The following is a 57671-nucleotide window of genomic DNA, read 5'->3' as shown; positions in this document are numbered from 1 at the left end:
CTACGGGGGCAGCTGCCATTACAGGCCTGGTTACGGGATTTGCATTGTCGGTATTTTTCAACGAGTTTGCAACAAAAGTTTTCGGACCAGAAACATGGATCTATACGGCATATCTTAACAAAGCGGGTGTTTATGAAATTCCATTTCAGATATGTATGGGACTAGCATTTGTGTTTACGATGATCGCTATGATTGCTGTCAGCTTATTTGGACCAAAAGTTAATCCAAAAGCTTTTGTATTGGATCGATCGATGTTTAAAGTGGAACCGTCCGTATTGGCATTAATTGTTGTGACTTTATTGTTGGTGACTGCTATCTATGTGCGTTTTTGGTAGAAATGTTGCCATTTGAATAATTAACTAATTATGAACCATTCCTAATTAAAATTAGGAAGCCTCCATCAGACCGATGGGGTAAAACTTAATTGCAGATGAATAAGAAAATTATTATTGGTTTGTTGACTTGTGCTTCATTGGCTTATGGCTGCCAGTCTTCATCAACTCAAAGTAAGCAAGCAGCGACCTTGGCTGACTCTACCTTCAACCAAGCTTTTGATAGCCAGATTGATGGTAAAGAAGTTAAACTACTCCAGCTCAAGAATGACAAACTCGCTATTACATTGACAAATTATGGCGCACGCCTGGTAAGTTTAAAAGTGCCAGATAAAGACGGTAAATTGACTGATGTGATTTTGGGCTATGATTCGGCCAAAGAATACAAGGATAACTATAATAATTTTTACGGCGCAATTGTAGGGCGTTATGGGAATCGGATTGGCAAAGCATCATTTAAACTGAATGGTGAGGTTTATTCTTTAGAAAAGAATGATGGCGAGAATTCACTTCATGGCGGTACCAATGGCGTTTACAATAAAGTGTGGGATGTCGCCAGTAGCACTTCGACATCAATCACATTAGCCTATACCTCACCTGATAAAGAAGCGGGTTATCCGGGAACGGTCAAGATGGAGGTTACCTATACCCTGGAGGACAACGGTGCTTTAGCCATAGCCTATCAGGCGACAACAGATAAAGAGACGGTCTTAAATCTGACCAACCATGCTTATTTTAACCTCAATGGGGCCGGAGATTCTTCTATTTTGGATCATGAACTTCAAATTGATGCAAAGGCAATTACCGAAGTTGACAATACCTTGATTCCAACTGGAAAAAGTTTGCCTGTAGCGGGCACAGCATTCGATTTTACAAAACCTACACGTATTGGTGCTCGTATTGAAGATCAAAATGCACAACTGAAGATCGGAAAAGGCTATGACCATAATTTTGAACTCAACAAGAAGGATGGTTTCCAGAAGGTCGCACAGGTGTATGCCGCGAAAACAGGTATTGAAATGGACATCTACACAACCGAACCTGGTTTACAGTTTTATAGTGGTAATTTTATGAAAGATTCGGACCCTAAAGGGAAAGATGGAAAAGTGTATCCATTCCGTTCTGCGTTCTGTTTGGAGACACAACATTTTCCAGATGCACCAAATCACCCCAATTTTACATCAACGGTATTAAAACCTGGAGAAAAATATAGTTCAAAAACAACCTACCAATTCAGTGTGAAATAATAAAATCTATATGATGAAGCTAAGATTAAAATTAGGCGTTGTTTTTACGCTGACCACTGGATTGTTGTATGGACAGAGTCGTGTAAGATTAGAAACGCCGCAGCAGGAGCAGATTATAAGTCGACATATCTATGGACATTTTGCCGAGCACTTGGGACGCTGTATTTATGATGGATTTTATGTCGGGGAGAAAAATGACTCAATTCCCCACGCCGATGGCGTCCGGAAAGATGTTATCGAAGCCCTTAAAAATTTGAACATTCCCAATTTACGTTGGCCGGGTGGATGTTTTGCCGATACCTATCATTGGAAGGATGGAGTTGGGCCCAAAGCGCAGCGTCCCGCTATCGTAAACAACTGGTGGGGTGGCGTGACAGAGGATAATTCTTTTGGCACACACGATTTTCTCAACATGTGTGAATTGCTTGGAGCGGAACCTTATCTGGCGGGTAATGTGGGTAGCGGTGAGGTACAGGAGCTTGCCGACTGGGTACAGTATGTGAATTTTAAAGGAGAAAGCCCCATGTCGGATTGGCGACGAAAAAATGGTCGGCAGGAACCTTGGAAGGTAAAATTCTGGGGCGTAGGAAATGAAGCCTGGGGCTGTGGTGGAAATATGACCGCCGATTACTATACCGACATTTATCGCAAATACGCCACTTTTATGTCGGATTGGACCAATGGAAGTGGTTTGTATCGGATAGCATCAGGAGCTAATAGTGCAGATTACAATTGGACGGAGACACTCATGAAGAAAATTCCGAGTGGTTTGATGAAAGGTATGGGACTTCATCACTATGCAGTGATCAACTGGGATAATAAGGGCTCTGCGACCCAATATTCGGAAGAGGAATATTTTAGAACCATGAAATCAGCTTGGTTTATGAATGAGCTGGTGGGGAAGAATATCGCCATTATGGACAAATACGATCCGAAAGGACTTGTGGATCTGATTGTAGACGAATGGGGGGGCTGGTATGCTGTAGAGCCCGGTACGAACCCTGGTTTTCTCTACCAACAAAATACCATGCGTGATGCCATGATTGCAGGAATGACGCTCAATATCTTTAACAATCATGCTCGTCGGGTGAAGATGGCCAATCTAGCGCAGGCTGTGAATGTATTGCAGGCGGTTATTCTAACAGAAGGAAAGAATATGATTTTGACGCCGACTTATCATGTGATGGAAATGTATAAGGTACATCAGGATGCTAAGTTAATTCCTATTTCCCTTCAATCAACGGATTTTGAATTTAACCAGGAAAAAATTCCGGCCGTTTCGGTTTCAGCGTCACAAGACAAGCAGGGCCGTACTCATATCTCCTTGGTAAATATTGATCCGAAAAAGAATAATAAGGTAAAGGTGGATCTCGGTTTGTTGAAAGCTGGAAAAGTAACGGGCCGAATTCTTACCGCGGAGAATCTACGCGATTATAATTCCTTCAAGAAGCCCACAACAATTAAACCTGTTGTGTACAATAAAGCAAAGGTAGTGAATGGTACCATTGAAGTGGATATTCCGGCATTTTCAGTTATTGTATTGGAATTAATATAACCGCCAATTTTGATAGGGTTGTCATGTCGTGCTACCTTATTTATGCTGTTAGAGTTGGTGTAAAAACCTGAAATAATAAATTATTGATGAACAAATACATATAGGGATGAAAAGAGTAGTATCAATACTGTTACTGTTAGCGAGCTTGAGCTCTTCAGCAATGGCACAGTCACCGATAACATTAAATATAGCGTTGGATAAACCTACGGGCAAAATGTCACCACATATGTGGGGTGTCTTTTTTGAAGATATCAATCTTGGTGCCGACGGGGGAATCTATGCTGAATTGGTAAAGAATAGATCATTTGAGTTTGATCAGCCTTGGATGGGCTGGAAAAAGCTCGAAAATGGCCCTGAGGGAACCTACCTACTGCTAAACGATAGCAAACGTAAAGGGAACAAACGTTATTTAAGGATAAACAATGCGGCTAATTTGAAATTAGGGCTACAAAATGAAGGCTTTAGAGGAATGGGGGTGAAAGCGGGGGCAGCATATGAGTTCTCTGTACAATACCAAAGTGCAGCGAAGGGGATTAAAATCCATGTTGAGCTGCTCGATCAACAAAATAAAGTTATTGGCGCAGCTGAACTTCCACTTGAACCCGTCGGATCATGGTCTGAAGCTGCAGTCAAATTTCCTGTTAACCAAACGACAGATAAAGCCAAGTTAAATGTTTGGTTTACAGGGGCGGGTACGTTAGACGTAGATATGCTTTCATTATTTCCAATAGACACCTGGAAAGGAAGACCGAAGGGTTTACGTAAAGATATGGTTCAGATGCTTGCCGATATGAAACCCGGCTTTATCCGCTTTCCTGGAGGCTGTATTGTTGAAGGGAAAGATTTGGCCAATCGCTTTCAATGGAAAAAAACTGTTGGACCAATAACAGAAAGGGAATTGATTATCAACCGGTGGAATACCGAGTTCAGCCATCGGCTGACACCTGATTATTTTCAGACCTTTGGTTTAGGATTTTATGAATACTTTTTACTGGCAGAAGATATTGGAGCATCTCCAGTTCCCATCCTCAATTGCGGTATGGCCTGCCAATTTAATACCGGAGAACTTGTACCATTAGACGAACTTGCTACCTATGTGCAAGACGCTTTAGATCTGATTGAATTTGCCAATGGCGCAACAGATACAAAATGGGGGAAATTACGGGCGGATATGGGGCACCCTGAGCCTTTCCACCTCAAAATGCTGGGAGTTGGAAATGAAAATTGGGGCCCGCAATATATCGAACGGTTGACCGTCTTCAAGAAAGCATTAAACGAAAAGCATCCAGAGATCAAAATTATTGCCAGTTCGGGCACTGATCCCGAAGGAGATCGTTTTGACTTCTTAAATGATCAGCTGCGGGCGATGAATATCAATATCATTGATGAACACTATTACCGCCCACCATCCTGGTTTCTGTCTAGCGCCAATCGCTATGATAATTACGCTAGAAATGGGGTGAAAATTTTCGCAGGAGAATACGCTTCGCATACGACGCGACCAAACGGTCCAGGGAAAAGTACCTGGGAGGCGGCCCTCTCGGAAGCCGCTTTCATGACGGGCCTCGAACGAAATGGCGACGTTGTGGAGATGGCATCTTATGCGCCATTATTCGGCCATGTCGATGGATGGCAGTGGTCACCGGACTTAATTTGGGTGGATAACTTGCAGGTATATGGAACACCGAGCTACCAAGTACAAAAATTATATGCTACCAATAAAGGAACAAGCATTGTTCCGATCAAACGGGATGGTGAATTCGTAGCTGGCAAAGATAGCCTCTATGCTTCTGCAGTATTTGATGCAGCTGCGCAACAGCTTATCGTGAAAGTCGTCAATTACAACAGTAAGCCGATGAAAGTGAACCTCGACATAGATTCGAAGAAAAAGCCTGCTGCGACAGCAGAGAAAATCACGTTGGCCAACGCCAACCTAAACCTGAGTAACAGTATCGAGGAACCATTGAACATCCGTCCAAAACAAAATACGGTAACTTATAAGGGAAAGACGATTGTTGAAACATTTGAACCCTATTCCTTTACCTTGATTAAAATGTCCGTTAAATAAGATGAATATCCGTAGACTCTTTTTTACTACCCTGATTCTATTTGTACATAACGTGTTTGCACAGGTAAAGGAATCGGATCTGGCGGCTTACCTGATGGTTTACTTTAAGGATGAAAGCCATGGTCTGTATGTTGCTGTCAGTCAGGATGGCTATTCTTTCACCGATATCAATAAAGGAAAACCGATCATTGCTGGCGATAGCATTGCACAGCAGAAAGGTATTCGGGATCCCTATATCATGCGCGGAAAAGATGGTTATTTTTATATGGTCATGACGGATTTACATATCTACGCACAAAAGCAGGGTTATAGAAGTACGGAATGGGAGCGTGACGGAGTCGCATTTGGATGGGGTAACAACCGGGGTATTGTCTTAATGAAATCGACTGATTTAATTCACTGGAAGCATACGGAGCTCTACTTGGAGAAAGCCTTTCAAGGTTGGGAAAATGTAGGCTCCTTCTGGGCTCCCGAACTCATCTATGATGATCGTACTGGGAAGATGATGATCTATTTTACGATGCGGTTTGGCAATGGACTGAATCAGCTCTATTACGCCTATTTAAATAAGGAGTTTACAGCATTTGAATCAGAACCACAGCTTTTGTTTCAATACCCCAAAGCAAATAAAAATTACATCGATGGCGATATTACGAAAGTGGGCAATAAATACCATCTTTTTTATGTCGCCCATGATGGTATTCCGGGCATTAAGCAAGCTGTTTCAGATTATCCAAATGGCCCTTATCAGTACGATGATCGCTTCTATGATCCTGAACCAGAAGCCTGCGAAGCGCCGAATGTGTGGAAAAGAATAGGAGAAGATAAATGGGTTTTGATGTATGATATCTATGGGATATCGCCCCATAATTTTGGCTTCAGTGAAACAACAGATTTTAAAAATTTTGTTGATCTGGGACACTTTAATGCAGGTAAAATGAAATCCACTAATTTCACTTCGCCTAAACATGGCGCTGTCATCCCAATAACAAAACAAGAGTTGGTGCGATTAGCGAAGCATTGGCAGTTTGATTTGTCTTTGCCAAAAAAATAGAAGCTTTTAGAACAGATCTTCGTAACTTATTGCCTTTATATGGCAATAAGTTACTTAACCAAATAAATTGCTGGTGAATTTAAGCTTAATACCGAGTTGAAAATTATTGATTGTTTTGAATATTTCTTTAATTGTCGCCTTTTCAATATTTGTCAAACTATCTATAGGTACGTAATTGTTGGGTGCCAGTTTAGCGATACGGATCTGGTTAGCCTGATTTTTTAGGCGGATCGACATCAGGTAATAATAAGATTGATTTAATTCCTCGTACTGTTCTTGTGTGAAGATGCCCAACTCAAGAAGCTGTTTTAGCCTACCACCTGTATTTTCTTCATAAATTCTGTTTTTCAGCGCGTAAACCCGGACTAAATCAACAATGGGCGTCATCGCTTTCTTGATATTGAAGACTTCAGAAGAACCTATTGTTTGCGTTTTTATCGCTTTGAAAAATGTGAGCGGCGGTTCATATTGCAACGCATTCTTTGCAATGAACGTAAAAAAACGCTCGTTGGGTTTTTGTAGCTCAATATTGAGAAATTCTTTGAGTTGATCAATAATACCCTGGTCACCATATAATCGCCTACAGTCAAAGAAGGTCGAAAATTTAATCGCATTCTCGGGGATACTTTCTTCAATCCATTTTTTGTAATTTTTCTTCCAATGTGACAGCGAATGTGTCCATTCGGGATTACTGGCCATATACCCACCGGTACAGTAGCTAAAACCAATTGTATTGAGATGATCCGATACGCGACTGGCAAAATTGAGGAAATACGCGCGTACAAGCTCACGTTGTTCGTTTGCTTTATCTTCGTAAATAATTGCATTATCCTGGTCGGTCATTAGCGTCTGTTCTTTCCTTCCTTCGCTACCCGTTACCATAAACACAAATTTTGCAGGCGGTTCGCCCATTTCCCCGATCACTTTTTCAATTACTTTAAGTGCAATACTGTCGGCAACGGTGGTAATAACTTGGTTCGCAATCTCTGCATTTACACCTCTACCGAGCAATTGGTGAATAATCTCGGGAACATTATTCCATTTTTCACGCAATTCATCCAATGTTTCTGCGAGTTTAACCGATTGAATAAATACGAGAGGAGACTGCCCTTGTTCACTCAATAACCGATTTCGGCTAAGGAAGCCGATATAATGGCCTGCCTTCTCAACAAGGAGATATCTTGATTTCGTACGGAACATCATCAGTACAGCTTCGTAAAGATAGGCCTGATCCGAAATACTGACAATAGGGTTATCCATTACCTGAGCAATAGATTGTGTTGCCGGAATCTGCTGGGCCACGACATTGTCTCTTAAGGTAATATCTGTCGCATAGCCAAGAATATGCTCCCCTTTTTTGATAAATATGCAGCTTACCTTGTGTTTCGCCATGGTTTGTGCAGCCTCAAAGATTGGTGTATCCGGTGTACAGGAAACGATATCTTTGTAGGTGATGTGTTCAATTTTACGCGAATAAAGTTGGTCTGCAGCAAAATAGCTTTCCTCGAAGGAGGCTGGCGACTTAACAAAATGAGAAAACTCCTCATCTAACATTCTTTTTCCAAAGGAGTTGGTGAAAAAATGGAAAAACTCTTCATTCGCATTACAGAGCTCAATAAAGTCTTTTCGGGGTAAACGATAAATGATCGTACCTTTTTTGGCAATGACGGACTTGAGTGCTTTCGTTCGGTTTAATAAGACCGATATTCCACCAAAACAATACGGTTTATGGTGTATCTCGACCAATCGTTTATTATCGGAAACATCTAGAAAGAATGTTTCATATTCACCTTCGAGGATTAAATCAACACCATCCATATCGGTAATGTTCTGCCGATAAACTAAGGTGTCTTTAGAAAAACGATGTTCATTGAATCTGTCGACAATACTCAATTGTAGGGTTTCGGGCAGAATTTGAAATGGCTGCGTAGATTTCAGCAGGGGTAGGATCGCGTCGGAGTTTTTCATGGAAGTCACATTAACAGATGTTCTCGAATTCAGCTTGCTGATTTTGTATGTCCTGCTCGGATAATTCATCTCTTCGAATCATTTCAAAATAGCATTTAGCAGTTATTTCAGCATCTTTTTCAGCATTGTGCATTTCTGTGGCTGGACTCGAAAATAGTGTATCATGCAGCGATGAAAGCGGAAGATGCACCATATTCGGATTCCGAACGTATTTTTTGCTATGCAACAAGGTGCAGAAATAAGCTAAGTTATGAAATGGAATAGCCAAGTTGGATCGATAGAATTCGGCCGCTAATACCTGCAGGTCGAATGAAAGAAAATGCCCGATAAGCTGGGGCTTATATTTTTTGATGTCATGACTGAATTTCCGTAATACTTCTTTTTTCTTCTCACCATATTTCATTAGAAAAGGCGGTGTCAATCCATGAATCTGTTCTGATGCAGGACTGATTGGTATTAACGGCTCATAAATATATTTATTGGTTCGTTTAACTTCATGTTGCTCTTCGTCATAAATGATCCAAGCCAGTTGCAAGATGTGGGGCCAATTATCACCGTCCATGTAACTCTTGTTCCACTTTTTCGGTAAACCAGATGTTTCCGTATCTAAGAATAGCAAATATTTTTTCAATGCATTGTCGGTAATTAATAATTAAAAGTAATCAAAATTTGTTGCAGGATAGCGGGCTATATCGAAATAATTTAGCTATAGCGTAACTATTTTGTCGTTACAACATAACAGTACATAACAGTTCCTTTTCTGAAATCATTTACTTTAGATATCTAATACCTAAATACATAGATAATGAATGCTGTTTTCGGAGTAATCTTCCACTTTATAGGCGGTTTTGCGTCTGGAAGTTTTTATGTGCCCTATAAAAAGGTGAAAGGTTGGTCTTGGGAATCCATGTGGATTTTGGGCGGACTTTTTTCGTGGATCATTATACCTCCTATCGCAGCAATGCTCACGATACCCAATTTTATGGAGATTATTAAAGAGACCGATCTATCCATTTTGAGTTATACCTTTTTGTTTGGTATGCTTTGGGGGATAGGCGGTCTGACTTACGGTCTTGGTGTCCGTTACCTTGGCGTATCGTTGGGAAGTAGTATTATTTTGGGACTCAGCATGGTGTTTGGATCCTTGATGCCTAGTATTTATTATTTTTTCAATCGGGCCGAGGGTAAACACGGTATCGATTATTTCTTTACGACACAGCCGGGTGTTTGTATTCTCATTGGACTGTTGGTCTGCTTGGTCGGAGTCTATCTATGTGGCAAGGCTGGTATGTCCAAAGAAAAGCATCTTTCAACATTATCAGCAGAAAGTAAATCTGATTACAACTTCGGCTTAGGTATCGTCGTGGCGATCGTTTCAGGTATACTAAGTGCCTGTTTCAATTTTGGTATAGAGTCTGGGAAACCCATGGCGGATGTAAGCAATGCGGTATGGAAGGCCGCTAACCCCAATCAAGGAGAGTTTCTCTATCAAAATAATGTAACCTATATCGTAATTCTGTGGGGCGGCTTTATGACAAATTTTATTTGGTGTCTTTATCTGCTCGTCAAGAATAAGTCTTTTAAAGATTATACGAAACCAGCAGTGCCGAAGTTGCGGAATTTTCTTTTATGTGCTTCAGCAGGGACAACCTGGTATCTCCAATTTTTCTTTTACGGTATGGGGGAAAGCCGACTGGGCAATGGCGCAAGTTCCTGGATATTACATATGGCTTTCATCATTCTTATTTCAAATGCCTGGGGCGTTGTATTAAAAGAATGGCGAGGGGTGGACCGTGTAACCTATCGTTCCATTATTGCTGGAATTATCACAATTATCATTTCCATTTGCATAGTAGGCTTTGCAAGGACATTAGAAAATTAATACTTAAACAATATAGAAGAGGTGAAAATGTATAAACATGTCAATTACTTATGGGACGATGAGAAAGCACGTACACTAGACGGTGATGAAGTGGCTTTATTATTATATCGTTCGAATATTTTAGGCGCGGATCTAAGAATCACAAATTATGGTGGTGGCAATACCTCCTGCAAAGTTTTTGAAAAAGATCCATTGACCGGAGAGGATGTGGAAGTGATGTGGATAAAGGGCTCAGGAGGAGATATTGGGACGCTTAAGAAATCGGGGTTGGCAGCACTGTATCTTCAACGGCTGCGCAGTTTAGCGCATGTTTATCAAGGCTTGGAGCATGAAGATGAGATGGTTGAACTATTTAACCACTGTATTTACGATCTGGATTCTAAAGCACCATCTATTGATACACCATTACATGGGTTTTTACCATTTAAACATATTGATCATTTACATCCCGATGCTGCTATTGCTATTGCCGCTGCAAAAGATGGGAAGAAGATTACACAAGAATTGTTTAATGGGGCGATCGGCTGGGTAGATTGGCAGCGACCGGGATTTGATCTTGGCCTTAAGTTAAGAGCCTGTTTAGCAGAAAACCCGGGTATTCGGGGTATTATGTTGGGATCACATGGCTTGTTTACATGGGGAGACACCGCACATGAATGTTATGTGAATTCATTGGATGTAATCGAAGCTTGCGCGGAATATCTTGAGCAAAACTATGGTAAAAAAGCACCTGTATTCGGTGGTCAGCAAGTAACTAGCCTGAGCAAGGAAGAAAGAACTGCACAAGCAGCTAAACTTGCGCCGGTTTTAAGAGGTTTCTGTTCTAGTGAGCGTCACATGATCGGACACTTTACAGATGATGAACGTGTATTGGAATTTATAAATTCAAACGATTTACAACGCTTAGCTCCGCTTGGTACCAGCTGCCCGGACCACTTCTTAAGAACTAAAATCCAACCGTTAGTACTAAATTTGGATAAATCAGAAGATTTGGATAATGTTGAAGAGCTAAAAGCGAAATTGGCGCCATTGTTCGAAGCATACCGTGAAATGTATGCACAATATTATGAAAATTGCAAGCATGAAAACAGTCCAGCTGTACGCGATAAAAACCCGGTGATTGTTTTATATCCAGGTGTTGGTATGTTTGCGTTTGCGAAAGACAAACAAACTGCACGTGTAGCGGCAGAATTCTACACCAATGCGATTAACGTAATGAAAGGAGCGGAAGCTGTAAGTGAATATACGGCCTTGCCTCGTCAGGAAGCTTTCGATATCGAATATTGGTTACTTGAGGAGGCTAAATTGCAGCGTATGCCGAAACCAAAAGCACTTTCCGGAAAGATTGCTTTGGTGACAGGAAGTGGTGGTGGAATCGGAAAAGCCATTGCCAAGAAAATGGCACAGGAAGGGGCAGTGGTTGTGCTTAACGATATTAACGCTGAACGTTTGGCGGAATGCGAACAAGAATTCGTGGCACAATTTGGCCAAGATGCAGTGATCTCCGTCCTACTGGATGTGACCGAGGAAGTACAGATCCAAGAAGCCTTGTATAAAACTGTTTTAGCATTTGGCGGGATAGATATCATAGTGAATAATGCCGGATTGTCGATTTCTAAATCTATCGAGGACCATACCCAAAAAGATTGGGACCTATTGTATGATGTATTGGTTAAAGGACAATTTTTGGTCACCCAAGCGATCACGCCAATTTTAAAGGGGCAGAACATCGGTGGTGATATCTTGAATATAGTCAGCAAAAATGCGCTTGTCAGTGGTCCGAATAATGTCGGTTATGGAAGCGCGAAAGGTGCACAATTGCACTTAAGTAGATTATGCGCCGCGGAGCTTGGACCATTCAAAATTCGTGTCAATGTTGTTAACCCCGATGCAGTGATTTCCGATAGCAATATTTGGGCTGGCGGATGGGCAGAGGGACGCGCAAAGGCATATGGTATTCAGATCGAGGAACTGCCTACATTTTATGCTAATCGGACCTTGTTGAATGAAGTGATTCTACCGGAGGATATTGCAAATGCCTGTTTTTGTTTTGTGGGTGGTTTGCTCTCGAAATCTACAGGTAATACACTCAATGTAGACGGTGGCGTAGCAATGGCATTTGTGCGCTAATTTCGCTATCTTCGGTATTGTGTTTTCAATAGATCGAGAAACCACAATACCCTATTTTAATAAACCGAAAACAGTACTATTATGATTTTAGACAAGTGTGCTATCGCGGCACATAATGACCAGTTGCAGGCGAGGCATCAGCGAGCCTTTGATTTTGTTTCTCACGAGATTGTACAAACAGAAGAGATTGTAGAAAAACTACAGCAATTCCAGATTGCTATCCCTAGTTGGGCATTGGGTACAGGTGGAACGCGCTTTGGCCGTTTCTCTGGTGCCGGTGAACCGGCAACACTGGAGCAGAAAATTGCAGATGTAGGCTTGCTGCATGCATTGAATGGATCGAGTGATGCTATTTCATTGCATATTCCCTGGGATATTCCTAAAGATGCTGAAGCATTGAAGCAGTATGCAGCAACCTTTGGAATTCACTTTGATGCGATGAATTCAAATACATTTCAAGATCAGGTCGGGCAGGAGCACAGCTATAAATTTGGGTCTTTGCATCACGTTGATCCACGCGTCCGTCAACAGGCGATAGACCATAATATAGAAGTAATCGACTTTGGAAAACAGTTGGGGTCAACGTGCTTGTCGGTATGGCTGGCTGACGGTTCATCATTCCCTGGGCAGCTTAATTTTAGACAGGCCTTTGAAAATACCCTTGCCAGCCTACAGGAAATCTATGCGCATCTACCCGTAGACTGGAGCCTGTTTATAGAGTATAAGGCATTTGAACCTTATTTCTATTCGACGACCATTGGCGATTGGGGACAGTCTTTACTTTTAGCAAATAAGCTGGGACCACAGGCTTTTACCTTGGTGGATTTAGGGCATCATCTACCGAATACAAACATCGAGCAAATCGTATCGCTGCTGTTGATGGAAGGGAAATTGGGCGGCTTTCATTTCAATGATAGCAAATATGGAGACGACGATCTGACGGCCGGTTGTATGAAACCTTATCAATTGTTTTTGATATTCAGTGAATTGATCGATGGGATGGATGCGCGGGGAATGGCTCATGAATCGGCTTTAGGCTGGATGATCGATGCTTCACATAATCTGAAAGACCCATTAGTTGATTTATTACAATCGGTAGAAGCAATTAAAATAGCCTATGCGCAGGCCTTGCTTATCGATCGGAAATCGCTTCGCGATGCGCAAGCTCAAAACGATGTGGTAGCTGCCCAGGAGATTTTGCAACAGGCATTTCGAACCGATGTAAGACCATTGCTTGCTGAGGCGAGACGACGCATCGGTGCGGCATTGGATCCAATAGGGCTCTTTAGAGAACAGGCGTTACGAGATAGATTGGTGGGGGAAAGAGGAAAAAATAGCGTCGCTACAGGCCTCTAAAAGATACACGACATGGAAAACAAAAGTATACCTGTCGTAGCCGTATTTGATGTTGGAAAAACGAATAAAAAACTTCTTTTATTTGATAAAAACTATAGCGTGCTATGGGAACGATCTGCTCGATTTTTAGAAACTGTCGATGAAGATGGGGATCCTTGTGAAAATCTTGAAAGCCTTCGTCTGTCGATTTTTGATGCCTTGCATGAAGTACTCCGGCGGGACGAATTTGATATTCAGGCAATCAATTTTGCAGCCTATGGGGCTAGCTTGGTTTACATTGATGCACAGGGTAAACCTTTGACTCCCTTATACAACTATCTCAAGGATTTTCCTGCGGATATACAGCAACAGTTATATGATGCGTATGGAGGTGTTGTCGCATTTTCATTGGCAACGGCATCACCATCATTGGGTAGTCTGAATTCGGGCTTACAGCTCTTGCGTCTGAAGCGTGAAAAACCTGATTTATTTGGGCAACTTGCCTATGCGGTACACTTACCTCAATATTTAAGCTTTTTGGTTTCAGGCAAGCTGTGTACAGATTTGACTAGCATCGGCTGCCATACTGCACTTTGGGACTTCAAACAACACCATTATCATCAATGGGTAGAAGACGAGGGCCTCGTTGGAGCTTTCCCGCCAATTGTTTCGGGAGATGCAGCCTTTAAAAGTACGTTTCTAGGTAAGTCATATTGGGTTGGAACGGGTTTACATGATAGTTCCGCGGCACTTATTCCTTATCTAATGAGTAATAAAGAACCCTTTGTTTTAATTTCTACAGGCACTTGGTGCATTTCATTAAACCCATTTGCGTCGATCGATTTGACAATAGAGGAGCTGCAGCAGGATTGTTTGTTCTATCTTTCCTATCGCGGTACTCCCGTAAAAGCCTCCCGTTTATTTGCAGGGTATGAACATGAAATTCAATCAAAGCGTATTGCCGATTTCTTTGCGGTGACCACGGCCAAATTTAGAACGCTTGAAATCGACTGGGACATTATCGCGGCTTTGACAGCGCTTGATCTTCCGAACGCGATAGATTTGAAATCTTTTGAAGCCATTGACCTGCATCGTTATCCAGATTATCAAACCGCTTACCACAGCTTAGTCTGGTGTCTTGTCAAGGCACAGGTAGCCGCCACCCAACTTGTTCTTTGCTGTACACAGACTGCACGGATATTTGTCGATGGTGGATTTAGTCGAAATCAGATTTATATGAGTTTGATTGCACGTGAATTTCCAGCTATGGAGGTGTTTGCTGCAGCGATGCCGCAAGCAACAGCTTTGGGTGCCGCACTGTTGATGCATCAGCATTGGAACACAGCAGAGATCCCACAAAACTTGGTGGAATTAAAATTATTTAGGCCACATACTGTTTCGTAAATGATTTTAGAACAGGATAGTACGGTACAGCTGTTCAGTTTGTTTTCTATTACTTCGATATAGAATTATAAACAAATTAAACCAAATTAAATTAAACCTCTAATCAGAATGGAAAGTAAATTAAAACATTACTCATTAATTCTTTGCGTGGCAATGATGATGGGAATGCCGTTTGCGTTAGTTGCTCAGGTGACCAAGACTATACAGGGTCATGTGGTGGGTAGCAAGAGCGGGCGACCTATCGCTGGAGCTTCGATTAAAGAAGTCGGTGGTAAAAATGCTAGTTCAACAAATGAAAATGGTGATTTTACCCTTTCTGTCGCGAGCAACAAAGTTGTTCTTTCAATCCAATATGTAGGGTACATTGCAAAAAATATGGAAGGGACTGTGGGGATCCCACTTCGTGTTGAACTGCAGGAGGACAACACTGTGCTGGATGAAGTTGTTGTCGTTGCTTATGGTGCGACGAAAAAAAAGGATCTGACGGGATCCGTATCCACAATCGACAATAAAGCATTGAATATGCAGTCAAATTCGACGGTCAGTAGGGCCTTGGAAGGGGCTGCACCCGGTATTCAGGTGTCGGCAGTGGATGGACAGCCCGGTATCGACATGGGAATTCGTGTGCGTGGTATAGGATCGGCGAGTCAGAATACCTCAAACGCTCTGGTCGTCATTGATGGTGTTCCCGCACAAAATGATAATCCGCTCGCTACCTTAAATCCAAAAGATATCCAGAGTGTTTCTATCTTGAAGGACGCGGCATCGACGGCCCTATACGGCGCTAGAGGTGCCAATGGTGTCGTCTTGGTGACAACAAAAAAAGGCGTGTCGGGGCAACCCCGCATTTCATTCGAAGGAAAGCTCGGTGTCAATCAGGTGGGACCGTATCAATTCGATAAAATTTCCAATCCGAAGGATATTTATGAATTCGCCTGGCTCTCTGTGTACAACTCTGTACGCTATGGAGTGGATGGTACCGGTATTTCAAAAAGATATACAACAAATGTGCAGAATCCGAATATGTCGCACGAACAGGCTGCTGAATTTGCCAGTTCGCACCTATTTGACTACATCGGGTCTACGACTAAATTTCAACGAAACAGCTTAGGTAACTGGATGTTGTATGATGTGCCGGGAGCGGTCTATACACCCTCAGGCACAGGAGCTGATGCGAGTTCAACCATGAGTGGCGCATACCTCGTCAATACAGATGGTAAATTGAATCCTGGAGCTCGCCTGTTATATAGCGACAGATATGATGATTATCTACTGGAGAATAGATTACGACAAGATTATGATTTATCGGCATCCGGTGGTAATGATAAAGTAAATTATTTCCTCTCGGGAGGTTATCTTGAAGATCCATCTTATATTCGCGGATCTTCCTTCAAACGCTATAATGGACGTGCCAATTTTGATGCGCAATTGAATGCCTGGCTAAAATTGGGCGCTAATATCGGCTACTCCAATCGGACCACACAATCGCCGGCAACACGCTTCGGCCGTAACCCCGGTAGTTCTACAGCCAATGTGTTCCGGTTTATCAATGGACAGAATCCGCTGGTGCAGCTCTATGCACGCGATAAAAATGGCGCCCTGATTGATGACAATGGGAAAAATAAAGTCCATGTACTTGCCGGAGATACCTACTCTCCACTGGGGTTAACATCGGCTGCACTATCTTCTACCAATGTTTTGACGGTGCTGGACAATGATTTGGATCAACGTGTATCGGATGATTGGACAACAAGGGTGTATGGGCAGGCCAAATTCCTGAAAGACTTTACGTTTACAGCAAATGTCTCGATGGATAAGTTTAATGAGATGCGTACACGTTACTGGAACAGCGAATCGGGACAGGCAGCAGGCATTGGAGCCTTTGGTAAGACCGCATCCAATACAACGATTCTGAACCTACAACAATTACTGAATTATGCGAAAACAATAGGTTTACACAATATAGAGGCGCTCTTGGGGCATGAATATGATTCATTCAAGAACGAGCAGCTCAACTACCGATCATCTTATGCATTGATTGATGATTTTGCATCTTATATCAACTTTGTCGGACGTTATGACGGTGGAACGTTCCCAAATCCGGGGGGCGGTGAGGATAAACGTACCATGGAAAGTTATTTTTCCCGGGTCAATTACAACTACAACGATAGGTACTTTTTTCAAGGATCTGTCCGTCGGGATGGCTCGTCAAAGTTCAAGTTGAAAGATAAACGCTGGGGTACGTTCTGGTCCGTTGGTGGCGGTTGGCGTATCGACAGTGAGCAATTTATGGAAAGTAGCAAAGGCTGGCTCGACCTCCTAAAAATACGCGGCAGTTATGGTGTAATCGGTAATCAGAATGGAATATCCAACTATTCGGGATACCAAACATGGAGTTACGCCGCCACATATACACAGACGACAAATGGAACGGGTATACCTGCCAATATCACCTTAAATCAAAATGCATATGTCAATGACCAATTAACCTGGGAAAACATACACACATTAGATGGTGGTATTGATTTTAGCTTCTTTGGACGAGTACGTGGATCACTCGATTATTATAACCGCGTCACGGTAAATGCCATCTGGAATCAGCCTATTGCGATATCCAAGGGACAGTCTTCCATTGCGACGAACTCCGCAAAAATCGGAAATAAAGGTTTTGAAATCGACCTATCAGTAGACATCATCAAGAAACCTGATTTCAACTGGACAGTATCGACAAACGGAACACATTATACCACTAAGCTGAAAGCTGTACCAAATGGTGTCGGTTCAGATGCTTTGGGAGGAAATTGGACCGCAGGTACCGATGCTTGGGCTGCTGCAGGAACAAGTGCTGTAGCAAATATTACCTATTTACGTGGAGTCAACAAAGATTTCTTTAACCTCTATATGTTGAAATATGGCGGTGTGGACCAAAATACGGGTTTACCACTTTACTATCATCAGATTAGCAAAGCCGATGTTGACGCAGGTACTTATCCCGGATATAAAGAGGGCGAAAGTATAACAACCACAGACTATTCAAAAGCTAGCCGCTACGAAATGGGGAGCGCGTTACCTAAATGGATAGGCGGATTTAGTACTTCCTTACGTTACAAGAATTTTGATCTGTATTTGACATTGGCTTACCAATTGGGCGGAAAGTTTTTTAGTACGGAGTACGGAAATAATTTGTATGTAAGTGAAGATCCTGGAAAAGCGCTTTCATCGGAACTCATCGGTAATACCTGGACACCGAACAACACAGGTGCAAAATTCCCTATGGTGATGTATGGTAATACCTATGGCAATGGTGCAACTACAGGAAGCTGGCTCTACAGTGATTTGGGCTTATTCAGTGCTTCCTATCTCAATTTTAAAAATGTGACGATAGGTTATACTTTGCCAGAAAGTATCTTGTCAAAAATGAAAATCAAGCGGCTTCGGATATTCGCTTCTGGTGATAACCTTTTTATGAAAACAGCCCATTCGGGAATAGATCCACGTCAGTCTCTTGTTGGTGGATTTGAAGTGGCGGCATATTCTTATCCGACCATGAGAACATTCTCCGGTGGTGTAAGTTTGGAATTTTAATGTTTAAAAAATCAGTTATGAAAAAGATATTTTTATGTGCATTGGCGGTGACATTATTGTTTTCTTGTAGTAAGGAATTGGACATTGCACCCCCAAATAGTATCACGGATGAACAGATCCGGAAACTACTCGAAAGTGGTGATGAGAAGAAAATTCAGGCTGTATTGGGCGGTATGGCGAACAATATGCCTAAACTGGTCAACTTTGGGGCATTATCATCCGAGTCACGTTATGGAAGCAACCAGGGATTTGATGTGATGCGGAACCTCGAGGGCAATGATATTGTATTCGGCAATAGATTGCTTAATATATTTGGCTCCGACGAGTATAATCTGCTGGATTTTATTTCAGATGCTTCAGACAAGAATACCCCGTATTGGAATTATGCCTGGAATATGGTCAATACAGCAAATAAAATGCTGAACTACCTTAATCCGGAGACTGTCGGTACGAATAAAAAATTACAGGAATACAAAGGCCGCGGACTGATATTGCGTGCCTACGCCTATAATTACCTGATGGAAAACTATCAGAATGCCTACCAGCAGGGAGGAAAAGCCAAATTAGGCATGCCGCTTTATGATACCTATTCTCCGGTTCAGGAAAGCAAGGCCCGATCTACTGCGGATGAGACCTATGCTTTTATCAAAAACGATATCAATGAAGCGATCCGGCTTTTTAAAGAAGCGGGAATTGGCTTTACAACAGACCCCTCCGATTTTGATCTTGGTGTAGCTTACTTTATGCAGGCAAAAGTCGCGTTGTGGACCGGCGACTGGAACACGACGATAAGCGCCAGCAATGAAATACTGACAAAGTATCCAACGTTAATGAGCCAGGCAAGCTATGGTGCCACGAATAAAGGAACGCAGGCGGCGCCTGAAATGAGACCCGAGCAAAATGGTTTTCTCAATATAGCCATTAACCCCGAAGTGTTGTTTGGTTTTGCGCTTGGAGAAGCCGTTACCGTACACAATTGGTGGATGAATCCTTTCGCCGAAGGAAACGGCGGAATTGGGCAAGGTTTCCAGCGGATTGACAATCGGCTGTATACCAAAATTGATAACCGGGACTATCGCATGGGTTGCTTTATGGCATCGGATTGGGGGGATTATACTTACCCGACCAATGGTGATAAACGAACTATTCCGATGTATACCAATCTCAAGTTTGCCGCCACCCATGGCTTGGGAAGTGACGATAAGAAGAATGTTGGACGAGTAAGTTGTTATTATATGCGCAGTTCGGAGGTATTACTGATGAAAGCTGAAGCGCAGGCACAGAATAAAGATGACCAAAGTGCGAAACAAACGTTGAACACCTTATTGGCTGCACGAACGAAAGTTGGGCAGACCACATTGACCTGTGACAACTATACTTCCATGCAGGGTTTATCGACCTTGGAGATGGTGCAATTTCAAACGCGGTTGGAGCTCTGGGGTGAGGGAGGACGTGAATTCTATAACAATAAACGCTGGAACATTGCTGTCGACCGTGCTGGCTCAGCCACACATGTGGATAAATCAACTTATCCTGCTAGTAAAATGACGCTACAGATACCTTTGGATGAAATGTTATATAATAATAAGATGGTTCAGAATTAAATGAGCCAATAGATTTAATGATTTCATTTCGTAAAAGTACCAGAAAGGATCGTAATCGTCCTTGCTGGTACTTCCCTAAAAATACAGGATAGTTCAGGATACAACTGTAGCTGATCTTGTGTATTTTCAAGTACTATAGATTACTTCGACAAAACCTAAAATTTAATGATATGAAGAACCAATTGACTGAAGAACAGATAGCCTTTTACCAAGAAAATGGTTACATCGTTATAGAAGATTTTTTAAATCCCGAGGAGCTTGAAACCTGGCGTACAATTGTATTTGAAGCTGTAGAGCAGCGCGCAGGTCAGAAAATGCCCGGAAAGGAAGCCAAAGTTGGCGAAGATGATGGTATCAATAAGGATGCAGACTACTTTGGAAAAGTGTTTGATCAATTGTTAAACCTTTGGCAGACCAGCGAACAAGTGAAGGAGCTAATGGTCGATCAGCGGATTGGAGAAATGGCGGCAAAGCTGGCCGGTGTTGACGGTATCCGTATCTGGCATGACCAAGCGCTATTTAAACGTCCATTTGCGAATCCTACCGCTTGGCATCTGGATACGCCTTTTTGGTCATTTGCTGATCGAAACGCACTTTCCATATGGATTGCACTCGATGACTCCACACTGGAAAATGGTTGCATGTATTTTGTTCCGCAATCGTATAAGCTAACCGGATTTGAGAATTTGGGTATCGGAAAAAATATGGGGACAATTTTCGAACACTATCCCGAGCTTGCACGGGTAAATCCGGTGGCTACTCCGCTCAAAGCCGGAAGTTGTACTTTCCATAATGGATTGACGATTCATGGGGCAGGACCTAACATGACCAACGGGTTTAGAAGAGCTATGACCTGTGCTTACATGCCTGACGGAAATGTATTCAATGGACAAGCGAATATTTTACCGGAAGATTATCGCGCAACCTTAGCGGTCGGGGATTTGTTGAATAATGACGAACAAAATCCGCTAATCTACCATGCAGGATGGTAAAACTTGATTTTTTTTATCCACGCTGGGGAAATGAGCATGTTGCATGGGAAGATTTTCTGGATCGTGTAGTGAAGGCTGGTTATGTAGGGGTCGAATGGTTTCCTTTTGGCGAAGATACCGATCCGGAGAAGGTCGTAAAACTGTTGCAAAAGTATAAGCTCAGCTACACGATTGTGACCTGTGTTCAAAAAAAAGCGAACTCAATCAGTGCATACTTTGCCTTGTTGGAAGAACAGTTGAACTACTATGGAAAGCTCGGGGAAAAATATTTCGCTCCACTTTTTATATCCGTGCAGATGGGACGGGAATATTTCTCGCCTGACGATGTGCTTACAGGGCTACAACTTTGTACGCGTGTTGAAAAGCAATACGGGATCGAAATTTTGCAGGAAACTCACCGTAATAAATGGAGTTATGGACTGCATACCGTGGCGCCAATGGCGGAACTATATCCGCAGTTGAAACTGACCTTGGATATCTCTCACTGGTACTGTGTCTCGGAGAGTTTTCTTGAAGATCGGCAGGAGGAATTGAACCGCCTGTTGTCCCATGTAAAACATGTACATGCCCGTATTGGACATAGCCAGGGATCCCAGCTGCCCGATGTTCGAAAAAAAATCTATCGGGATATTGTCGCGACACACTGCGCTGTCTGGCAACGCTGGATAGACCTCAATAAGCCCGATGCGCGGCTGACCATGACGACTGAATTTGGTCCGCCACCGTATCTCATCCCCTCAGGGAATCAAGCGCTCGATTGTGAACGCCAATGGAAACAAAACTTATGGATGAAAAACTACCTGTCAAGGCACCTTATAACCTAATTTCAGCATGATGAAGCGAAGAATATTTTTACAGCAAAGCAGTTTATTGGGGGCCTCCTTCTTATTTGCCAAGCATTTAAATGCATTTGGCAAGGAATCGGTGGATATGGAAAGCTATTATACACTGTTTCAAAATCCGTCGACTACACAAAGACCTTTTGTGCGCTGGTGGTGGAATGGAAATAAAATCAATAAAAATGAACTGCTCCGCGAACTGAAGCTTTTAAAGGATGCCGGAATAGGTGGAGTGGAAATCAATCCCATTTCCTTTCCGAAGCGTACCGACGATATGGGTATTCCATCATTAAAATGGCTGAGCAAAGAATGGGTAGAGATGGTGCAGTATACAGCCAATGAAGCAAAAAAGATGGGTATGACCACCGATCTCATCGTTGGGTCCGGCTGGCCCTTTGGTTCGGAAGATCTCCGGGAAGATGAAACCGCTCAGGTAGTTCTGGTACATTGTGAACCCATCGAGGGCCCCACAACCTATGTTGTCCGACCCTACCATGTTTTTAATATGATAGACCCTGCAGTAACGGATAAAAATCCATTGCGCAATCCCGAAATCCTCGCCATCAAATTGGTTAACGATCCGATGCTTTCTATCGATGATGCGGTTGATTATGCGGCAGAAATTGGTAAAGATAAAATTGAAATCCCTGTTCCTCCCGGAAAGCATATCCTCTATTTCTTGGTGAAATTTAAAGCTTTTGCCTCCGTCATCAATGGCGCCCCGGGCGCAGCGGGCTCCATACTCAATCACATGGATAAGGCGACCGTGTCTCGCTACCTGGAGCGCATGGCTACACAAATGCAACAGCAGATAGGGCCATTAAAGAACTATGTGCGGGCATTGTTTACCGACAGCATGGAGCTCGAAGGTTGTAATTGGTGTGATGACTTTGCTGTTGAGTTTCAGCGCCGTCGCGGTTACGATATTATGCCTTATTTGCCTTTTATCTTATTTAAGGTCGGGCGCTTGGGCGCCGTGGTCGACGAAAACTATGGTGCAAAGAAAGGAGCGGAGCTTACCGAGATTCTAAACCGTGTACGTTTCGATTATGAATATACCAAAGCCTGTTTATTGAAGGAACGTTTTACGGATACCTATGTTAATTGGTGTCGTTCCCTAGGGGTGAAATCGCGCGCGCAAGCCTATGGAAGAGGTTTTTTTCCATTGGAAAGCAGCTTGGACTACGATATTCCGGAAGGGGAATCGTGGACAACAAATTATTTGCGCCATAAGCTGGGTGAAGAGATGCCTGATGAAGACTATCGTCGGGGACGTGGTTATACCATGATCGATAAATATGTCTCCTCCGCAGCACATCTGAAAGGAAAACGGCTTGTAAGCTGTGAGGAGATGACCAATACTTATCTTGTTTTTAATACGCAGCTCGAATTGTTAAAGCTGGGATCAGATCAGAGTGCAATGACCGGGATTACACATTCTGTTTGGCATGGATTTAATTATTCGCCCTTAGAAGCTCCTTTTCCTGGGTGGATTCAATATGGCTCTTTCTATAATGAACGCAACAACTGGTGGCCCTATTTTAACTATTTAAATAATTACAAAGCCCGCCTTTCATCGCAGCTGCAGCAGGGCGATTACTTCGCTGATATGGCCATTTTACCCGCCAATTATGATCTCTGGACGGAGAACGGCGTGCAAACGGATCCCTTTCCTGAGAAATTGAATGTCCCCTATACTTCCTTACTTTGGGAAGCTATCAGCAAAAATGGTGGGAATGCAGATTATATAACGGAGATGATACTGCAGGATTGTAAGATAGAGAAGGGAAATCTATGTTATGGCAAAAGAAAATATAGCGTGCTCTTTTTGCCCGGTATCAAACGGATTTCGCCGAAGTCAATGGCTCGCCTCCTTGAGTTTGTTCAATCCGGTGGGCGTGTTGTGGCGATTGAAACGTTACCACAGATGAGCTTGGGATTGCAAGATCAGGTAAAAAATGATGCCGAAGTGCAAGCTATACTGCGTAAGCTGCAATCCTATCCAGATCGATTTATTGCCACGTCTAAACCTGAGGACAATAACTTTATGGACTGGTACCATTTGGCCATGCAGCGGTTTAGGTTACCCCATTACCTGCATATCGATCAGCCTAACCGTTATGTGATGCAGATGCGTTCTATTCGGGATGATGGTAGTGAATGCTATTTTATCCAGAATGCGCACCGGGCGAATAGTGCAAGACTAAACATCTCTTTTATTGCTCCCGAAATCAGAAAGAAAACATGCTGGCTATGGGATCTGGATACGGGCAGACGTTCTCGGGTAATCTTGGATCGTGAAAATAGTTTGCTACTGGATATGGGACCTGCAGATGCTTTTCTTTTTGTATTTGACAACCATCGGGAAGGTACGGTTTGGCAGCCTTTGGCAACCACTGGAAGCCATGTCCTGGATTTGAGTACCCAGTGGAAAGTGGAATTAAAACATAAACAGGAAGGTACATCCCAACAACTGGTACTACCGCGGCTGATGGACTTTAAAGAGGATGAACAATTGATGTGGTTTTCAGGAACAGCAATCTATCAGCGTTCATTTAACTGGTCTGCAGCAGGGCAATGCCTGTTGAATCTTGGAAAGGTAGCGGGAGTTTCTGAGGTTTTTGTCAATGGCCAATCACTTGGTGTAAAATGGTATGGAAGGCGGATTTACGACCTCGCTACCGTGTTAAAAAATGGGGAGAACCAGATCGAAGTGCGTATTACGACCACCATGGGAAACTATTTGAAAACGTTGAAGGATAATGAAAATGCGCAATATTGGGTCAATAGAAAAGGTCGGGAGCAGGAAATACAATCTATGGGCCTGATCGGTCCAGTCACTTTATATACAAGCTAAATCATGAAAATATTACCTATTTTTCTTTTCATCATCCAGGCTTTAACAGTCAGGCTGGTCGCAGCGCAGGATTATCAAGCTGTAGATTTTGGTATTCGCGGTGATGGTGAAGCACTGAATACACGGTCTATCCAGGCCGCCATTGATTATATTACAGCCAAAGGTGGTGGGAAGCTCATCTTTACCCCAGGCAACTACATCACGGGATCTTTTTATCTGAAGTCCAATGTGACCTTACAACTGGATCAGGGAGCAAATCTCTTGGGGTCCAACAATCCTTTTGATTACCATAAAGATACCGTCGTCAACTGGCAGTCGATGATCTACGCGATTCGACAACAGAATATTGGTATTATCGGCAAAGGAACGATCAATGGCCGCGGTTTTCAGACGGCAATGAATGCCGTTCAAAATGTGCATAAGGGAATTGTGCAGGATGAACTTAAATTAGATCGATTGCGGGAGTGGAACCGCCCCGAAAATATTTACTTCCGGGAGTGTAAAAATGTACTGATTAAGGATATTACCTTACGTGATCCCGGTAGTTGGAATCAGACCTACGACCAATGTGAAGACCTCCATGTGGAAGGTATTTATGTAGACAGTAAATCGTATTGGAATAATGACGGCATCGATGTGGTAGACTGTAAGAATGTCGTGATCCGGAATTGCTATTTCGATGCGGCTGATGATGCCATCTGCTTTAAGTCACACGATGCGAATGCAGTCTGTGAGAATGTGCTGGTCGAAAACTGTACGGCGCGCTCCAGTGCCAGTGCCCTAAAATTTGGGACAGTCTCCCGTGGTGGTTTCCGAAATTTTGTTGTCAGGAACCTCGTGGTCTATGATACGTATCGATCAGCAATCACTTTTGCTGCCGTAGATGGTGGATTCGTCGAAAATATCCTGGTGGACGGTGTCAAAAGTATCAATACCGGTAATGTCATTTTCTTGCGTATTGGCGATCGCTGGAGCAAGGGAAAGAAACCCTTTATGAAAGATATAACGATTCGCAATGTATATGCAGAGGTACCTGCCAATAAACCGGATTTGGGATATAGTTATGAGGGACCCGTAGAAGATATGCCCCGGAATATTTCTCCGGCAAGCATCATCGGCTTACCTGATCATAAGATCGAAAATGTTACGCTGGAGAATATAGAGATCATTTATCCCGGAGGTGGAAATCCGTTATATGCTTACCGCGGGACTGATCCTAAGTCATTGGATGGCATACCCGAAATGGCTAATGCTTATCCAGAATTTTCACAGTTTAAAGAGTTGCCATCTTGGGGATTATATATCCGTCATGCCAAACAGATCAATTTAAAAAATGTGACTTTCCGTATTAAAAGTGCAGATTACAGGCCCACGATTGTTGCCGATGACCTCACTGGGGGAGCCTGGGATTTTAAATCCTATTTGGATGGAGATCGGTTAAAAGACAGTTTCCATTTATATCAAACAAAAGATGTCCAAATTAATTAGACAGCCTAACATGAAGAAGTATCTATTTTTGATCGTGTTATGGGCGAGCTGCTTCAAGCTGTTCGCTCAGGACTATAATGCATCGCTTTTCGGTTGTAAGTCCGATGGTGTAACCAATAATATGGGTTCTATACAATATGCCATTGATTATATTGCCAAAAAAGGCGGCGGTAAACTACATTTTTATGTCGGACGTTATCTGACGGGAACATTTAGTTTAAAATCCAATGTATTCATCGAACTGCATGAGGGCGCTGTATTGGTTGGCAGCAGCAACATATTTGATTACAGCCTTCAGGATGGCAAGAGAGCTCTTATTGTCGCAGTCGGTCAATCTAATATTCAGATTGGTGGGAAAGGCGTCATTGATGGGCAGCAGTCTTTATTGCGTAGCCAGGTCGCAGCGCTAAGACAGAAAGGAAACATTGATCTATCTGAAAAAGCGGAAGACATTAGCCTAATTTATTTGAAAGCTTCTAGAAATATCCAGATCAACGGCATAATGGAATTGAACCTGCTCGGAGCAGCACAATTTATTGATCAGTGTGCGGATGTTACCCTAAGCGCATTGGATATAAATAGTCCGGGCAGCATTGGTGTGTATGTCAGCAATTCCAAAACGGTGCGTCTGTCCAATGTTTTCTTTCAGGCCATTGGCAGGGCATTGGTTGAATCAGAGGGGAGTCAGCAGGTCATCAAAGAAAATAGCCGGTTGGCTAATGGTAAAACATTATAAATGGGATGTTTATGAAAATTAAACTTATTCTTGTTATGATCCTCCTCTATGGTGGTATACTGACATTACAGGCGAAAGAATACAATGCTTCTCTTTTTGGCATTAAATCGAACGGAACAACATTAAATACCACTTCTATACAAAGAGCAATTGATTTTATTCATGAGCAGGGCGGGGGGACGTTACGATTCTACGTTGGACGTTATCTGACGGGGACCGTCGTGCTCAAAGAGAATGTGCATATTCAACTCGAAGAAGGCGCAATCCTAGTCGGCTCAACCAATATTTATGACTATAATATCGATGTCCCGAATTGTGCTTTGATTTATGCAAAGGACGCTAAAAATATCACCATTAAAGGGAAGGGAGTTATTGACGGGCAAGGGCGTGAAGTTGCTTATAATTTGCTTGCACAGATCCAGAGCGGCGTGCTCAAAGATCCCTTAGACTATGATCGCCCGCGCAATAGAAGGCCAAAGGCCATTTATATGCGCTCTTGCGAAAATGTCCGTATTCATGGTGTCACCATCAAAAATTCAGCTGACTGGGTTCAGGTCTATGATCAATGTGTCAATACGGTCGTAGATAGCATCACAGTTGATAGCAAGGCTTTTTGGAACAATGATGGTATCGACATTGTCGATTGTCGTAACTTTAAGTTGCTCAACTCTTTTATCGATGCTTCGGACGATGCAATATGCCTAAAGTCGCATGATGCAACGAAGAGCTGTGAAGATGTTGAGATCCGCAATTGTACAGCACGGTCGAGTGCAAATGGTATTAAATTCGGCACTGTTTCGGCTGGCGGTTATAAACGCATTCGTATCATCAACAATAAAGTCTATGATACCTTTCGTTCGGCTTTGACGATTGCAACTCCCGATGGCGGCATAGTAGAAGATATTCTTGTCGATAGTCTGACAGCATTTAACACGGGGAACCCTTTTTATTTGCGCATTGGCGCACGCTGGAATAAAGAACGCATCGGCTCCATTAATAATGTTGTGATTCAGAACGTAAAAGTTGAGGTGGCAAAAGAGAAACCAGACCGCGGTTATTCCTACGAAGGACCTATTGAAGATAATCCGCGCAATCCATCACCCTCGAGTATTGTAGGACTGAAAAATGCGCCCATCCGAAATGTAACCTTTAGGAATATCGAAATCAGCTACCCGGGTGGCTCTAACCCCCACTATGCCTATCGGGGGACGAGCAGAACGGATCTCGACAGTATTCCCGAAATGGAAGCATCTTATCCCGAATTTTCCCAATTTAAAGAGCTTCCTGCCTGGGGTTTTTATATTCGACATGCAGAAAACATACATTTTGAAGGGGTCGTCCTCAAATTGAGGGCGCCGGATTATAGACCGATGTTGGTGCTGGATGATGTCAATGGATATGCACTGTCCAGGGTAAAGCAGGAGGGAGCAAAGGGAAAGAAAGAATTGGTAGCGCAGGGATCAAAAAAAAATAAACCTTAGCGGAAATACGTAACTTGTTGGCCAAGATATAACCTGTTAAATTGAATGTTATGCGATTACACCTGATGCTGGCCTTAACAGGCTTGATACTCTCCCTGGGATTACGCGCCCAAAACACAGCGCAGGATTCTGTTTATGTTTATGCACATTACACAAAACAGGAAATTTATATTCCCATGCGGGATGGAAAAAAGCTCTATACAGCGATTTACACCCCCAGAGATACGGCAAAGAGTTATCCTATTATGATGATGCGGACACCCTACAGTATTGCACCTTATGGGGAACAGAATTTTCGAATTCCGATCGGTCCAAGCATGGAATTTGTGAAGGAAAAATTCATTTTCGTTTACCAGGATGTCAGGGGAAAATATAAGTCTGAAGGAGATTTTATTGCCAATCGACCCTATACGGATGCGCCAGGAGCGGTCAATGAATCAACAGATACCTACGACACAATTGATTGGCTCGTGAAACAGCTGAAATCGAATGGTAACGTGGGGATATGGGGTATTTCTTCTCCCGGGATGTACGCATCGATGTCACTGATTGATTCACACCCTGCATTGCGGGCCGTATCTCCGCAGGCACCGGTAACGGATTGGTTTTTAGGGGATGATCGTCATCACAATGGGGCTTTTATGTTGATGGGGAGTTTTTCGTTTCTATCCTCGTTTGGAAAAAAACGCGATTCTATCGGCAGCAAGGGGCCAGCGGGATTTTCCAATTATGGAACAGATCAAGCGTATTCCTTTTTTCTGAAAGCAGGTGCACTAGCCAATCTCAATCAGCAGTATTTAAAGGGCGAAAACATCCTTTGGAACGAAATGATGTCTCATCCAAATTATGATGACTACTGGACCTCGCGAGCCTATCTTTCTCGAATTCGCGAGCTGAAACCGCAGGTGCTTGTTGTTGGTGGATGGTTTGACCAAGAGGACTTATATGGACCGTTGAAAACCTATCAGGCACTACGAAAAATTGCGCCGGATCGTGTAAAACTAGTGATGGGCCCCTGGTATCATGGTTCCTGGTCTAGGGGAAGTGGCAGGCAACTGGATAGCCTGGATTTTGGTCAAAATACAGCCAGTTATTATCGGAAAGAGATTGAACTTCCTTTCTTTGTAAGCCATCTCAAAGGGCAGGGTAAAGACGGACTTGCTGCAGCTACAGTTTTTGTAACAGGCGAGAATAATTGGTCTTCACACCGGACATGGCCTGTGGAAGAGGTACGGTCACAGCCCTTATTTCTTACAGCAGATAGAAAATTGAGTTTGAAGCCAGCTCCCAAATCGGCATCTCCCTATGTCTCCTATATTTCTGATCCCAGCAAACCTGTTCCCTATACACGGGAAAAAACTGTTTTGCGCGGCTATAAATACATGTATGAAGATCAATTTTTTGCCGCGCAGCGACCAGATGTGCTTGTCTTTGAAACTGAAGTCTTAGAACAGGATGTAAAGTTGATGGGGAATATTCAGGCGAATCTGTTTGTCAGCAGTACCGGCAGTGATGCCGATTTTGTCGTGAAACTGATCGATGTGCATCCGTACAAAAAAGGGGATAAACTTTCGGATTGTCAATGTCTGATTCGTGGGGAGGTTATGCGGGCCAAATATCGAAAAAGCTTTGCTCATCCGGAAGCGATGAAACCCAACAGGATTGAGGAAGTACGTTTCGATATGCAGGATGCTGCTCATGTATTTAAAAAAGGGCATAAGATTATGGTGCAGATACAGAGTTCCTGGTTTCCTTTGGTTGATCGAAATCCGCAGCAGTTTATGAATATTTATGAGGCTGCCGACAAAGACTTCAAGACGCAGGAACATCGGATCTATTGTCAGGGGCAATATGCTTCTTTTATTTCATTACCTATTGTTACGTCTCATGAAAATTAAGTATTGTTATTGTTTTGTTCTTTTCTTTATTTCCAGCTTTTCGCTACGGGCGCAGGTCGACTATGCGCGAGCTGTTGTAAAGGAGCTGGCATCCAAAGCCTATGCAGGTCGTGGATATGTGTTTGATGGTGATCGAAAGGCCGCCGCTTTTATTGCGAAGGAGTTTAAAAAGAGCGGATTGCTGCCTTTGAGCGATCATTATTATCAACCTTTTGTAATGCCCGCAAACGTATTTCCTAAGGATGTTAAAATTACGATAGATGGCCAAAAACTCCGTATGGGTGAACAGGTATTGATTGAAGCATCCAGTCCCTCCCTCAAAGGGAAATTTGGACTGACGGAGGTCATGATCTCTTCTGATACGGATGCTTTGGATAAACTGATGCAGAATACTGCATTTCAACACAAATTTCTGGTACTTGATGAGCGCAAGGCTTTGGAAACAATGAAGCCAGACCAATTCCGGTCTGCCTTGCTGCGCCTTGCCCAAGGGGGGCATTATCGTGGGATTCTAGTGCAAACCAAGGAAAAACTACTTTGGCGGGGAGCTACCAGTCAGCTCAATCGACCAATTGTTTATGTGAAAAATAATGCTGCTGTAGCGCTGGAGGGGAAGCAGATCAATCTGGCAATCCATGCCCGCTTTCAGCCAGACTATACGACAAATAATGTCTGCGGTATGCTGAAGGGAACCAGTGCATCGGACTCTACGATTGTCATCACGGCGCATTATGATCATGTGGGGGCGATCGGTAGACATACTGTTTTTACCGGTGCCAATGACAATGCCAGTGGTACTGCGCTCATGCTCTATCTGGCACGCTACTATCAGCAGCATCCGCCGCGCTATAACATGGTTTTCTTGGCCTTTTCGGGCGAGGAAAGCGGTTTACTAGGCTCGAGTTTCTTTGCTAAGAATCCACTTATTGATCTCAAAAAAATTAAATTCCTGCTTAATTTTGATATGGCAGGCACAGGCGATGATGGCATTCAAGTGGTGAACGGCACGATATTTAAAGAACAATTCGAACGACTAACTGCAATCAATACGGAAAAGAAATACCTACCTCAGGTAAAGGTGCGTGGACCAATGAACCGGAGCGATCACTATCCTTTTTACGAAAAAGGAGTACCTTCATTTTTTATCTATACTCTGGGTGGAATTGATGCCTATCATGATATTTACGATCGATACGAAACGTTGCCCTTTACGCGGTTTAATGAGTACGTAAGGCTCATGGTTGATTTTATTGGCACCATTTAATTGGGGACTATAATCTGTTAAATTTTTCGATATGAAGCATCTTAGAAGAGCGTTGACCTTAGCACGGAAGATTTTCTGCTATAGTTTGTTTTACTTCATTCCACTTTATAGCTTCGGTCAATTGCAATTGGTTGTTTCACCTGACGGAAGTGACCATGGAGACGGTTCACTAGCGCATCCCCTGGCGTCGGTCGCTCAAGCGCTAACGTTGTTGCGCGCACAGCGAGGCGAGAAGCCGGAGCGTACAGCCTTTGTGCTTCTTCGTGGAGGAACTTATTTCTTTGACTCGGGGATTTCGTTGGATGAAAGAGACAGTCATACCATCATTCAGGCTTATGGCAATGAAAGGGTTATTTTTAAAGGCTCTATTCCGCTGTCGACAACAGGTTTGTTCCATACACGCGAGAACGGATCGATCAATTTCTATCAACTGAATTTACTGGAACATGGTGTCAAGGACCTGGGACAGTTGCGCCAGGTTGGTTTTTCCAGAGCCAGTGGCAATGCTCCGGGCGAATTATTTGTGGACGGCATAGCTTTTCATCTGGCGCGTTGGCCCAATCAGGGAATGGTGCCTATGGGGAAAGTGATCGATACAGGTTCCATTCCACGGAATCGGGATTCGAGTAATCGGGGCGGTGTTTTTCAGTATAAAGAATCACGTATCGATGCCTGGGCAAAGGAAGATGACCCCTGGATTGCGGGTTATTTCAAATGGGGCTATGCCGATGATATGGTACGTGTCAAGACCATTGATCCAAACAAAAAAACAATAACAACAAAAGAACCTACATTATACGGCTTTGACTATAAGAAAAAATACAGGCAGTGGCGGGGTATAAATCTATTGGTGGAATTGGATACTGTAGGTGAATTTTATCTCGATAGAAAACATGGCGTACTGTCATTTGTTGTTGATAAGCCCATAAAGACATTGAGCTATTCTGTATTGGAAGAACCATTTTTTAGTCTGATCGGTACACAGCATACACAGATTAGGGGTATTGAGTTTGAAGAATCCAGAGGAATGGGAATTTACCTGCGGGATACCTATGCCGTCGAGATTGATGCGTGTAGGTTTAGCAATTTGGGTAGCCTGGGCGTTGCTGTTGGGTATGGAATAAAACCTTTTGAGCGTTTGCAGCACGAAGGTACGGGAGAAGCGCTGGATAACAGTATTGGAGATCTACATCAGCACCTGTATAGTCATCCGACATTTGATCAGAAAGGAGGTGAACAGAATGTCATTCGCCATTGTCATTTTTCACATCTAGGAGCCGGCGGGGTTTCGTTGTCGGGAGGAGACCGTAGCAAATTGACGAAAGGGAATAATCGAATTGAGGACTGCGTCTTTTTTGATCTGAACCGCTTGGAGCGGTCCTATCGGCCGGCGATAGCACTTTATGGCGTGGGCAATACCGTCAAAAATTGTGAGATATCAGATTTGCCGAGTATGGCTATTCTCATTCATGGCAATGAGCATAAAATTGAATATAATTACATCCACAAGGTTGCACAGGAAGTTGATGATCAGGGAGCGATTTATATCGGACGGGATCCTTCAGAGCGGCACAATCTGATTCAATATAACCTACTTGCAAATATTCCAAAAACATTAAGGACTTCGGGCATATATCATGATGATGCATCAAGTGGTACCAAAGTATTCGGTAATATTTTCGTCAATGCCGGTGAGCGATCGGCATTTATTGGCGGGGGCTCAGATAATTGGTATGTGAATAACCTATTTGTAGGTGCCGGAAGATGGGCAGTACGTGTGGACAATCGGTTGGAAAACTGGCTTAAAAACCTGAATGTGTATCGATCGGGGCATCTGTTCTATGACCGTTTGGTGGGTGTCAATTATCTGATAAGCCCTTATCGCGAAGCCTATCCCGAATTAGCATTGCAGTTTAGCCGAAATGGAAAACCTACAGGAAATGTATTTCAGGATAATCGGTTTTACAATTGTAAACACATTCTAAAAGGTAAAAGAAAATGGCTTGCCTGGGATCAAAGTAACAAGGAAGGTTTTCTGCCGGATTTCCGTCGGGATTTTCAAACAATGAATTTAAAGGATCTCAAAGTTGTTCTAGGGATGAAAGCCCTAGAACAACAGATTCCGATAGACAACATTGGCCCTCAATAATAGATCTATTTTTCCGTTTGCTGTTTTATCCAGTTGAACCATTCGGTTTTTTGATCCGGATGGGTCCAGTGTCCTGTCTCCTTGTAGATATGCAATGTTTTGGGTGCGGTGATGCCATTGTAGCTGGCGTACATGGAAGTTGGAGGGCAAATCACGTCGTTAAATCCCCAGGAATAGAATCCCGGTACTGTAATGCGTTTGGCAAAGTTGACCACATCGTAATACGATAATGTTGTTTCAAGATCACGGATGCCTTTTAAGGCACTGTAATTTGCTGGAGCAAAATAGTGAGGCCATCCACCAGCACGTTGATGCAGGTAGCCCGTCACGTCCGACAGCGCAGGATAGAGCGCCGCAACTGCGGTCACACGTTTATCCAATGCTGTGGTCACGATACTCAGCGCACCGCCCTGACTACCACCCATAACAACGAGGTTTTTTCCATCCCATTCAGGTAGTGAAGTAAGGTAGTCGTTGGCTCGCAGACAACCTAAGTAGACACGCTTATAATAAAACTGATCTTTATCCTGCAGATTATAGTTATAATATGCCTTCAAAGCACCTGCAGCGAGGTCTTTGTAGACCGCGGAGTCTAGGTCAACCGGAATGCCATGTATGCCAATGCTTAATACAATCATCCCTTTGGCGGCCAATTCAATTTCAGGGCCATAAGGGCGAACGCCAGCACCGGGCACACGCAATACAGCTGGATATTTACCCGGATCTGAAGGCATGCTTAAAATACCATATATTTTGCTATTTCCAACGTTGTTAAATGATACACGATAGACGTCGACCTCTACAGTGCTCTTGTCAGGAAGCAATGTTTTGCTGGCCTCGATGGGAACAGTCTGAAGTACTTTGATCGCCTTATCCCAGAACGAATTAAAATCCACCGGATTTTGTTGTGTAGCAATGATTTTTTCGGGTGAAAATCCGATTGTGCATAGCTTTTTGGTCTGCTTTCCGTTTTTAGTCACAATAACAGTACAACGCAGAAAGCCTGGTTTCTTCAACGTGAAAGGAGCACTTTTAAAATGCCCCTGAAAGGACGGTATCTGTGCACTGACAAAAGGCCTGACCATTTCAGGACCTATTTCGTAATACACACTATCGCTATGGAAAGCTTGCCCCCCCGCATTGACCTGAATATCAAAACTAACTTGATCGCCGGGTTTTGCGAGCCAGTTGTCGTACGCTGTATTAATCTGTATGTCTAATTTTTCGGTTTGCCCTTTACTGTTTATGGCACATAACAGAAGCAAGGTTAAGAAAAGAAATTTGTTGATTTTTTGCATAGTAGTAGGATGAATCTAAATGGATTATTTCCCTGCTTCAATGAGCAGCAGCAATCCGAGAATAAATAAGCAAAACATAAATCCGAGCCACAGCATGGTCTGTTTGCTGGCGCCTTTGAATTCGCGCCAGATAAACACACCCCATAAGGCCGCAACCAAAGTTGCACCCTGACCTAATCCATAGGATATTGCTGGCCCGGCTTTACCCGCAGCAATTAGATTAAGGGAATTGCCTATTCCCCAAATGATACCGCCGAGAATACCGACAAGGTGTACACTGAAATTACCTTTAAAATAATCGCTATAACGAAGAGGTGATCCCGCTAGTGGCCTTTTCATGAGTAAGGTGTTGAAAATAAAATTGCTCAATAAGATACCGCATGAAAAGATAAATACTGCCGTATAGGGCGTCATTTTTCCGATTGTTGGCGACTCAAAATTATTCAGGTCCATGGCGGATGCTATAAATCGATAAAATAACGACATCAACAGCCCTGCGAGCAGACTAAGAAAAATTCCTTTCGAGGAAAGTTTCTGCTGATTTTTCATCATTCTTTTATAGGCAAAAGCATTGATAACAATGGCTACCGCGATACAGGCTACTCCAGCAAATAGGAGGGATGGATTACCTTGCATTGCTGCAATATAGTTGATAAGGACTCCTAAAATCAATGCCGTACCGATACCAACCGGAAATGCAACAGCCATACCTGCCAGGGAGATCGCCGATGAGAGTAGGATATTGGCAGCATTGAAGATAATCCCACCAAGTAAGGCATTGCAAATATTGCTGCCCTCTGCTTGTTGCAGATCGGCGACAAACGGTCTGCCGAGCTCGCCATAACTGCCTAGTGTAAAGGCAAACAGTAACGAAAGGAGAAAAATGCCGAGCACATAATCCCAGTAGAAAAGTTCATAGCGCCAGCTTTTGTTGGCTAGTTTTTGGGTATTCGCCCAAGAACCCCAGCAGATCATCGTAATGATGCAGAAGATGATGGCTTGGGTATAGCTTGTTACAATAAACATGTCTTCTTGTTGAGTCTGTTAATATTTGAGAAAGGGTACTATTATCGACTTATAGCAGGAACCCAGAGCGTCGAAAAACCTCCAGTTTGACTGGCATCGGCATAAGGTACAAATACCAGCGACTGCTGCCCATTGTCTGCGGTTTTAATCTCGGTGGCATAAGCCAATGTTCCAACCCAGCCTTTCGGTAACTTGTCCTGTGCATCGGTCAGTTTGATATTGTCTTGAAGCGGATAAACAAATTTTGTTTTATCCAGCTGGAGCTGCGGATTCAGTGATTGATCTAGGGCAAAGATCTGCGGTCCCCTTTTTAATGTAAAGCTATTGGGATAAGTTTTCCCACCATTGATAATTTCTGTTTCTATATCAAAAGAAACGACGATTTTATCCTTGTCTTTCCATTGGCGCTCGATTTTTAGCAATTGATCGGGACCAGATTTATAGCTTTTGCCATTGACTGTTGCGGTATAGTTTTTAGCCCATTCCGGAACGCGCAATTGAAGTGGAAATTGTGCCGAGCCTGGAATGTGAACTTGTACAGTCGCGGTTCCCTTTCGTGGAAATTCACTTGTTAGGGTAAGTTCCAACGGTATAGTCTTTTGGGATGAAGTCTTGATATTCTCTTTGATCTGTGCCGGTTCATATAGCAATAATGTCGGGATATTGTTGAGCATACCAAAATTCAAGTAGGGGATAAGTGCTATTCCTCGTGGAACGCTGCTCAGGCAGCAGGTGATATTACAGCGGTAGGGTTTTTCGCCAATAAGAGGCGTATAGTAACTTACACAGCCAGTCTGCGGATTTTCGGCACCGAGTAGGTGGTTGTAGATCGTTTTTTCAATTTCATTATAATATTTTAGATCGCCAGTAATTGAAAAAAGCTGTGTATTGAATTGAAGCCAAGTCGTGGTAACACAGCCTTCCCCCATGTGGGCCGAGGTGTCGGCCAGGAGGTAATGGTTGTCCTGAAATCGCTCATGATCACTGGATGTACCTGTTGCAAATAATCTGTTGGCGCTGATATCATCGAAGGTGTAATTGATGACCTGAAGTAATTGACTATCCCCAGTCAGACGGTACATCTTGACCAGTCCGACGATATTTGAAAGCATCTCATAGGCTTTGGCATTAGCTACTTTATCGACGCGTTTATGCTTTAAAATGGAGTTAACAATAGCTGGACCACCTTCAAAGTCAAATGCGCGAATGATGTAACGGCAAAATTCAAGATATTTTTTGTCGCCAGTCCATCGGTATAGATCTAGCATCGGGTCAATGACGGAAGTTGCGGCCATGCCGACATGCGATCCTGATTTCAGAATATTTTTTTTTCCGGGGGTATCGCCGAAAGTGCTGCAAAGGAGGTCGCCAATTTGTACAGCTGCTTTCAATGCCTTGGTATCTCCAACGGCGCCATAGTAAGCAAGCAATCCAAAGAGATCATATTTATGCACCCAGACATCCCAGGAGGTCCAACGGTTTTCAGCCAGGTAAGTGCCCAGATATCCATCTGTATCCTGTGTTTCGAGCAGGCGATGAAACATGCGATCCATCTGTTGTTTCAATCGAGGATCTTTGGTGACAAGCCAAGTGTTTGCTGCGGCCTCAAGATATTTTCCAATATGCTCACCGATCCATCGTTGTTTTCCGGGACGGTTTTCAAACCCGGCTAATAAACCTTCTTCATCTACCTGAAGCAGTCTTTTTTCGAGATTAAGCTGATAGCGATTACCCAAATAGCCACTGATCAGATCTATTTGAGGGATTTCAAGGTCGTAGCGAGAGGGCACAACATAGTCGACTTTAGGATTGGCCGCTGTGGTAATCAGCTGTGCTTTGGAATACTGAATCGAGGCAAACAGCAGCAATGCTGTAGCTGCTAAAATTAGACGAAGAGACATGATCATGTAAATAAGGTTAATAATTGATTTTCAGGTTATAAGATGTTGTATTCTTGCCAAAAAGGAATGGACGTCTGCGCTCCCATGCGGGTAACAGAGATTGCTGCAGCTTTGGAAGCTAGTTTGACTGCATCGACGATCGGCATTTCCTTGGCAACACAGGCGGCAAGGACGCCACAGAACGTATCTCCTGCTGCGGTACTGTCCACTGCATTGACTTCTTCCGCTGGAATCTGAATATAGTTATCCTTTTCCTTGAGCAGTGAACCTTTAGCGCCCAGGGTTATGATGATTATACCCGGGCACTTTTGATACAGGTAGTCTGCCGCTAGGGCGGCCTCTTCCCAGTTTTCAATCGTCATGCCGGTATAAAATTGTGCCTCGGATGTATTAAGTATGAGGATATCGACTTGTTGGAGTAGTTGATCTGTCAGGGCCTGTGCAGGAGCTGTGTTGAGTATAATTTTGGTATCATGCTGCACGGCAATGTCAATGGCCTGTTCGATGGTTTCTATTGGAATTTCAAGCTGCATAAGCAGTACATTGCCAGAGATGATTGTATTCTTAACCGATTGAAGTTCCTTGGGTGTAAGTGTCGCATTGGCTCCTGGTGCGACGAGGATGCAATTTTCACCTTTCGCATCCACGGAGATGAGGGCTACGCCAGAAGGATTTTCTTCGTCTTGGAAGATCGTGTCAACCAGAATGCCTTCTTGCTGATAATGCGCAATAGCCTGTTGACCGAAGATATCTGTGCCGACTTTAGCGATAAAAGCAACTGAGCTACGGGACCGCGCCGCAGCAACCGCCTGATTGGCTCCTTTGCCACCAGGCACCATAAAAAATTGACCACCTAAAATAGTTTCTCCTGGTGCAGGAAGATGTGCTGCCTTGACCACCATATCCGTGTTTGAACTGCCTAAAACGACAATAGTTGCGCTGCTCATAATAATTAGGTTTATACGCTGTTACTGAATTGATAACCAAAAGTACAGATTTCGTATTTCAGTTAATTATACCGGCTATTTTTTTCGTGCAGGTAAGGGCAGGATAGTTAAAGCAACATCATTCCTATTTTTTGATTTATATAAAGTATCTTAGTATGTATTCTCCGAGAGGAAATAAGACCAGTTGTAACGTATAAAGTTTTTAGCGTATTTACCATGTAGATGTTCAAGCTATGAATATGACCAATGCAATAGCTCAATTTTTAAAAATACTTGAAATAAGTGACTTTTCTGCTACGCCCAAGTATCTGCAGTTAGCCAATACAATTGTTGATGCCGTTAAAAATGAAATTTTATCGAAAGATGATATGTTGCCTTCTATTAACGAGCTGAGCGGTTATCTTGATATTTCACGCGATACGGTGGAGAAAGCATACCGTTATCTAAAACAGCAGGAAATTATCGCATCTAATCCGGGGAAAGGTTATTATATCAATAAAATAGATGTGCAGTCCAAGGTAAAGATCGCGCTCTTTTTAAATAAGCTCAGCACACATAAAAAAATTGTCTATGACTCCTTTGCGCGTGAGTTGGGTGATTATGCCAATTTGGATTTATTTGTATACAACTCGGATCTTTCTTATCTGAATACGTTGCTTGGAAGTTTGACCAAGACGTATGATCATTACGTGCTATTTCCGCATTTCAAAGAAGGACGGGATAAAGCTCCGGATATCATCCGAAAAATTCCGGCAGAAAAACTCATGTTATTGGGTCGCTTTATTGAGGATGTACCGGGTGAATTTCCAGCTGTTTATGAAAATTATGAACAGGATATCTATAGTGCCCTGGAGGAGGCTAACGAGTCATTAAGTAAATATCAGATGCTCAAATTGGTCTTTCCAGATCATAGCGATTTTCCAAAAGCTATTATTAAAGGATTTTATAAATTCTGTCAGCAATATGCATTTGATCACGAATTGGTTGCCGACCTCCATCGTGAAAAGGTTGTAAAGGGGACTTGCTACATCAACATTATTGAAGATGATCTCGTTAAGTTACTGAATAAGATTATACAGAAAAAGTTAGTCATCGGGATGGATGTTGGGGTTATATCCTATAATGAAACACCATTGAAAAAATTTATATTGAATGGTATTACGACGATATCGACCGATTTTGAAATGATGGGGCGATTGGCTGCCGAATTGATCCGAAGTAAATCCAAGGATCGTGTTGAAGTCCCATTCTATTTAAAACTTAGGCCTTCTGTATAGGCAAAAAAAACAGGCTAATCGCGCTGATTAGCCTGTTTTTTTGATAAATATTTTCTAGTTCTTTGCGTATTATGATGCAATAATCAAAGAAGCAGCTCCTTTATTCTTATTTCTTTATAGTTTTTACAGGAAACAGGTCAATAACACCTTTTGCAACCTTGCTGATGTTATTAATTGCTTTTTCGGGGTTATCAACATCGCCAGAACCACGAGCCTGCCAAATCACTGCGTTTGTTTTACGATCGATGGCTTCGATAATCAAATGGCCGTAACGATAGCGTTCTTTTGCAACTGGGTAATAGCCGCCGCCATAGTAATAAGGTGAAAACCATGGACGGTACCAACCCCAGGGGCCACCCCATCCGTAATAACCGCCGCCGCCATAGATCAAACGGCTTTTATTGTTGACAATGGTAATATACCGAAATAGTAAATCAGGATTATCTTTAGAATATTGTAGGCCCTTTGCCTCCAGCGCAGTATTCGCGGCATCCAGGATATTAGCTTTGGCGATATCGTTGTCAAAATAAGACTTCGAAAGCGAGTCTACCGGAGGTAACCAAGCATACGTCTTGAAAGGAGTAAAATCCATCTTTTCTACCCGAGTGGTATTGTATTGATAAGACGAACATGATGCGAGTGCAACGCAAAGCACCAAAAATAATAGAATCTTTTTCATCGTAGTAATTTATTTATCAACTGTGATGAATCTACCATGAGTATTCTGTCGCTGCATTGGACAACCACACTCATGATGGTTCATGGCCTATATGGAACTTATATTAATTTAACTAATTTGTTCTTATTCTTTATCCGCATACCTTTCAATTGTAAAAAATAGTACAGTTGACGGTCTTTATGGCAATTGTTTTTTTATCGTCTGGGATGCTGCCATCCTTTTTGATTTTACAATCTATTACTTTAGACAAAAAACTATAAATATGGTTTAATCCGAATTGTAAAATTAATAGGGATATTTTGCCACCAACGGAATCTGCCTTCCTGGACCAAAAGCTTTTGGACTAATACGCAGGATGGGAGGAGCTTGAAAACGTTTGAATTCCGCATTATTAACCAATTTACATACCCTTTCTACTAACGATTTTTCAAAGCCCATTGCTACAACCTCAGATCCCGCTTTCTCATTTTCGATGAGTTCAAAGAGGATTTGATCCAATAGATCGTATTCCGGCAGCGAGTCCGAATCTTTTTGATCTGGCCGAAGTTCCGCAGAAGGCGCTTTTTCAATGGTATTGACTGGAATGATCTCCCTTTCTCGATTGATATAGCGCGCTAAATCATAGGCTTTGGATTTGTAAACATCACCGATTACAGAGATGGAACCTGCCATATCACCATAGAGTGTACCATATCCTACAGCAGCCTCACTTTTGTTGGATGTATTGAGTAAAATATTGCCGAATTTATTGGAAGCGGCCATCAGAATTACCGCACGTGCGCGCGCTTGAATATTCTCTTCAGTCGTATCTGGCTGCAGCCCTTCAAAAAGAGGAGCTAAACTATGTTCGAAGGCATTGGCAATATCTTTGATCGGAACGATATAATGTTTGCAACCGGTATTGTTGACAAGATCCATCGCATCTTTTATCGAATGGTCGGAAGAGTAGACCGATGGCATCAGTATGGCTAATACATTATCGGCACCCAGGGCCTCGCAGGCCAAAGCAGCAACTAAGGCCGAATCTAGCCCACCGGACAAACCTAAAACCGCCTTCTTGAAACCAGATTTTTGAAAATAATCACGTAGCCCGAGGATCAATGCATCATGTATAAGAGCCATCTCAGCAATAGACTCTTTCGAAGATGCTGTGGTGGAGGTTATATTTTGTTGATGATAGGTGACAAATTGAAGATCTTCTTCAAAGCTTTTTAGTTCAGCAATTTTTGTTCCTTCATTATTCAGGGCGATTGAGCGGCCGTCAAAGATAATATCCATGTGAGCGCCAATTTGATTGACATAAATTAGCGGTCTGCCAGACTTTTTTACCTGTTGGCTGAGGACCTTGATCCGTTCATCAAAATGGGTATAGGAAAAAGGGGATGCCGCAATATTGATGAGGAGGTCTGGATTTTCTTTTCTCAGCTCTGCCATGGGGTCACCAACGTAAGAGTTGCCCCCTTCGTCATCATCCCACAAATCTTCACATATGGTTAAGGCGATTTTTAGGCCGTTCAACTCGATACAATCAAAACGTCTGCTGGGTTCAAAATAACGATATTCATCAAATACATCGTAATCGGGCAAAAGGCCTTTTTTAACAATGTTTCGGACTGCCCCATGCTCAATAAATACAGCGGTATTATAAAGCTCTTTGCCCTCAGGATCACTGTTTTTTACTGGGGCTCCGATGATACAGGCGATATCCTGACAATGAGCAGCAATTTGATGAATAGCTTCATCGCATTGACGTTTAAAGGCCTTACTCCGCAAAAGATCCTTGGCAGGATAACCACCAATTGCGAGTTCGGCGAAAATAATAAGATCGGCCGTTGCTTCTTTGGCCTGTTGGATCGCGCTAATTATTTTTTTAGTATTTGCTTCAAAATTACCGATATGGTAATTCAATTGTGCTAAAGCTATTTTCATATGCTATTAATCGTCTAACTAAATAAGATACCAATTGATGTCGGATCTTCTCACAAATTTATTTCTTTTTTTTGATACTCAGACCGCCCTTGGTCGAATAAAAGCGCTAAATTATCTTCCGATCAATTGAAGAACATCGTATTACCAGCTATGGCCTGTAAGTGGAATGAATGCACAGTGAGTCCATGGTGAGCCGATCTGTTGAGCTGCTATCGTTTTAGATGTATGTTTTTTACAACGCGGGACGGTATTGAATGTGCTAAATTGTTTTAACATAATTTTAACAACGTTAAATGCTGTTAAATTTCTTGACATGAAAGCAGATCTGTAGTACCTTTGATATATCAAAAGAAACGAAAGATATTTAAAAATAATATATAAAGAACTTTTCATAATTTAGGTTAATAATTGGTTAGGTAAAGCTCGGAGTTCCCCACTTCGAGCTTTTATTTTTTCTAGACACCTGTTTCAAGTCGTGTTTCAATTTCCTTCTTTGTTTAATTAATTTAAGGTATTGTTTATGGATCATACTATTGTCGCACAACAGCGATCTTTTTGTTACGTAAGTATAGCTTCTACTTTTTTTCTCTTTTATTTTTTAGCGGCAAATTAGGATCAGATAGTGATCAAATTAACTCTTTTGACAGTGCTTATTCAGTGATTGTTCAGTGCTTGTTCAGTGATTGCTCAGTGTAGACTGAATGATCAATGACTGATCACTGTTTAAAAAGCGATTGAAAATTGTTATTAGGTATAAGTTGATATGAAAATATCAGTTTTAAGATCTATCTTACTTTTAAGTTTTGGATAATTTTGCTAGCATATAAAACTATCGTACAATAAACACATTAATTGTTGAAAACCTCATTGAACTAAAAAGCTCCTATAATGATGTCATTTTAGGAGCTTTTATGCTTTATTGCTTCAAGAGAAGCTATAATTATTTGATATCCGTTACTTCAATCACAAAATCCAATGGCGAGTTTGCCGGAATAGTTCCCACAGCCTGGTTTTGGTATCCATAAAGGGAAGGTGCCATGATGTGAATTTTACTGCCCTTTTGTAGACCTTTTTCCGTTAAGCCACCTAATTTCATGTCACCGATTTTTTGCGGAGCAAATGCGAAGGTCCAAGCAGGAATAATGGTGCTGTAAAATGGATATTGATAGCCTGTGTTTGTGATGATTTCAAATTCTTTGGCAGTATCAGTTTGATCAAATACACTTCCACTCAATAATTTTCCAACGTATTTTACAGTCGGTTTAAATTTTAAGTATTTGCCATTTAATGTGTCAACCACTTTATATTCATAGTTCCCTGTTCCTTCGGCAAGAATTTCATACCAAATTCCTGTTTCGCTGTTGTATTGCGCATCAGGGTAATTTTGGCTAACGTAATTTTTAAGTGTTACAGAATCCGTTTTAAATTGTGCATTCGCATCATAAACCGGCGCATCGTCGCTTTTGTTACAGCTGATAATAAGGAAAGCGATTGCTGCAATTCCCATGAATAGTGGTGATAACAGTTTTTTCATTATATTTTTTTTTGGTTTTTCAAGGAAAAGCTATTTTCTTATGAAAGTAGCTTTGCAAATGTATATTATTTTTTCTTCGTTAAAGGTTTTCGCTATAACAATTAACATTTTGATACATTAATTTACACTTCTGAACGTGTACTTACAAAAAAGCCATTCTCACTAGGAGAACGGCTTCGATGAATGCATTGTTTTTATTTTTTATTTAACAGCACCAACAGCTTTTAGGTCGATGGTGTATACTACTGGTGTATTTTTAGGAACAGTTACCTTTTCGCTTCCTGTTGTATATTCTACTTGATCAAAAGAATAGTAAGAAGGAGCAATAAAGCTTATTTTGTCTCCTTTTTGCAATCCTTTTTGTAATAAACCTTCAAATCTTACATCTTGACCTTGGATATTAATAATGGTAGGAATAAATGCTTGCACCCATGCTTGGCCATAAGTTTTTATGGCAACGCGAATGTCGTCATAAACTTTAGGAACACCATCTGTATTTTTGTCGAACACAGTTCCATCCATCAGTTCGCCTTTGAAGTTTAAGGTTGCAGACCACGCGTTTGCTTGTGGACCATAATAGCCGATACTTCCTGTATAACTATATGGTGTTGAGTTATCTGTTGCAAGCTCTACTTTGTACCAGATTCCTGTAGAGTCGGAAAACCGTGCATTTTCTTTCCATTTGGTTTTGGCGTATTGCTCTAAAAGAGGTGCTTGTATTCTTAATAGGGAATCCCTGCGTGCTTTTTCTTTTCTAGCAGCTTCTATTTGTTGTCTATTCAATGCATCATAATCGATATTATCTTTATTACAAGCCGTAAAAAGAACCCCCAGACACAAAAACGCCATTAATAATTTCGTGATATTTTTCATAATTTCTTAAAGTGTGTATTAATTATAAAATCCAAAACGCAGGAATAATGGAGTTCGCTACAAGTAAATGTTAAATTATTCTAAAAAAACGGCTAACTCCTTTGAGTTCAGATATTTTTGTCGTATACTTTTTAGGCGAAATTCGCTGTCAAAACGTAGGAGAGTTGGGAAGATCATTTTTCTTCCTTGTAGCAATTGCAAAGCTAAAGGATGGTATTGTCCTGTTTTCTTTCTTTTGCTTAAGGGCCTCCATATACTTTGGTCAAAAGAAATGTCTTGGATAGATTCTGCATCTAAATGAACGGCGTAGTAGCGCTTGTTGATTAATTGGACAATCTCCTTTTTTGTAAAGATTTCCTGTTCCATTTTCCGGCAATAGCTGCACCAATCCGTATGAATAAAGAGGAGCGTTTCGCGCGGAGAAACAGTCAGGAGTGAATCCAGTTGTGCAAAATCAATCCAATTTATCCGCTCCTGTCCATGAGAACAGAGCGGATAAAAGAATAGGATCAATAGCACATATATTTTTTGGAAATGCTTCATATCCCAAATCCATGTTAATGAAAATGACCAACACGAAGGCCAAATGTATAAGTTCGAGGGCGTGTTGGACCATAGATATAATCTGAATCACGTAGCGCTCCCTTGTCGAAGTCCTTCTGAAAAGCATTGAACATGTTTTGTACACCCCCAAAAATTTCAATGCTGAAATCTTTATGTATTGGAAAGGTATACCCTAGGCGGAGATTTAATTCCACAAAGTCCCGGGCATTTTTAAGGGTCATTACATCTTGTTGGATATGTGGAACAATCATTTTTCCAGTGTACACGCCCGTTAGATCGATCGCAAATTGTTTGGTCGCTTTCAGGTTGCTATTCATATAACCATAGATATTTGGCGTACGGACATATTTCTTGGTGAGGATGTCCTGCCCGTCTTCTTTTCCTGTATAGATGAGTTGGTCTTTTTTATAGCGTGAGCGCTGGATCGTCCCACCGGTTTGGAAAGAAAACCAGGAGGATGGTGCGATATTGATTTCAATATTGGAACCGTACACCCTGGCTCCTTCACCATTTTGCATTTCCTGAATAATCAATCCATCTTTTTCAGACGCCATGACGTTGACAAACTGATTGTTGAGATCCGTGTAAAATCCTTCCACGAGCAAACTTGTTTGTACATTTCCAAAATTTTTATTGTAGCTAAAAGAGCCTGTATATGCATTGGAGTATTCTGTTTTCAGATTTTCACCGATCAATACAAATACTTGGTTTCCGCCAATGGAAGTGACGTGCATGTCCTCATTAAATGCCTGGGGGGCACGGAAGCCCCGTGCATAGCCGCCTCTAAATTGAAGGTCTTTTGTGATATCGTATAAGATGGTCAACCGTGGGCTAAAAGTGCCGAAGCGCTGATCCGAGTTTCGGTCTATACCTGCAAGACTATATTTACCGTCAACGTAGGTATAATCATATCGTGCTCCGATCAACGTTTTAAAATTGCTTAAAGGCTTCCATTCATATTGGGCATAACTGCCTAACCCTTTGTTTTGCTGATCAATGGTTCGTTTATATCCCGGTATTTCATCCTGGGTATTGTTGTATGAAAACTCCACTCCGGCAGTAAATACATCTCTTTCAAAGTTGTAGGTATATTGTCCCCCGGCAACTAGCGCGATATCATTCGTTTTTCCATAGGCATTTGCGGCTAATGTGCTGTCCGCAAGGGTTGTTCCGCCTCCAAGACCGCCATAGTAACTGTCGCGAACAGTTTTCTGTACAGAGCCATACAACGACATTTTTTGCTTATAATCTGTGGAATAGTGATCGTATGTGATTCCGCCAACAAGCGAACTGGTTTCCAATTGCTCGGTAATCTGCGTCAGGTGCGGTACTTTATCGAGTTGATCACCACCGCGGCGGAACTCATTTACGGTACTAAAATCAACCGTTATCTTATCTAGGTCACTCGGTTTGTAAAATAGTTTTGTGCCGAACGTGGTGTTACGAAGTTTGGTTATTTCCGAAAAACCATCGCCATTTGCATCGTAAGCTTCTCGATTACGGTGCATACCGTAGAATGTAGCTCCTCTTTTGAGGTCTTCCGAAACGGTGGAGGTATTAAAATCTACTGTATTATCCCAGCTTGTGCCGCCAATGAGTGAGTTGGTGGATTTTACTTGCCAGTCGTTTTCTACAGGATCTTTTGTAATAATATTGATGGTTCCAGCGATCGCATTGGCACCAAATAATGCCGAACCACCACTGCGCACAACCTCAATACGATCGATCATACTCGTTGGAATCTGATCCAATCCGTACACGCTATTTAATGCGGAAAATACCGCCCTACTGTTGATCAATATCTGTGAATAGGGGCCTTCGAGGCCATTCAGGCGGACTTGTGAAAAGCCGCAATTCTGGCAATTGTTTTCTACCCGTACACCCGGCTGATAATTCAATGTTTCCGACATGGCAACGGATTGTGTCGCATTAAATAATTTTGGACCGATGACATTGACAACCACGGGGGCGTCCTTACGTTTGACGCCATAGCGTGTAGCAGAAACAACAACCTCATCCAAATTGAGGTTGTCTTCTTCCAGTTGAATTTGCAAAGGCGACTTCAACGTGTCTAAAGAGACGACTTTGCTGATGGAGCGATAGCCCACTGCCGATATATTTAAGGTTACTTTTTGCGTTGGTATTGCAGACAGCTTAAAGTACCCATTTGGATCAGATGTAGTTGCGAGCTTGCTGTTTTTTAAAGTCAGTGTACCAGAAGGAACCGCCTCATGGTTTTTGTTGAATAAGTAGCCTTCAAGTTTTGATTGGGCGTATATAGTGGATGTACCAGCCAGTAATGTGGCCAATAAAGTGTATTGCTTTAGCATCGTAATTTTATAAAAATTTTATAAATACAAGCCTCGTATAGCATGGTCTGTTCCTCGTTATGAACGGCGTTCAAGGCATTGCGTCTTATCGGAAGCAGGGTAATAGCTTGTTTCCGACAAGGTAAAGTATGCCAATGAGCTCACTGAAACCATAGTAACAGTATTCAGCGAAAGTTCGCTATTGTAACAGGGACAATTCTCAAAGTAGAGGCAAATAAAAATGGGGTCAAAGATGATATATCGATAGCGGTATTTCATGCTGTCGTTCTGGAGCCAAGCGATTTAGCACATGCGTAATCTCTTACTTGTTTGCGCCAAGTTCGTTTGATCGTTATGGAACTAGGGACAGGCCTTCGAAATCTTTGATTTTTGGTTTATGCTAAGCTGGGGGGACCACGTAAGTGGTAATGATCGATCGTTGTGGTGATCGCCTCCGGACAAAATGAATTATAATGTTCTTCTTTTACTTCACGCGGAATAGGAAATTCAAGGACGGTAAATTCAGTTTGTACGTAGGTATTGTGATAGATGACATTGAGGTATTCGATTTGGTCATCTGTTTCTTGCGGCTTTTGTTTTTTGGTAAAATCATAAGGGTGGGTGTGCATGACAATTTCACCAGTCGATTTTACCTCTTTGTGCATGAAAACAACACCCGAAATAATGATCAGCGACATTAATACCAATTGGCATAATGCGATAAGCTGACGTGGGGATTTCGTTGTTTTTCGGTGCATAAAAAAGCGCTACTTTTTAGGGTAACGCTTCAAAAATACAATTTTATTGTTGAGTATAGGTGAAATACCTATTAAAAAAATATGAAGTATCTAGTTGCGAAGTTTACAGATCTTCCTGATTATTTAATCAGATGATTGTTGTCGTCTGGAAATACAACGGAAGGTTTAAACTGCTTAGCTTCTTCAAAGTCCATGTTCGCGTAGGAAATAATGATGACGATATCGCCAACTTGAACAAGGCGAGCCGCAGCACCATTCAAACAGATAATACCTGATCCACGTTGACCTGGGATGACGTATGTTTCAAGACGGGCGCCATTATTGTTGTTTACGATTTGAACTTTCTCGTTAGCGATGATATTTGCGGCATCCATCAAATCTTCATCTATTGTGATACTACCCACATAATTCAATTCCGCTTGTGTGACTTTAACGCGGTGAATCTTGGATTTCATTACTTCTATTACCATGGCGCAAAGGTAGGGCTTTCTGCTGAATTTGAAAGATTTGTCAATTAATTTGACAAATTATTCAGAATCATATTATCAATCAAACGGACACCTTCAACCCAGGCAGTGACAAGTGCGACATGCTGCTTGCTGAAATCGATGTGGTTGACTTCTTTTAACGTTGAACTTTCACATAGCGCAAAGTATTCAACGCTAAGCCCATCGGTGTCTGTTAAAATCTGTAAGGCTTTGTCTTTTATTTCCGCTAGCGGGATAGCGTCATGTATATGATCTTTTACATATTGCAGGGAGCGGGAGAGTGCCAAAGCTGTTCTTTTCCCAGCTTCACTTAAGCGCGCGTTTCTAGAGCTCAGTGCTAGGCCGTCTTGATCCCTAATGATAGGACATATCGCCAATTGAATCGCGAGATCCTTCATGGCTATCATGCGCTTGATGACCATGACCTGCTGAAAATCTTTCTGCCCGAAACACGCAATATCCGGTTGTACCAATGTAAATAATTTATAGACCACCTGGGTGACACCTTGGAAATGGCCAGGGCGTTTTTCACCTTCCCAAATTTGGTCCAGTTCGCCAAGATCGAGATGCCAGGCCTCATTTTTATCGGGGTACATCTCATCAACACTTGGTAAGAAAAGGATGTCGCAATCGACAGATTCCAGTAATCTGATGTCGTTTTCGATGGGCCGTGGATATTTTTCGAGATCTTTCGGATCGTTAAATTGTGTGGGGTTAACAAAAATGCTGCAAACACGAATATCACTGATTGGTTTTGCATAATTTAATAAGGATAAATGTCCTTCATGTAAAGCGCCCATCGTAGGGATTAGGGCGATTTTTTGACCTGTTGATCGGGCTTCTTGCAGGTATGCTTGGAGAGATGCTTTCGTTTTGAAAATTTCCACTTTGCTATTTAGTTTTTTGTTGGCAAAGGTGCATAATATTTTGGGAATATAAAACGATGATTAATAGTAAATTGCATAGTAAGTATTTTTTTCGTACCTTTGTAGACCGATTTTACTGTTCGAAAATAATAAATAAAAATAACTGGAGATGGCAAAAACGAAGATATTGTTTATTACTCACGAGATGTCGCCTTTCCTCGAATTAACTAAAATTTCTGAAATTACACGTCAACTTCCACAAGCGATGCAAGAAAAGGGTTTTGAGATCCGGATCTTAATGCCGCGTTTTGGGAATATCAATGAGCGTCGAAATAGATTACATGAGGTTATTCGTCTTTCAGGCTTGAACATTGTTGTGGATAATAATGATAATCCGCTAATTATTAAAGTTGCTTCATTACCTGCGGCCCGTATGCAGGTGTATTTCTTGGATAATGAAGACTACTTTCAGCGTAAAAAAGTTTTTAGTGATGAGCATGGCGAATTCTTTGCAGACAATAATGAGCGTTCGGTGTTCTTCTGTAAAGGAGCGTTGGAAACTGTGAAGAAATTAGGATGGTCCCCTGATGTGGTACACTGTCATGGATGGTTCTCTGCTTTGGTACCGGCTTACGTGAAGACAACTTATAAAGACGATCCTACATTCAAGGATGCAAAAGTGATGTACTCTTTGTTCAATGAAGAATTTAAAGGTACATTAGGTACAAAGTATGCTGAAATGGCGCCAGAAGGTTCCTTTAAAGCTGCGGATGCGCAGGTGTACGGTGATGGTAGTTATGAGGCGATCTACAAAGGTGCTTTGCATTTTACCGATATGGTGGTTGTCGCTGACGAAAATGTCAACACTGAAATAGTTGATTTTGCTCGATCAAAAGATATTCAGGTTTTTGAGCCTAATGGCGATCAGGACTACGATGCTTTTGGAGAAGTGTATGATCAGTTTGCGCCCGAAGAAGTAGAAGCGTAAGCTTTACTTGTCGAAGCGTTTCGAAAAACAAACAGACAATAATATAAAAAAGGCTATTCTCAAGGATAGCCTTTTTTTATGCGTCTTTTTTTTCCTCCGGTCGAACCGTTATTTCAATGATTTTCGTTGCGCTACCCGCTAGAAACCTTTTGTCGCGGTAAATATAGCTGCGAATTGTTATCTTCGCAGTAATCTGTCATTGTTTTTAGATATCCATACCAGGGGATCTCCGCGAAGATAAATCGGGTTTGATCTATACCTCATAGGTTAGGTTATCAAATAGCATACATTGGCTGTATTTTATTATATATAATTCGTGTAATGAAAATTAAGGTAGGATTTGGATTTGATGTCCATCAGATGAAAGAAGGTCATCCATTTATTGTAGGTGGAGTGCAATTGGAGCATCATGCTGGTGCCTTTGGGCATTCTGATGCCGATGTGTTGGTCCATGCGATATGTGATGCCATTTTGGGGGCCGCCAATTTAGAAGATATTGGCTACCACTTTCCAAATACAGATATGCGCTGGAAAGGCATTAGCAGTTTATTGTTGTTAAAAGAATGTATGGCGCTGATTGCTGCGAAAGGATACACGCTTGGCAATATTGATGCGATGCTGTGTCTGGAAGCTCCTAAGATCAAACCCTATATCCCACAAATGAAAGTTAAACTGGCTGAAGCAACGGGTTTGGATATCGACGACATCTCTATTAAAGCAACAACAAATGAAACGATGGGATTTATCGGTCGTCAGGAAGGGGTGGTTGCCTATGCGGTTTGTTTGATTGAACGCGCGTAGTTCGCCTCAATATTTTCACGTTTAAATTCTTGCTTTTGGCCCAATTAGTAATACCTTTGCCAAAGTAGGGATTCTTGGCACACTATCTGATAGAGTGAGCATTAATGTCTTAATTGAAATCTTTAAAGATCAAAATAATGCAGTATCCAAGTTTGCAAAACACAACTGTGGACGGAAAAATGGGCTATGCAATGCGGTCTTTAAAATGAATAATATTTACGTCTGAAATTTAGTAAATAGATGAAACGAGTATCAAAAAAAAATCAACTTACTGAGGCTGATGTCAAACGGTATACGTTCAATTTTTGGAAAATTATCGTCGGGATCGTCGCGATAGGTTTCCTTTTTATATTGAGTATACGTCTTGGCGTATTTGGAAAATTACCCTCCTTCAGTGATTTGGAAAACCCCAAAAGTAATTTAGCTTCCGAAGTTATCACGGAAGATCATAAGGTATTAGGAACCTATTATGTCCAAAACCGCTCCAATGTAAAGTATAGCGAATTGTCTCCTTATTTGGTCAAAGCATTGGTTTCGACAGAGGATAAACGCTTTTATGATCACTCCGGGATAGACTACTCACGGACATTTACAGTTATCTTTCACACCTTGACCGGTAACAAACAGGGGGGAAGTACCATTACACAGCAGCTGGCTCTGAATCTATTTTCGGATGGACGGCAAAAGAATTTTCTAAAGCGTGTCATCCAAAAATTTCAGGAATGGATTACCGCTGTTCGTTTGGAAAGAAATTATACCAAAGATGAGATTATTACCATGTATTTTAATACGGTAGACTTTGGTGCTTATAATACCTACGGAATCAAATCCGCTGCGCGGACTTATTTCAATACGACTCCGGATAAACTGACGGCGGAACAAGCAGCCCTTTTGGTAGGAATGCTTAAAGGCCCGGGAGCATATTCTCCTGTGCGGTACCCCGAAAAATCACGTACGCGCCGTAATACAGTATTGAACAATATGGTTGCCGCTAATTTTATTTCGGCAGAGGAAGCTACCAAAGCGAAGGAGAAACCACTTGGTTTAGAACTGAAGATTGCAAATTACGGTGAAGGTTTGGCACCCTATTTTAGAGCGGTATTAAAGGATGAAATCAAAAAGGAATTTGCAAAATTGTCCATCACCAAACCAGATGGCACACCTTATGACCTCGATCGTGATGGATTGAAAATCTATACGACGATCAATATGTCTATGCAGCAATATGCAGAGGATTCGCAAAAAGAGTGGATGAAGCAACTGCAGTCTAAATTTGCTGCGCAATGGAAAAATAGGGATGCTTTTAAAGGGGATAAAGCCAAGTTGCTCATTAGCGGAATGAAGCGCTCTGATCGTTACCGTATTTTGAAAGAAGAGGGCTTGAATGAAGACGAGATCAAAAAGGCCTTCAATGTAAAGGTTCCGATGAATATATTTACATGGAAGGGAAGTGTTGATACGATGATGACGCCAATGGACTCCATAAAGTACAATAAACTCATGTTGCGCAATGCGATGATGTCTATGGAACCGAAGACCGGACATATCAAAGCTTGGGTTGGAGGTATTGACTTTGACCACTTCAAATATGATCAGGTAAAAATGGGTACGCGTCAAGTCGGATCAACGGCGAAACCATTTACGTACGCTGTGGCGATTGACAATGGTTATTCACCATGTTACAGTATTCCCAATTACCAACAAACTTATAACGGATGGACACCAAGAGGAAATGCACAAGGTGGAAACCCGATTACCTTAGCGAAAGCATTGGCTTATTCGCAAAACTATGCGACGGCCTATCTGGTGCACGAAGTTGGTGCTGCGGAAGTAGCTGCATTGACTAAACGGATGGGTATAACAAGTGATGTGCCCAATTATCCTTCGATCTCATTAGGGGCTTATGAAGCGTCCGTCTTTGATATGGTAGGTGCTTATTCGGCATTTGTGAATCAAGGAACCTGGATTGAGCCAACAGCGATCCTACGTATTGAAGATAAAAATGGTACACCAATCTATGATAAAGCACCAAAGGTCGTAAAAGCCTTAAATAGTGAATCGGCTTATATTATTGTTGATATGTTGAAAAAGGTGGTATCCCAAGGTACGGCAAGACGTATTCAATGGATGTATAAGCTAACAAATCCAATTGGCGGTAAAACAGGTACAACCAACGATAACTCAGATGCCTGGTTTATTGGTATTACACCAGAACTGGTTACGGGTGTTTGGACTGGTGCAGAAGATCGAGGCATTAGTTTTGACAGGATGGAGTACGGACAAGGGGCAGCAGCAGCAATGCCAGTATTCGCTTACTACATGCAGAAAGTGTATAAAGATTCAAATTTGAAGTATACCAAAGGTGATTTTGAGCAACCTCAGGGTGGGCTTACCCGTGTCATTGACTGTAATCAGTATTGGGGCGGTGGTGGCTCTGATGTCGAAGATGGGTCTACGGATTCAAGCGGCAAAGATGCGACTAAACTAAAAGATGATCGCTTAGGTTTCTAAGTTATTTTAACGAATACCATTGGGCCAGACAATAAATTTTTTCGAGATTTGTTGTCTGGCTTTTTTGCTGACGGTGTTTGATATTGGAATATAATGGACGTATTTGACTATAGAGAAGAATTAAAGAAGATACCGCATCGACCGGGAGTCTATCAGTATTTTGATAAAAATAACGAACTGATCTATATCGGTAAAGCGAAGGATTTGCGTAATCGGGTCGGCTCGTATTTCGTTAATGAAAATCAGCTGAATGGCAAAACCCGTGTTTTGGTTCGGAAGATCAACCGTATATCTTTTACTATCGTTGACACGGAGATTGATGCTTGGTTGCTTGAGAATTCATTGATCAAAAAGCACAAACCCAAGTATAATGTTCTGTTGAAGGATGATAAAACCTATCCCTGGATTGTCATCAAGAACGAACCTTTTCCGCGGGTTTTTTGGACCAGGCAATATATTAAGGATGGGTCCCGTTATTATGGCCCCTATCCTTCCGTGGGGATGATGCATATTGTATTGGATCTGATTCGTGAATTGTTTCCCCTCCGGACCTGCAATTTGGCCCTAACACAGGAAAATATACGGAAAGGCAAGTTTAAGATCTGTCTCGAATATCAAATTGGAAATTGTAAGGGGCCCTGTGAAGGGTATCAGTCCGAAGACGATTACGATCAGAACCTGAGTGATATCAAGGATATTCTGAACGGAAAGATTGCTGTGGTGACCAATCGTTTAAAGGAGAGTATTGCTACCGCAGCTGCAGCTCTGGATTTTGAAAGAGCGCAGTTAATTAAGGCGAAGCTGGATAAGCTGGACAATTACCAGAGCAAGTCTACAGTGGTCAACTCATCTATTACAAATGTGGATGTATTTAGTATTGCTTCAGATGAGGGCTACGCTTTTGTCAATTACCTGAAAGTCATGAATGGTGTTATTATTCAGACACAGACGCTCGAAATGAAGCGGCGTTTGGATGAGAGTGAGCAGGAGCTTTTAGCCTTGGCCATACCGGAGATTCGGGAACGCTTCAAAAGCCTTTCGCGGGAAATTATTGTACCTTTTGAATTAGATATTGAAGAGAACGAACGGATTCGATTTACGATTCCGAAGCTGGGCGAAAAGAAAAAATTGCTGGAGCTTTCCCAAAAGAACGTGGCATTTTTTAGAAAAGAGCGCCTGTTGCAATATGAAAAGCTTAATCCTGATATTCGGACCGAGCGCATCTTAAAGCAGATGCAAAAAGATCTTCGCATGAATGTGCTGCCACAGCATATTGAATGTTTTGATAACTCGAATATTCAGGGGAATTATCCCGTATCGGCTATTGTTGTCTTTAAGGATGCAAAACCTTCGAAGAAAGATTACCGCCACTTTAATGTGAAAACAGTTGAGGGGCCCAACGATTTTGCCACGATGGAGGAAGCTGTTTTTAGACGCTATAGGCGATTATTGGATGAAGACCAGCCTTTGCCGCAATTGATTATTATCGATGGCGGAAAAGGGCAGCTAGGCGCAGCCTTAAAGAGTTTGCGCTTGTTGGGGATAGAGCGAAAAGTAACCGTCATCGGTATTGCCAAAAGACTGGAGGAGCTTTTCTATCCAGGTGATCAATATCCACTTTATTTAGATAAGAAATCTGAAACCCTCAAGATCATTCAACATCTTCGGGATGAGGCACACCGCTTCGGAATCACTTTCCACAGGAATCAACGGAGCCGGAAGACCTTCGTTTCAGAGCTGGAAAACGTTCCGGGCATAGGTAAAACAACCGTTGAGAAAGTATTAACTGAATTTAAATCGGTGAAAAAAGCGAAGGAAGCCTCAGATGAAGAGCTAAAAAAAGTGCTTAATCTGAAACAGATTAAAGCACTTCGTGAATATTTTGCAAAGTAAAAATTTACAAGAAGAACAATTCGTGTAGGGGAGGTCGGTATAAAAAGATCTCCGTACGAACTCTTCAATGCGGATTAATCGTCGTACCCGAAACGTTTAAGGTAGTTCTTTTTACTTCTCCAGTCAGGAATTACCTTAACAAAAAGCTCGAGAAATACTTTTCCGTCGATAAACTCTTCAATATCCTGGCGCGCATAGGTGCCGACTTTTTTGATCATGGCTCCTGCTTTTCCAATGATAATGTTTTTTTGAGAGTCGCGCTCAACAATAATTTCGGCAGCAATACGTGTGATATTTGCTTCTTCTTTGTAAGATGTAACGATTACTTCTGTACTGTAGGGAATCTCTTTATCGTATAGTTTGAATACTTTTTCACGAATCATCTCAGAGACAAAAAAACGCATGGATTTATCCGTTAACTCATCCTTTTCATAATAGGCTTCGTGAATAGGTAATTTATCCTTAATGTAGTGCATCACGGCAGCAACATTATGATTTAATTTTGCTGAAATCGCAAAAACGGTATCTGGATTTAATTTTTCCTGCCAAAATTCAATCTTGGCCTTGACCTCTTCTTCCGAAGATTTATCAATTTTGTTGATAAGCACGGCAACAGGGGAATTTGTTTTACGCAATTTCTCCAGGACATCGTTCTCATCGTATTTTTCGTGGATATCTGTCACAAATAAAATAATGTCTGCATCGATCAACGATCCTTGGACAAAATTCATCATTGATTCTTGCAAAGAATAGTTTGGTTTGATAACACCAGGGGTGTCCGAAAACACAATTTGATGGTCTTCATCGTTTACAATACCGATAATGCGGTGTCTTGTCGTTTGCGCTTTGGGTGTAATGATAGACATTTTTTCACCCACTAAAGCGTTCATTAGGGTGGACTTACCAGCATTTGGCTTTCCGATGATACTTACGAATCCTGCTTTATGTGACATTTTTCTAAATTTTATTAGGATTACAAAGAAACAAAATATATCTTTGTACTCCAATTCGGAAGGATCATAATCTTGTTTTTTCAAAAGAAAAAAGCAATTTTGTTCAAAAATATATTGCGGGGTGGAGCAGTTGGTAGCTCGTCGGGCTCATAACCCGAAGGTCACTAGTTCGAGTCTGGTCCCCGCTACTAAAGAAAGAGCCGATTGC

General features: G+C 42.1%; 41 protein-coding genes and 1 tRNA gene (1 of these 42 running past the window's edge). 26 read left to right on the top strand and 16 right to left on the bottom strand.

The window, feature by feature from the left end:
- From L1283_RS21210 to L1283_RS21190, 5 genes are all read left to right on the top strand, one after another.
- On the top strand, positions 1-335 hold the 3' portion of the coding sequence (locus L1283_RS21210) for a sodium:solute symporter family transporter (RefSeq protein WP_286852080.1). It extends 1366 nt beyond the left edge of the window; the window shows 335 of its 1701 coding nt (coding positions 1367-1701); the start codon falls outside the window, past its left edge; its stop codon occupies positions 333-335.
- Between the two features lie 95 nt (positions 336-430).
- Positions 431-1579, top strand: coding sequence for an aldose epimerase family protein (locus tag L1283_RS21205; protein WP_286852078.1), 1149 nt, complete (start codon positions 431-433; stop codon positions 1577-1579).
- A gap of 10 nt (positions 1580-1589) precedes the next feature.
- On the top strand, positions 1590-3134 hold the full coding sequence (locus tag L1283_RS21200; protein WP_286852076.1) for an alpha-N-arabinofuranosidase: 1545 nt from the start codon (positions 1590-1592) through the stop codon (positions 3132-3134).
- Positions 3135-3240: 106 nt separating this feature from the next.
- Entirely contained in the window at positions 3241-5202 is a 1962-nt protein-coding gene (locus L1283_RS21195) for an alpha-L-arabinofuranosidase C-terminal domain-containing protein (protein WP_429626432.1), read from the top strand.
- Between the two features lies 1 nt (position 5203).
- Positions 5204-6256 (top strand): glycoside hydrolase family 43 protein, encoded by a 1053-nt coding sequence (locus L1283_RS21190; RefSeq protein WP_429626431.1) that lies wholly within the window; start codon positions 5204-5206, stop codon positions 6254-6256.
- A gap of 54 nt (positions 6257-6310) precedes the next feature.
- Here the strand turns inward: L1283_RS21190 and L1283_RS21185 are convergent, their stop codons facing one another.
- Entirely contained in the window at positions 6311-8224 is a 1914-nt protein-coding gene (locus L1283_RS21185; RefSeq protein WP_286852071.1) for a DUF294 nucleotidyltransferase-like domain-containing protein, read from the bottom strand.
- Between the two features lie 10 nt (positions 8225-8234).
- On the bottom strand, positions 8235-8855 hold the full coding sequence (locus L1283_RS21180; protein WP_286852070.1) for a 3'-5' exonuclease: 621 nt from the start codon (positions 8853-8855) through the stop codon (positions 8235-8237).
- Positions 8856-9029: 174 nt separating this feature from the next.
- On the opposite strand from L1283_RS21180, the gene rhaT reads away from it, so the two are divergent.
- The 15 genes from rhaT to L1283_RS21105 all read left to right on the top strand — a co-directional run bounded on the left by rhaT (position 9030) and on the right by L1283_RS21105 (position 33868).
- Positions 9030-10106 (top strand): L-rhamnose/proton symporter RhaT, encoded by a 1077-nt coding sequence (gene rhaT / locus L1283_RS21175; protein WP_286852069.1) that lies wholly within the window; start codon positions 9030-9032, stop codon positions 10104-10106.
- Positions 10107-10133: 27 nt separating this feature from the next.
- The gene (locus L1283_RS21170; RefSeq protein WP_286852067.1) at positions 10134-12236 is read left to right on the top strand and encodes a bifunctional aldolase/short-chain dehydrogenase; all 2103 of its coding nucleotides are present in this window, start codon (positions 10134-10136) and stop codon (positions 12234-12236) included.
- A gap of 81 nt (positions 12237-12317) precedes the next feature.
- Positions 12318-13592, top strand: coding sequence for a TIM barrel protein (locus L1283_RS21165; RefSeq protein ID WP_286852065.1), 1275 nt, complete (start codon positions 12318-12320; stop codon positions 13590-13592).
- A gap of 12 nt (positions 13593-13604) precedes the next feature.
- Positions 13605-14975, top strand: coding sequence for an FGGY-family carbohydrate kinase (locus L1283_RS21160; RefSeq protein ID WP_286852063.1), 1371 nt, complete (start codon positions 13605-13607; stop codon positions 14973-14975).
- Between the two features lie 108 nt (positions 14976-15083).
- Positions 15084-18560, top strand: coding sequence for a SusC/RagA family TonB-linked outer membrane protein (locus L1283_RS21155; RefSeq protein ID WP_286852061.1), 3477 nt, complete (start codon positions 15084-15086; stop codon positions 18558-18560).
- A gap of 17 nt (positions 18561-18577) precedes the next feature.
- Positions 18578-20164 carry a RagB/SusD family nutrient uptake outer membrane protein gene (locus tag L1283_RS21150; RefSeq protein ID WP_286852059.1) on the top strand — a complete coding sequence of 529 codons (1587 nt, stop codon included), beginning with the start codon at positions 18578-18580 and terminating at the stop codon, positions 20162-20164.
- 170 nt (positions 20165-20334) lie between these two features.
- Positions 20335-21156 (top strand): phytanoyl-CoA dioxygenase family protein, encoded by an 822-nt coding sequence (locus L1283_RS21145; protein WP_286852057.1) that lies wholly within the window; start codon positions 20335-20337, stop codon positions 21154-21156.
- Complete coding sequence (locus L1283_RS21140; protein WP_286852055.1) at positions 21150-21980, top strand: sugar phosphate isomerase/epimerase family protein; 831 nt, start codon at positions 21150-21152, stop codon at positions 21978-21980. The genes L1283_RS21145 and L1283_RS21140 overlap by 7 nt, the downstream gene beginning before the upstream one ends.
- Positions 21981-21987: 7 nt before the next feature.
- Entirely contained in the window at positions 21988-24852 is a 2865-nt protein-coding gene (locus L1283_RS21135) for a glycosyl hydrolase (protein WP_286852053.1), read from the top strand.
- A 3-nt stretch (positions 24853-24855) separates the two neighbouring features.
- The gene (locus L1283_RS21130) at positions 24856-26340 is read left to right on the top strand and encodes a glycoside hydrolase family 28 protein (protein WP_286852051.1); all 1485 of its coding nucleotides are present in this window, start codon (positions 24856-24858) and stop codon (positions 26338-26340) included.
- Between the two features lie 10 nt (positions 26341-26350).
- Positions 26351-27076: a glycosyl hydrolase family 28 protein gene (locus tag L1283_RS21125; RefSeq protein WP_286852049.1), complete on the top strand. Its 726-nt coding sequence runs from the start codon at positions 26351-26353 to the stop codon at positions 27074-27076.
- Positions 27077-27087: 11 nt separating this feature from the next.
- Entirely contained in the window at positions 27088-28557 is a 1470-nt protein-coding gene (locus L1283_RS21120) for a glycoside hydrolase family 28 protein (protein WP_286852047.1), read from the top strand.
- Positions 28558-28607: 50 nt separating this feature from the next.
- The gene (locus tag L1283_RS21115; RefSeq protein WP_286852046.1) at positions 28608-30455 is read left to right on the top strand and encodes a CocE/NonD family hydrolase; all 1848 of its coding nucleotides are present in this window, start codon (positions 28608-28610) and stop codon (positions 30453-30455) included.
- A complete protein-coding gene (locus tag L1283_RS21110) occupies positions 30445-31719 on the top strand; it encodes a M28 family metallopeptidase (RefSeq protein ID WP_429626426.1) in 1275 nt (424 codons plus the stop codon). Before L1283_RS21115 ends, L1283_RS21110 begins: the two co-directional genes overlap by 11 nt.
- Positions 31720-31750: 31 nt before the next feature.
- Positions 31751-33868, top strand: coding sequence for a right-handed parallel beta-helix repeat-containing protein (locus L1283_RS21105; protein WP_286779020.1), 2118 nt, complete (start codon positions 31751-31753; stop codon positions 33866-33868).
- Positions 33869-33873: 5 nt separating this feature from the next.
- Here L1283_RS21105 and L1283_RS21100 read toward each other — a convergent pair whose 3' ends face one another.
- The 4 genes from L1283_RS21100 to rbsK are packed head-to-tail and all read right to left on the bottom strand — an operon-like array spanning position 33874 to position 39040.
- On the bottom strand, positions 33874-35166 hold the full coding sequence (locus L1283_RS21100; protein WP_429626425.1) for an acetylxylan esterase: 1293 nt from the start codon (positions 35164-35166) through the stop codon (positions 33874-33876).
- Between the two features lie 24 nt (positions 35167-35190).
- Positions 35191-36192, bottom strand: coding sequence for a GRP family sugar transporter (locus L1283_RS21095; RefSeq protein WP_286779018.1), 1002 nt, complete (start codon positions 36190-36192; stop codon positions 35191-35193).
- Positions 36193-36233: 41 nt separating this feature from the next.
- Positions 36234-38099: a beta-L-arabinofuranosidase domain-containing protein gene (locus tag L1283_RS21090; RefSeq protein ID WP_429626424.1), complete on the bottom strand. Its 1866-nt coding sequence runs from the start codon at positions 38097-38099 to the stop codon at positions 36234-36236.
- A 29-nt stretch (positions 38100-38128) separates the two neighbouring features.
- Positions 38129-39040: a ribokinase gene (gene rbsK / locus L1283_RS21085; protein WP_286779016.1), complete on the bottom strand. Its 912-nt coding sequence runs from the start codon at positions 39038-39040 to the stop codon at positions 38129-38131.
- Positions 39041-39273: 233 nt separating this feature from the next.
- Between rbsK and L1283_RS21080 the strand changes: the two genes are divergently transcribed.
- Positions 39274-40317 (top strand): GntR family transcriptional regulator, encoded by a 1044-nt coding sequence (locus L1283_RS21080; protein WP_312352209.1) that lies wholly within the window; start codon positions 39274-39276, stop codon positions 40315-40317.
- A gap of 106 nt (positions 40318-40423) precedes the next feature.
- Here the strand turns inward: L1283_RS21080 and L1283_RS21075 are convergent, their stop codons facing one another.
- From L1283_RS21075 to panC, 9 genes are all read right to left on the bottom strand, one after another.
- Positions 40424-40996, bottom strand: a complete 573-nt coding sequence (locus L1283_RS21075; RefSeq protein ID WP_046672038.1) for a DUF4136 domain-containing protein — start codon at positions 40994-40996, stop codon at positions 40424-40426.
- A 285-nt stretch (positions 40997-41281) separates the two neighbouring features.
- The gene (locus L1283_RS21070; RefSeq protein ID WP_429626422.1) at positions 41282-42925 is read right to left on the bottom strand and encodes an NAD+ synthase; all 1644 of its coding nucleotides are present in this window, start codon (positions 42923-42925) and stop codon (positions 41282-41284) included.
- A 940-nt stretch (positions 42926-43865) separates the two neighbouring features.
- Positions 43866-44459 carry an FKBP-type peptidyl-prolyl cis-trans isomerase gene (locus tag L1283_RS21065; protein WP_088163059.1) on the bottom strand — a complete coding sequence of 198 codons (594 nt, stop codon included), beginning with the start codon at positions 44457-44459 and terminating at the stop codon, positions 43866-43868.
- A 201-nt stretch (positions 44460-44660) separates the two neighbouring features.
- A complete protein-coding gene (locus L1283_RS21060) occupies positions 44661-45332 on the bottom strand; it encodes a hypothetical protein (protein WP_088163058.1) in 672 nt (223 codons plus the stop codon).
- A 75-nt stretch (positions 45333-45407) separates the two neighbouring features.
- Positions 45408-45875 carry a thioredoxin family protein gene (locus tag L1283_RS21055; RefSeq protein ID WP_429626419.1) on the bottom strand — a complete coding sequence of 156 codons (468 nt, stop codon included), beginning with the start codon at positions 45873-45875 and terminating at the stop codon, positions 45408-45410.
- A 14-nt stretch (positions 45876-45889) separates the two neighbouring features.
- A complete protein-coding gene (locus L1283_RS21050; protein WP_429626418.1) occupies positions 45890-48226 on the bottom strand; it encodes a TonB-dependent receptor in 2337 nt (778 codons plus the stop codon).
- Between the two features lie 374 nt (positions 48227-48600).
- Complete coding sequence (locus tag L1283_RS21045; RefSeq protein WP_346068923.1) at positions 48601-48963, bottom strand: hypothetical protein; 363 nt, start codon at positions 48961-48963, stop codon at positions 48601-48603.
- A 119-nt stretch (positions 48964-49082) separates the two neighbouring features.
- On the bottom strand, positions 49083-49433 hold the full coding sequence (panD, locus tag L1283_RS21040; protein ID WP_070570112.1) for an aspartate 1-decarboxylase: 351 nt from the start codon (positions 49431-49433) through the stop codon (positions 49083-49085).
- Between the two features lie 44 nt (positions 49434-49477).
- The gene (panC, locus tag L1283_RS21035) at positions 49478-50338 is read right to left on the bottom strand and encodes a pantoate--beta-alanine ligase (RefSeq protein WP_343569422.1); all 861 of its coding nucleotides are present in this window, start codon (positions 50336-50338) and stop codon (positions 49478-49480) included.
- A 148-nt stretch (positions 50339-50486) separates the two neighbouring features.
- Between panC and L1283_RS21030 the strand changes: the two genes are divergently transcribed.
- The 4 genes from L1283_RS21030 (at position 50487) to uvrC (ending at position 56510) form a co-directional block, all read left to right on the top strand.
- Positions 50487-51305, top strand: a complete 819-nt coding sequence (locus tag L1283_RS21030; RefSeq protein ID WP_070570107.1) for a glycogen/starch synthase — start codon at positions 50487-50489, stop codon at positions 51303-51305.
- Between the two features lie 321 nt (positions 51306-51626).
- Positions 51627-52106, top strand: a complete 480-nt coding sequence (gene ispF / locus L1283_RS21025) for a 2-C-methyl-D-erythritol 2,4-cyclodiphosphate synthase (protein ID WP_070570337.1) — start codon at positions 51627-51629, stop codon at positions 52104-52106.
- Between the two features lie 240 nt (positions 52107-52346).
- Entirely contained in the window at positions 52347-54617 is a 2271-nt protein-coding gene (locus L1283_RS21020; RefSeq protein ID WP_429626417.1) for a transglycosylase domain-containing protein, read from the top strand.
- A gap of 93 nt (positions 54618-54710) precedes the next feature.
- Positions 54711-56510 (top strand): excinuclease ABC subunit UvrC, encoded by a 1800-nt coding sequence (uvrC, locus tag L1283_RS21015; protein WP_153845739.1) that lies wholly within the window; start codon positions 54711-54713, stop codon positions 56508-56510.
- 74 nt (positions 56511-56584) lie between these two features.
- Here uvrC and era read toward each other — a convergent pair whose 3' ends face one another.
- On the bottom strand, positions 56585-57463 hold the full coding sequence (gene era, locus L1283_RS21010; RefSeq protein ID WP_070570335.1) for a GTPase Era: 879 nt from the start codon (positions 57461-57463) through the stop codon (positions 56585-56587).
- 115 nt (positions 57464-57578) lie between these two features.
- On the opposite strand from era, the gene L1283_RS21005 reads away from it, so the two are divergent.
- Positions 57579-57651 (top strand) — tRNA-Met (locus L1283_RS21005).
- Positions 57652-57671 lie beyond the last annotated feature (20 nt).

Origin of the sequence: Sphingobacterium sp. HSC-15S19 (assembly GCF_050433745.1) — a bacterium.
In the GTDB taxonomy this organism is placed as follows: Bacteria; Bacteroidota; Bacteroidia; order Sphingobacteriales; family Sphingobacteriaceae; genus Sphingobacterium; species Sphingobacterium siyangense.
Note: the sequence above shows the minus strand (reverse complement) of the source record. Positions and strands in the feature narration are given on the sequence as shown.

Bases quoted from the DNA above. Each gene is read 5' to 3' on its own strand.
- L1283_RS21080 (WP_312352209.1), top strand. From the start codon at position 39,274: ATGAATATGACCAATGCAATAGCTCAATTTTTAAAAATACTTGAAATA.
- L1283_RS21075 (WP_046672038.1), bottom strand. From the start codon at position 40,996: ATGAAAAAGATTCTATTATTTTTGGTGCTTTGCGTTGCACTCGCATCA.
- rhaT (WP_286852069.1), top strand. From the start codon at position 9,030: ATGAATGCTGTTTTCGGAGTAATCTTCCACTTTATAGGCGGTTTTGCG.
- L1283_RS21100 (WP_429626425.1), bottom strand. From the start codon at position 35,166: ATGCAAAAAATCAACAAATTTCTTTTCTTAACCTTGCTTCTGTTATGT.
- L1283_RS21185 (WP_286852071.1), bottom strand. From the start codon at position 8,224: ATGAAAAACTCCGACGCGATCCTACCCCTGCTGAAATCTACGCAGCCA.
- L1283_RS21055 (WP_429626419.1), bottom strand. From the start codon at position 45,875: ATGAAGCATTTCCAAAAAATATATGTGCTATTGATCCTATTCTTTTAT.
- L1283_RS21095 (WP_286779018.1), bottom strand. From the start codon at position 36,192: ATGTTTATTGTAACAAGCTATACCCAAGCCATCATCTTCTGCATCATT.
- L1283_RS21020 (WP_429626417.1), top strand. From the start codon at position 52,347: ATGAAACGAGTATCAAAAAAAAATCAACTTACTGAGGCTGATGTCAAA.
- L1283_RS21110 (WP_429626426.1), top strand. From the start codon at position 30,445: ATGAAAATTAAGTATTGTTATTGTTTTGTTCTTTTCTTTATTTCCAGC.
- L1283_RS21165 (WP_286852065.1), top strand. From the start codon at position 12,318: ATGATTTTAGACAAGTGTGCTATCGCGGCACATAATGACCAGTTGCAG.
- L1283_RS21120 (WP_286852047.1), top strand. From the start codon at position 27,088: ATGAAAATTAAACTTATTCTTGTTATGATCCTCCTCTATGGTGGTATA.
- ispF (WP_070570337.1), top strand. From the start codon at position 51,627: ATGAAAATTAAGGTAGGATTTGGATTTGATGTCCATCAGATGAAAGAA.
- L1283_RS21070 (WP_429626422.1), bottom strand. From the start codon at position 42,925: ATGAAAATAGCTTTAGCACAATTGAATTACCATATCGGTAATTTTGAA.
- L1283_RS21050 (WP_429626418.1), bottom strand. From the start codon at position 48,226: ATGCTAAAGCAATACACTTTATTGGCCACATTACTGGCTGGTACATCC.
- L1283_RS21030 (WP_070570107.1), top strand. From the start codon at position 50,487: ATGGCAAAAACGAAGATATTGTTTATTACTCACGAGATGTCGCCTTTC.
- L1283_RS21090 (WP_429626424.1), bottom strand. From the start codon at position 38,099: ATGATCATGTCTCTTCGTCTAATTTTAGCAGCTACAGCATTGCTGCTG.
- L1283_RS21195 (WP_429626432.1), top strand. From the start codon at position 3,241: ATGAAAAGAGTAGTATCAATACTGTTACTGTTAGCGAGCTTGAGCTCT.
- L1283_RS21140 (WP_286852055.1), top strand. From the start codon at position 21,150: ATGGTAAAACTTGATTTTTTTTATCCACGCTGGGGAAATGAGCATGTT.
- panD (WP_070570112.1), bottom strand. From the start codon at position 49,433: ATGGTAATAGAAGTAATGAAATCCAAGATTCACCGCGTTAAAGTCACA.
- L1283_RS21200 (WP_286852076.1), top strand. From the start codon at position 1,590: ATGATGAAGCTAAGATTAAAATTAGGCGTTGTTTTTACGCTGACCACT.
- L1283_RS21065 (WP_088163059.1), bottom strand. From the start codon at position 44,459: ATGAAAAAACTGTTATCACCACTATTCATGGGAATTGCAGCAATCGCT.
- L1283_RS21115 (WP_286852046.1), top strand. From the start codon at position 28,608: ATGCGATTACACCTGATGCTGGCCTTAACAGGCTTGATACTCTCCCTG.
- L1283_RS21205 (WP_286852078.1), top strand. From the start codon at position 431: ATGAATAAGAAAATTATTATTGGTTTGTTGACTTGTGCTTCATTGGCT.
- uvrC (WP_153845739.1), top strand. From the start codon at position 54,711: ATGGACGTATTTGACTATAGAGAAGAATTAAAGAAGATACCGCATCGA.
- L1283_RS21150 (WP_286852059.1), top strand. From the start codon at position 18,578: ATGAAAAAGATATTTTTATGTGCATTGGCGGTGACATTATTGTTTTCT.
- L1283_RS21135 (WP_286852053.1), top strand. From the start codon at position 21,988: ATGATGAAGCGAAGAATATTTTTACAGCAAAGCAGTTTATTGGGGGCC.
- L1283_RS21155 (WP_286852061.1), top strand. From the start codon at position 15,084: ATGGAAAGTAAATTAAAACATTACTCATTAATTCTTTGCGTGGCAATG.
- L1283_RS21060 (WP_088163058.1), bottom strand. From the start codon at position 45,332: ATGAAAAATATCACGAAATTATTAATGGCGTTTTTGTGTCTGGGGGTT.
- L1283_RS21130 (WP_286852051.1), top strand. From the start codon at position 24,856: ATGAAAATATTACCTATTTTTCTTTTCATCATCCAGGCTTTAACAGTC.
- L1283_RS21045 (WP_346068923.1), bottom strand. From the start codon at position 48,963: ATGCACCGAAAAACAACGAAATCCCCACGTCAGCTTATCGCATTATGC.
- L1283_RS21190 (WP_429626431.1), top strand. From the start codon at position 5,204: ATGAATATCCGTAGACTCTTTTTTACTACCCTGATTCTATTTGTACAT.
- rbsK (WP_286779016.1), bottom strand. From the start codon at position 39,040: ATGAGCAGCGCAACTATTGTCGTTTTAGGCAGTTCAAACACGGATATG.
- L1283_RS21145 (WP_286852057.1), top strand. From the start codon at position 20,335: ATGAAGAACCAATTGACTGAAGAACAGATAGCCTTTTACCAAGAAAAT.
- era (WP_070570335.1), bottom strand. From the start codon at position 57,463: ATGTCACATAAAGCAGGATTCGTAAGTATCATCGGAAAGCCAAATGCT.
- L1283_RS21105 (WP_286779020.1), top strand. From the start codon at position 31,751: ATGAAGCATCTTAGAAGAGCGTTGACCTTAGCACGGAAGATTTTCTGC.
- L1283_RS21160 (WP_286852063.1), top strand. From the start codon at position 13,605: ATGGAAAACAAAAGTATACCTGTCGTAGCCGTATTTGATGTTGGAAAA.
- L1283_RS21125 (WP_286852049.1), top strand. From the start codon at position 26,351: ATGAAGAAGTATCTATTTTTGATCGTGTTATGGGCGAGCTGCTTCAAG.
- L1283_RS21170 (WP_286852067.1), top strand. From the start codon at position 10,134: ATGTATAAACATGTCAATTACTTATGGGACGATGAGAAAGCACGTACA.